Source organism: Tannerella sp., assembly GCF_052170195.1.
In the GTDB taxonomy this organism is placed as follows: domain Bacteria; phylum Bacteroidota; class Bacteroidia; order Bacteroidales; family Tannerellaceae; genus Tannerella.
The window spans coordinates 1-57,671 of record NZ_JBQNAZ010000005.1 but is presented as its reverse complement, the minus strand read 5'-3'; the positions used below and the strand labels follow the sequence as shown (position 1 = coordinate 57,671).

Below are 57,671 nucleotides of genomic sequence, written 5' to 3'. Positions count from 1 at the left end.
GAATTTAAACTGAACGCTAAGAGTAAAGGCACTTATGCCCGCCGCATTTGTCTTTATCGCGATCATTCGTTCGAGCCCCCCGAAGATATAACCGTCTTTCGAGAGAATAATCCCGTGATGGAAACGGAAGATGCCCGGAAACGTTCGGACGAATATTGGCAGGAACATCGGGAGAACGAAAAAGAGATTACGCAGACCTCGGTCGAGAAGATGATGGCGCAACTGCGCGCCGTGCCTGCTTTTTTCTGGACGGAGAAGATCGTAGGCGCCCTGATCAACGGATATGTGCAGCCTTGGGAAACAAACAGCCCGATCGAATTTGGACCGGTAAATACTTTTATCAGCGGTAATACGCTCGAAGGTGCACGATATCGGTTCGGCGGGACAACTACGACGAATCTTAGCCGACATTTCTTTGTAGATGGCTATATAGCTTACGGCGCGGGCGACAAAAAATTCAAAGGAGATTTGCTGGTCGAATATTCGTTTAACAAGAAACGAAGTTTTCGTAAAGAGTATCCGTTTCATTATGTGCGCGCCGAATATCGCTACGATATCAATCAGATCGGGCAGCATTACCTCTATACGAATGCGGACAATGTGTTTATGATGCTTAAGCGACGCAAAAACAACCTGATTACCTACATGCAGAAAGCCGAACTCAGCTATTATCATGAGCATTACAACGGGTTAGGGTATGGCATTACGGCTCGTCACCTGACAGAATGGGCGTCACGTTATGTGCCGTTCGCGCAAATCCAACCTGACGGGGTGACGGCTCTTCCACTCGATCATTACCGCTCGGCACAACTGGAGATAAAGTTGCGCTGGGCACCAAACGAGAAATTCTATCAGTCGCGTAACTATCGTTACCCCATCACGCTTGATGCGCCGATCATCACGCTCAGTCATACCGTTGCCCGAAAAGGCGTCCTGGGCACCGACCATCATTATAACCGCACCGAGATCGGCATCCGTAAACGTTTCTGGATGTCGCCCTTCGGATATGTAGATCTTTACGGGCAAGCCGGCAAAGTATGGGATAAGGTACCCTATCCGTTGCTTATCATCCCAAATGCGAACTTATCGTACAGCATCGAGCCGGAGACATACGCCCTGATGGACCCGATGGAGTTTATTAATGATCGTTTTGTGTCGTGGGAAGTTACATATTTTATGAATGGAGCTCTGCTGAACCGTCTTCCGCTCATCAAACGCCTGCAACTGCGCGAGGTATTTGCTTTTCGCGGATGGTACGGCGATCTGAGCGACAAGAACAATCCGTGGAAACCGGGTAATGAAGGACTTTATGTTTTCCCTGAAAACAGTTATCTGATGGAGGATCGTCCTTACATGGAAATCAGTTGCGGACTTGATAATATCTTTAAGCTCGTCCGGCTTGATTATGTCTGGCGACTCTCTTATCGTGACCATCCGCATACGCCCAATAGTGGGCTAAGAATGAAGATGCAATTTTCTTTCTAAATGTTTTTCTCAAATTTTTTGGCGGTTTTAAGATTTGTATTTACATTTGTCAGGAAAAAAGTACAAACGACCTAAAGAACACAATAGATTATGGAAACATGGTGGGGATCACTCGATCCATTTATGCAAACTCTTTGGGGCATCGCTATTTTTGCCTCAGTGGTCTTTATTATTCAAAGTGTCATGACTTTTGTGGGGATGGACTCCGAAACGAATTTTGACGGCGACTTCGACGGCGATATGTCTGCCGACGGCACGGGTGAGACGACCCCCTTCCAACTTTTCACGTTTCGTAACCTGATCAATTTCCTGCTGGGGTTCAGCTGGACGGCCATCGCCCTGCGCGCGTCCACGGAAAGCACTTCGCTGATACTCGTCGGCGGCGTGGTGGTGGGTGTACTGCTCGTAGCCGCCGTGATGTATCTGTTTAAATGGATGAGCGGCATGCAGCAGTCGGGCACTATTGAGCCGGAAGCCCTTGTCGGCTGCAAAGGGGCGGTCTACCTGACCATCCCGGCCGCACGCACGGGCGAAGGTAAAGTGCAAGTCAGCGTCCGCGGCGCCATCCGCGAATATGACGCCATGACCGACGGCGAGCGCCTGCCTAACGAAGCCCCCATCCGTGTGACCGCCGTCCTGAACGGGCACACCGTACTCGTAGAGAAAATATAGTTTACGCCATCTTATTATATCCTAATGAAGGCAGATAATTATTTTTTCCCTGCAAAGGATTTTGAAGCGACAAAACACTTCTATGTCGATGTATTGGGTTTAGCCGTGAAGTTTGATTTCTCCTCTATGGGCATGATCGCCTATCGTATAGGAGACGACGAACCGGCACTTATCCTAAGGGATACCACACGATTCCCGGATGCCCAACCTGCTTTGTGGATAGAGGTAGAAGATGTAGCGGTTGAGTATGCCAAGATGAAAGAAAGAGGCATCCGATTCCTTTCCGAGCCTTTCCATATCCAAACAGGTTGGGCCGTCGAGTTTGAGGATCCATCGGGTAACCGGTTAGGAATAACAGATTATAAAGCGTGACAAACAGTTTCGTTATCAGTAATAATTTCAATAATCTCAATTTAATAGCTTATGCCAAGTTTATATTTAATTGTAGTGATCGTAGCCGTCCTGTTCGTGACGTTCGCTTCGATTCTTTCGCGTTATAAACGCTGTCCCTCGGACAAAATCTTAGTCGTTTACGGGAAAACAGGTCGCAACAAAGAGGGCGGCGTCAGCTCGGCACGCTGCATCCACGGTGGGGCGGCGTTTATCTGGCCCGTGTTCCAAAACTATGCTTTCCTCGACCTTACACCCATCTCCATCGAGTGTAACCTGACGAATGCGCTGAGTAAACAAAACATCCGTGTAGACGTGCCTTGCCGTTTTACGGTCGGCATTTCGACCGAACCGGAGAGCATGACCAATGCGGCCGAGCGTCTGTTAGGGCAAAATACGCATAACATCCAGAATATTGCCACCGATATTCTTTTCGGTCAGCTGCGTCTTGTCATCGCCACGATGGATATTGAGGAAATCAATGCCGACCGTGATAAGTTCTTAGCCAATGTCAGCGCCAACGTCGAGGCCGAACTGCGGAAGATCGGTCTCAAGCTGATCAACGTCAACGTAACCGATATTCGCGACGAATCGGGATATATCGAAGCGCTTGGAAAGGAAGCTGCTGCCAAGGCGATCAACGAAGCAAAGAAAAGTGTGGCCGAGCAGAATCGTTTCGGAGAAATCGGTAAGGCCGAAGCCGATCGTGACAAAGACATCCGGATTGCAGAAACCCTCCGTGATACGCGTATCCGTACGTCCGAAGCCAATGCGCTGGCCGTCGAAGGAGAGAACAACGCGAAGATTGCCATTGCGAATTCCGATGCTACGCGTCGCGAGAAAGAGGCCGAAGCGGCACGCCGCGCCGTAGCAGCCGAGAAGGTGCAGACCGCAAAAGCTTTGCAGGAAGCATATCAGTCGGAACGCGAGGCCGAGCTGACACGCGCTGAGCGCGAGAAGGCCACACAGACAGCCAACGTGGTCGTTCCCGCTGAGATCGAGAAGGAGAAAGCGATTATCGATGCCGAAGCGGAAGCCGAGAAGCTGCGTCGCAAAGCACGAGGTGAAGCCGATGCTATCTTTGCGAAGATGGATGCCGAAGCACGCGGTATCTACGAGGTGCTCACGAAGCAGGCCGAAGGATACGACCGTCTTGTTCGCGCTGCCGGAAGCGATCCCGATAAGGCGGTGCTCATGCTGATCACCGACAAATTGCCGGAGCTTGTCAAAACACAGGTGGAAGCTGTCAAAAATATCAAGATCGACAAGATCACCGTATGGGATGGCAACAATGGAGACGGAAAAGGGATGACCTCGACCGCCAACTTTATTTCCGGGTTGATGAAGTCTGTTCCCCCGTTGAACGATCTGTTTAATATGGCCGGAATGAACCTTCCGTCCTACCTCAAAGGACAGGATGATAAGACGACGATTCCGCTGAAGCCTGTAGAATCCGCGCCTGTACCCGAAAGAAAAGAACCGCCCGCGAAAGGGTAAAGTGTGAGAAGAAAAAGAGGAAACGATCGAGGAAGAGGGCGGTGAAACGCAGGTTTATGGTAAAACTTTTGTGGGGCTGTGTGGAAATTGAGAAATTATCATGTACATTTGCATTTCGATTTTTATGTAAATTTTAAACTCTAACAAAATGGAAAATATCAATTGGTCGGAAATTCCGTTCGGATACATGAAGACGGATTATAACGTAAGATGCTGCTATCGCGATGGCAAATGGGGCGAGATTGAAATTTCTTCGTCCGAGATGATTAATATCCACATGGCGGCAACGTGTCTGCACTATGGTCAGGAAGCATTTGAAGGACTGAAAGCTTTTCGCGGCAAAGACGGTAAAATTCGTGTGTTTCGGATGGATGAGAACGCTAAGCGGCTACAGTCGTCGAGTCGAGCCATCCTGATGCCGGAATTCCCAGTCGAGAAATTTGAAGAAGCTGTACGCAAGGTCGTATTGCTGAACCAACGTTTCATTCCGCCCTACGAAAGCGGTTCGTCGCTCTATCTGCGTCCACTGCTGATCGGAACCGGTGCACAGGTTGGCGTAAAACCGGCTGTCGAATATTTGTTCCTTATCTTTGTCACTCCCGTAGGTCCTTACTTTAAGAATGGTTTCCAACCATCGAAGGTATGTATCATGCGTGGGTATGATCGTGCGGCGCCTCATGGTACGGGAATGGTAAAAGTCGGTGGAAATTACGCAGCCAGCCTTCGCGCCGGCGAAAAGGCACGGCAAGGTGGCTATGCGGCCGTACTTTACCTTGATCCGAAAGAGAAAAAGTATATTGACGAATGCGGCCCGGCCAACTTCTTCGGCATACGTGGCAATACGTACATCACGCCGGCGTCCGAATCTATTCTCCCGTCAATCACGAACAAGAGCCTGATGCAGCTTGCCGAGCAAATGGGCATGACGGTAGAACGTCGTCCGGTACCTTTTGAAGAAATTGCAACATTCGACGAGGCGGCCGAATGTGGAACGGCAGCCGTTATCGCTCCGATTTCTCAGATCGACGACCTGGATGAGGACAAGCAGTACGTCATTGCCAAAGACGGAAAAGTAGGACCTGTTTGTACCCGTTTGTATCACAAGTTGCGTGCTATTCAGTACGGCGACGAACCGGACGATTACGGCTGGGTGAAGGTGATTGAATAAAAAAGTTTAAAAATAACAGAAACATGCAACATTTGGCCTCCGTTTTGCGTCATCTATATATAATGAATAAAAACGGAGTACAATGAAATTGAAGAGAATGTTTCTGTATATAGCAGTATTGGCAACCATGGTTTGGGCATGGGGATGTAATGAAGAAGACATGCAAAGTACGGTTGCCGGTACTTCTCTGAAAGTCTATAATATCTATAATTCGGGTTGTTTATCGAATACCAGATCGGAAGAAGTGCCATCCGCTTCTTCCGGCCTGTATGAAACACTGCGTCTGAAAGCCGTTGAGGACGGTCGATTGCAGATTGCCCACGACAGTGTGATTTATAATTGTGCGGCAAAGATGGAGATTCGGGTCAGTCAAAAGGGAGATCAGCTTTGGGTGAAGGAAAAAGACGTTTCAAAAAGTAGCGTGCGATGTCTCTGCCCCTACAATCTGAAATATGAAATACCATTGAGACATGGAACATATACGATACGAATCAATGAGGGTGTCGCTTATACGTTTACTCACCATGCAGCTACCGATACGATCATACTTCTTGGCCCTTCCATGAAGAACAACTTATCTTTTTGATCTACATCCTAATGTGATTACAAGATACACTGTCTCTCTTTTGGTCACATGATGGGGTCTCCAACCTTTTATGGGAATTGCCAAAAGCAAATAGCATTTTTTGCAGTTTTTTGCCAACTCGAGATTACAATTTCAAATATCTTCGTATCTTTGCCTTCGATTTTTAACAAGGCATGGAGGCTTTTTACCGGACACATCAATATCTATTGGCACATCTCGGCTCGACCGTTCGACGTGGACTGATGGATGAAATCGACTGGAGCCAACGGTTAATTGGCATCAAAGGCTCGCGTGGAGTAGGGAAAACAACATTTCTGCTGTTGTATGCTAATGAGTTTTTTGGTCCCGATAATAAAGAATGTCTGTATATCAATCTGAATCATTTCTTTTTTACGGAGCGGACATTGATTGACTTTGCCGGCGAGTTTCGTGCACAAGGCGGCAAAGTACTGCTTATCGATCAGGTATTTAAATATCCTGAATGGTCTCGTGAATTGAGATATTGCCACGATCATTTCACCGATTTGCGGATCGTGTTTACCGGTTCGTCCGTCATGCGTCTCAAAGAAGAAAATCCCGATCTGGCAGGGAAAGTAGCGTCATATTACCTGCGAGGCTTCTCGTTTCGCGAATACCTGAATTTGATGGCCGGTACCGACTTCCCGGCCTATTCATTCGACGAAGTGCTGAAAAATCACGTGGCTATAGCTCGTGAGGTATGTGCATCGATAAAGCCTCGTGCTTATTTTCACGATTATCTGCATCACGGTTTCTATCCGTTCTTTCTCGAAAAGCGAAACTATTCGGAGAACTTGCTCAAAACAATGAATATGACGCTCGAGGTCGATGTTTTATACATTAAACAGATCGAGCAGCGTTACTTGACGAAGTTACGTAAATTGCTCTATTTGCTTTCGCTTCATATGCCTTGTACACCAAACGTGAGTCAGTTAAGTAAGTTGATCAAGACATCACGGGCAACGGTGATGAACTACATTAAATATCTGCAGGATGCACGGATGATTAATCTGCTTTATGCACCGGGTGAGGAATATCCTAAAAAACCTGTGCGGGCATATATGTATAATCCCAACCTGATGTACGTGATGAATCAGCAGATACCCGATGAACCGGCCGTAAACGAAACGTTCTTCTGTAATCAACTGATTAAAGATAACAACATAAACGAAAGTAATCAAAACGCCCGTTTTTTAGTGAATGGGAAATATCATTTTCAGATTGTTCCCGACACGAAAGGAAAATTCAATCCGGACATATACTATGCAGTGGATAAAATGGAAATAGGAGGAGAAAACCTGATTCCTTTATGGCTGTTCGGATTTTTATATTGAGATAAATAGAATTTAGATATATATTAATTTAAGAATTTTATGGCAAGAGAAAAGAAATTTTTGACATGTGACGGAAATCAGGCTGCAGCGCATATTTCATATATGTTTTCGGAAGTAGCCGCAATTTATCCGATCACTCCTTCTTCGACCATGGCAGAATACGTAGACGAGTGGGCTGCTTCGGGACGGAAGAATATTTTCGGTGAACCGGTTCTGGTGCAGGAGATGCAATCGGAAGGCGGTGCCGCCGGTGCGGTACACGGCTCCTTACAGGCCGGTGCCTTGACGACCACTTATACGGCTTCACAAGGTCTGTTGTTGATGATACCGAATATGTATAAGATTGCGGGCGAATTATTGCCTTGCGTATTTCATGTTTCGGCGCGTACCATCGCTTCTCATGCACTTTCTATTTTCGGTGATCATCAGGATGTGATGTCAGCCCGTCAAACGGGATTTGCCATGCTGGCCGAAGGTTCCGTACAGGAAGTGATGGACTTGGCTGGTGTCGCTCATCTTGCGACGATTAAGTCACGTGTTCCTTTCGTCAACTTCTTCGACGGCTTCCGTACGTCGCACGAAATTCAGAAGATCGAAATGCTGGAGAACGAAGACCTCGCTCCGCTCATTGACCGTGAAGCTCTGGCCGACTTCCGTGCCCGCGCACTGAACCCGATGAAGCCCGTGGCACGCGGTATGGCGGAGAATCCCGACCATTTCTTCCAACATCGTGAGTCGGCTAATTCGTTCTATGATGTTGTGCCGGCGATTGTCGAAGAATACATGAACGAGATCAACAAGATTACCGGACGTCATTACGGACTGTTCAATTATTATGGTGCCGAAGATGCGGATCGTGTCATCATCGCCATGGGATCGGTGACGGAAGCTGCACGTGAAGCAATCGACTATCTGACGGCTAATGGCGAAAAAGTAGGTCTGGTATCCGTACATCTGTATCGTCCGTTCTCGGCCAAGCATTTTCTGGCCGCCGTTCCTAAGACGGCTAAGCGCATTGCTGTGCTCGACCGCACGAAAGAGCCGGGAGCGAATGGCGAACCTTTGTATCTCGATGTGAAGGATTGTTTCTACGGGCAGGAAGATGCTCCGGTGATTGTGGGAGGACGTTACGGATTAAGTTCGAAAGATACAACCCCGGCACAGATTCTGGCTGTATACGAAAATCTCGCCTTGCCGATGCCGAAGAATCGTTTCACCATCGGTATCGTAGATGATGTGACGTTTACGTCGCTTCCTCAGAAAGAGGAGATAGCGTTGGGTGGAGACGGAATGTTCGAAGCCAAATTTTACGGGTTGGGAGCCGACGGAACGGTTGGCGCCAACAAAAACTCGATCAAAATTATCGGTGATAATACCGGTAAATATTGTCAGGCATATTTCTCGTACGACTCGAAAAAATCGGGAGGATTTACCTGCTCGCACTTGCGCTTTGGCGATCATCCCATTCGCTCGACATATCTGGTGAATACCCCCAACTTCGTAGCTTGCCATGTTCAGGCCTACCTGCACATGTACGATGTGACACGCGGTCTGCGCAAGAACGGCTCGTTCCTGCTGAACACCATCTGGGAAGATAATGCTCTCGTAAAGCATCTCCCGAACAAAGTGAAAAGATATTTTGCGAAAAATAATATTACGGTTTACTACATCAATGCTACGCAGATTGCACAGGAAATCGGGTTGGGCAACCGCACCAATACCATCCTTCAATCAGCTTTCTTCCGCATCACGAATGTCATTCCGGTAGAGTTGGCTGTAGAGCAAATGAAGAAGTTCATCGTGAAGTCTTACGGCAAGAAGGGCGAAGACGTGGTGAACAAGAATTATGCAGCTGTCGATCGTGGTGGCGAATACAAGCAGCTGACCGTCGACCCGGCGTGGGCTAATCTTCCTGATGACGAAAAAGAGGGAAACAACGACCCGGCATTTATCAACGAAGTCGTTCGCCCCATCAATGCGCAGGATGGTGATTTACTGCCCGTATCGGCCTTCAAAGGACGTGAGGACGGAACGTGGGATCAAGGCACGGCGTATTATGAAAAGCGCGGTGTGGCCGCTTTCGTGCCCGAATGGAATGCGGAGAACTGCATCCAGTGTAATAAGTGTGCGTATGTTTGTCCGCATGCCTCAATACGTCCGTTCGTACTCGATGAAGAGGAACAGAAAGAGGCTAATTTCGAACAGTTGAAAGCCGTCGGTAAAATGTTTGACGGAATGACTTTCCGCATACAGGTCGATGTGCTCGACTGTCTGGGTTGCGGAAACTGTGCCGATGTATGTCCGGGCAAGAAAGGTGAAAAGGCATTGACCATGCAGCCGCTCGAAAGTCAGTTACCTCAGGCCGAGAATTGGAAGTATTGTGCGGATAACGTAAAAAGCAAACAACATCTGCTGGATATTAAGGCGAATGTAAAGAACTCGCAGTTCGCTACTCCGTTGTTCGAGTTCTCCGGCGCTTGCTCCGGATGCGGTGAGACACCGTATGTAAAATTGATTACACAGCTCTTTGGCGATCGTGAGATGGTGGCCAATGCCACGGGATGTTCTTCCATCTACTCCGGCTCAGTGCCTTCTACTCCTTATACGAAGAACGAACAGGGACACGGTCCTGCCTGGGCTAACTCATTGTTTGAGGACTTCTGCGAGTTTGGCTTGGGCATGGAACTGGCTAACGAGAAGATGCGTGCACGTATTGTCCGCCTATTCGCTCAGGCGATAGCAAACGATCATACGCCTGCCGATGCCAAGGGATTGATGCAGGAATGGATCGATCACATGCACGATGCCGACAAGACGAAGGAATTAGCTCCGCAGTTGGAAGCTGTGATCAACGGAGGAGCTGAAGCCGGTTGTCCGGTATGCAAAGAACTGCAGGGACTGTCTAATTACCTGATCAAACGCAGCCAGTGGATTATCGGCGGCGACGGCGCTTCGTACGATATCGGTTACGGCGGTCTCGATCACGTGATCGCATCAGGTAAGGACGTGAATATCCTTGTGCTCGATACGGAAGTATACTCCAACACAGGCGGGCAGTCGTCGAAAGCTACACCGGTAGGGGCTATTGCCAAATTTGCCGCTTCCGGAAAACGTGTACGTAAGAAGGACCTCGGCTTGATGGCCACTACTTACGGCTATATATACGTTGCCCAGATAGCTATGGGTGCCGACCAAGCCCAGACGTTGAAGGCCATCCGCGAAGCAGAGGCTTACCCGGGTCCGTCGCTGATCATTGCCTATGCTCCGTGTATCAGCCACGGCCTTCGTGCGGGGATGGGAAAGAGCCAAAAAGAAGAAGAAAGAGCCGTTGCTTGCGGTTATTGGCACTTGTGGCGTTACAACCCGCAATTGGAGGAAGAAGGTAAAAATCCGTTCCAGCTTGACAGTAAAGAGCCGAAATGGGAAGATTTCCAAGACTTCCTGAAAGGTGAAGTACGCTTCTCGTCGGTAGCCAAGCAGTATCCGAAAGAAGCTGCCGAGTTGTTTGCCGCAGCCGAAGAAAATGCCAAATGGCGTTATCGCAGCTATCAGCGTATGACTGCCGAAGACTGGAGCAAGTAAGAATCCTGAATAAAATGTGATTGAAAAAGCGGAATCTCCTTAGTGGAGACTTCCGCTTTTTTTACTCTTTCAGACTGATTATACGTGAGTAAGGCTGGACAATACCTTAATGATGCTTACACCTCTCTCAAAAGCCTATCACCTCAAGGAACAACGAAGAGAAATCGGGTTGCAGTCTTCTAAACAAGAGGCAGAACAGGCACTGATGAATTAGGTGGAGCAAGCCCAAGAGAGTAAAGTGCCACAACTTCAGAAAATGGCCAATACCTTAATGGCCTACACAAAAAAAACGTACCTTTGCACCCTAAAAAAGCAAGCCCGGCATCCGATGGCCTACCGACTAAATACATATTTGCCTTTTTATAAGCGCAACCTCAAAATAGCGTTACCGATTGTGTTCACGCAACTCGGCGGAGCGATTGTACAACTGGTCGACACGTTAATGGTCGGTCAGCTCGGGACGGTGCCATTAGCCTCCATCGCATTCGCCTCCTCCGTATTCATCATCGGATTCATTTTTTCCATCGGTATACTGATGGGACTTACTCCGTTGGTAGGAATAGCCTATGTGCAGAACAACCGCGCACGGACGACAGAGCTTTTCCAGAACTCGCTGACGCTGGCCACGCTCTCGGCTCTTTTTACATGCAGCCTGCTTTACGGGAGCACGTATCTGATGCCCTACATGGGTCAGGATAAGGCTGTCGTTGAATGTGCCATTCCCTATTTCCACAGCCTTACGCTCAGCCTTATACCGTTTCTTTATTTCTTTGCCGTCAAGCAGTTCATGGAAGGTATGGGAAACACTTGGGTAGCCATGGTTATCACCATCGTTTCGAACGTGATTAACATTATCCTCAACTATCTGCTTATCTTCGGGAAATGGGGATTTCCCGAGCTCGGAGTATTGGGGGCCGGGGTCTCCACACTGATCTCGCGTCTGACGATGCCCCTCCTGTTTGTCATCGCCATGCGGATGCGTAACGTGTGGTGGAACTGTTTTCGGGCTTTCCGGTGGAAACTGTTCAGTTGGAGACGCCTGTGGGAACTCGTGAAAGTAGGCGCTCCCATCGCGGCGCACATGCTGCTCGAAGTACTGGCTTTCGCTCTCTCGGCTATCATGGTCGGATGGCTCGGCGCTACGCCTCAGGCCGGGCATCAGATTGCCCAAAACATGTCCCATCTGACGTATATGATCGTGCTCGGCATCGGTTCGGCCACCACCGTGCGCGTAAGCCACCAGATCGGTGTACGTAATCTACATGCGGCACGTATGGCCGGAAACGCTTCCATGCACCTCTGCCTCGTCTACAATGCCATTGCAGGGACACTGCTGCTCGTGTTCCGGCACGAAATAGCAAGCGCTTTTTCGTCCGATCCGGCTGTGATCGACATCGGCGGACAACTGCTCATCATGGCCGGGATCTTTCAGGTATCGGACGGATTGCAAACGGTCGGCGCCGGAATCTTACGAGGCCTTACCGATGTCAGAATCGTCATGATATATGCCTTTATCGCCTACCTCTGCATCAATCTCCCATGCAGTTACCTGCTCGGCTTCGTATTCGGCCTCGGAGCGGTTGGCGTGTGGGGAGGATTTATTTTCGGGCTGAGCATCGCCGCCCTGTTGTTTCACTTCCGACGCCGGAAGATGTTCAGACGCCTCGAACAGTCCGGCCGGTATATCTTAGCTTAATACATCATGTGGCAAGAAATCGCTGTCATCCTCATTGGTATCGCAGCCTTCGGAATAGCCGGATGGAAATTGTATAAAATCTTATCCGGCAGCAATGTGTCGCCTTGCGATAAATGTACCGGTTGCCAACTGAAAGAGGAGATGAGAAATAAAAAACAGACCTGCAAAGATTATCGGAAAAGCGGCTTTCTTCGACATTAAGCGGTAGGGTAACGAGGATGCTTTTTAGCATACCGATACGGAATGTCGCGCTTTTTGGCTAAATTTGCACTCAAAAAAAAGAAACAAAACAGGGGCACCGATGAAAAGAATCGAAAACCCCGTTTTAATTTTAATAACATTATGGAGACAGTCATTGATTTAATAAAAAACAGCCAACGTACAGCCTTCTCATTCGAGATTCTTCCGCCGCTGAAAGGTAACAGTATCCAAAGCGTATATCAGGTCATCGATAAGCTGAGGGAATTCGAGCCGAAATACATTAACATCACCTCTCATCACAGCGAAGTGATTCAGAGAGAAGAGCCGGACGGGTCTATCCGGACGGTCAACCTCCGTAAACGTCCCGGATCGGTAGCCATCGCCTCGGCTATTCAGAACAAATACGGGATCACGGCCGTGCCGCACCTCGTATGTAAAGGCTTTACGAAAGACGAAACGGAATACGGCCTGATCGACCTGAATTTCCTCGGCGTGAACAACCTGCTGCTGCTGCGCGGCGACATCAAACGACTTGATCTGACGAAAGATCCGGAATGGTATCACGATCATGCAACCGATCTGCAACAGCAGGTGAATAACTTCAACCGGGGCATCGCACTCGACGGCTCTGCTATCGAAGATATCGAAACCCCGTTCTCGTACGGGATGGCCTGTTATCCCGAGATGCACGAAGAAGCCCTGTCGATGGAGTCGGACATCCGATACGCCAAAATGAAAGTGGAAAACGGAGCCGAATATCTGGTCACACAAATGTTCTTCGACAACGACCGGTATGATGCCTTCGTCGCACGGATGCGTGCCGAAGGAGTAACCGTCCCCATCATTCCGGGCATTAAGCCGATCGTTTTCAAAGACCAGCTGACGGTGATCCCGAAGATATTTCATTGCACCTTTCCCGAACCGCTAACCCAAGCCCTCCGTCAGTGTAAAAACGACGGTGAAGCCAAAGCCGTCGGAATAGAATGGTGTATCGCACAATGTCGCGATCTGATGAAGCGAGGCGTACCGAGTATTCATTTCTACTCGTTTATGGCCTCCGACAGCGTACGGCAAGTAGCAAAAATCATCTACTGATCATGTTGTTCAAAGATATTGTCGGACAGGAAGAGCTAAAAAAACAATTGACCGAGACGGCGCGGAAAGGTACCGTCGCACATGCGCAGCTGTTTTGCGGACAGCCGGGCGCCGGTGCGTTTCCGCTGGCGCTGGCTTACGCCCGTTACCTGAACTGCACCGACCGGTCGGAAACCGATGCGTGCGGCAAGTGCAAATCATGCCTGCAATACAATGAACTTGCGCACCCCGATCTGCATTTCGTTTTTCCGATAGTCGCCAACAGGGAAGGAAAGAAAACAGTTTGCGACGACTACCTTGCGGAATGGTGCGATTTTCTGAAAACTTACGCCTATTTCGACTTGGACAGGTGGCTCGACCGGATCGAAGCAGGCAACAAGCAGGCACTTATCTACGCCGAGGAGAGCGACCGGATACTGCGCAAGGTCAGCTTGAAAATATACGAGGCCAAATACCGGATATTGCTGATATGGATGCCCGAACGCATGAACATCGCTTGTGCGAACAAGTTGCTGAAAATTATTGAAGAACCGCCGCAGAATACTGTCATACTGATGGTCTCGGACACCCCCGAACAGATACTCGGAACGATTCTGTCGCGTACACAGCGACTGAACGTCCGACCGATTACCGCCGAAGCGCTCACCGAGGCGCTCATACAACAGTATCATCTGGAGCCGGATGCCGCACGGCAGATCGCACACTTGGCGCACGGTAACATGCTGGAAGCCGAAAAAGCCCTCAGCACGGAACAGGAAAGCGACGTGTTTCTGGAGTTTTTCATCCGGATGATGCGGAACTCATGGGCCAGAAACGTAAAGGAAATGAAAAACATGGCGGAAGAACTGTCGACAATGACACGCGAAAAGCAGAAAAGTTTTCTCAACTACTGTCAACACCTGATTCGCGAAAACTTCGTCTATCGTTTCCGGAGTGACGATCTGAATTACATGAAACCCAACGAAGCCGCTTTTTCGACACGTTTCTCCCCTTTTGTCAACGAACGGAACGTCTTTGATCTGATCCGCGAATTGGCCGATGCCGAAAGGCATATTTCGCAAAACGGAAATGCCAAGATGATTTTTTTCGATCTCTCGTTACAAATTACCGTATTATTGAAGAAATAAATGAACGCACCGATGAAAAATAAGATCCTGATCCTCGGCTGGACGCTCATTCATCTGACGGGATGCAACGGATGCGGTATGCTGAGCGGCAAAGAAACGTCATACGAACCCATCCATATCCGTCGTTTCGATAAAGACCTTTATCAGCTGATTCTTGTCGACACCCCCGAACGACAGCAAGTCTTGGCACGCGCTTATCCACAGATGTTCCGAGTGCTCGGACTTAGCCTGTTCAACGATCCGGAAACGCAGTCGGACGAGTTTTTCGACCGTCTTGTCAATTACTATTCCGAGCCGAACCTGAACAAGCTCTATCGGGATGCACTGGCCGGATACGAGACGGTGGAACATATCGAACGTGATCTCGGACGTGCTTTCGGTTATTTACGAGAACAATTTCCCGAAAGACAGATCCCGGTCGTCTATATGCATGTCTCCGGACTGTATCAGAACGTGCTCGTCGACGACAGCCTCCTCTCTATTTCAATCGACAAATATCTGGGGGCGGATTATCCGCTGTATAACGACTACTTCGATACCTACCGGCGGCGGGGTATGACACCGGATTATGTCGTACCTGATTATCTGACAGCATGGCTGATGTCGGAATACCCGTTCAGCGGGAACGATAACGTTCTGCTCGATCGGATGATTTACGAGGGAAAAATCAAATACGTGGCTCATCAGGCCTTTTCAGAAGTCATCCCGGAGGTGTGGATGAAGTACACTTCCGAAGAATACCGGTGGTGTACAGAAAATGAGTCGCGACTGTGGAAACAGATTATCGAACGTAAGCAACTTTACACGCCCGACCGTGTGACGACATCGAAATATTTTCTGGAACGACCGTCGTCTTTTATTTCAGACGGGGCGCCGGGAAACCTCGGCACTTGGATCGGCTGGCGGATCGTTACGCGATACATGGAAAGAACAAACGTTTCCGTAGCCGAATTAATGCATCACAACGACGCGCAGGATATCCTGACGAAATCGAAATATAAACCGTAACCGTTCTTGGGTGTACGCACAAGACACCTTCACTTTATACTGCAAAAGATGAAACTGATTGATCAAAAACTGCTGGACGAGACGACCGAGAGAGCCAAACAATCCCCCCGTTTGCGTATGAATTACAATTTTCACGAAACGCTCGACGACCCGGTCAACCGTTTACTGAACGCGATGGAACCGGATACGTATCTGCGTCCGCACCGCCACCTGAACCCCGACAAAACCGAAGTCTTCATCCTGCTGCGCGGCAAGGTGGCTCTGTTTCTCTTCGACGACTGCGGGAATGTGACAAAGACCTTTATCCTTGACCCACGGAAAGGTTGTTACGGCGGGGAAATACCGGCCGGCATCTGGCACGGATTAGTTGTGCTGGAGTCCGGAACGGTGATTTACGAGATCAAACAGGGCCCTTTCGCTCCGCTCACACCCGATAATCTGGCGCCATGGTCACCCTCGGCCGACGACAGTCTCGAAGCCCGGATGGGTTATATCAACCGTCTCAAATCAATGATCGGCAACGAAAGCTAACGATGCTTTCCCCTGCCCGAATTTTTAAACCGCAAGCAAATGAATATATACAAACAGGCCGTAGAGGCCTTTCTATCCGCCAATCGACATGAACGCATCGGACTGAAAGCAATGCTTTTCGATATGGACGGCGTACTTTACGACTCGATGCCGAACCATGCGGTCGCATGGAGCGAGACGATGAAACGCCACGGACTCTACCTCTCCGAGCAAGAAGTTTACCTGCACGAAGGACGCACGGGCGACAGTACCATCGAACTTGTCTGCCGCCGGCAAGGTACATCCGTCACACCCGAAGAAATTCAGGCCATCTACCGGGAAAAGACAGAAGCCTTCAATGCCTGCCCTCCCGTCGGAGCGATGCCCGGAAGCTACGAGCTACTGCAAAAAGTGGTGCGTGACGGATTGACGCCGATGATTGTCACCGGCTCGGGACAAGCCTCTCTCCTCGAACGACTGAACACCCACTTCCCGAACATCTTCGCACGAGAACGAATGGTCACCGGCGCCGATGTAAAACGCGGAAAGCCCGATCCCGAGCCCTACCTGATGGCATTGGAAAAAGGGGGCCTGCAGCCTTGGGAAGCCATTGTCGTAGAAAATGCTCCGTTAGGTGTCGAGGCAGCTCACGCCGCGGGAATCTTCACCATCGCCGTCAACACCGGTCCCCTGCCCGACTCGTTGTTACTCGACGCCGGCGCGGATATCCTCCTCTCCGGCATGCCTTCGCTTTGCGACGAATGGGAAAAAATAAGGGAAACCGTCCGTTATGTCGGACCGAACCCGTTTCCGGCAAACCACAGGCAAAAATGATATATCATAGTTAAGAGCCAACAGACATACTCGCAATCTGCAGCTAATAATCAGAAAAAAGCAATATGAAAACAAAAAACGTACTACGCAATTATTTTACACCGGTTGTTCTGCTAATATGCTGTTGTATGCCGGCATTTGCACAACGGCAGGATATTTTATTGAATGACCGGTGGAACTTCCGTTTTTCTCATCAGGTACAGAAAAATACGGAAGTACGGGTCGATCTGCCCCACACTTGGAATGCACAAGACGCTTTATCCGGCAAACCCGATTACAAGCGCGGGATAGGCAATTACGGGAAGAAACTCTTTATCCGTTCCGAATGGCAAAGCAAACGCCTGTTTCTCCGCTTCGAAGGGGTAAATAGCGTTACCAATCTATTTATAAATAATCTCCACGTGGGCGAACATCGAGGAGGATACGGAGCTTTTATTTTTGAAATTACCGGAAAGGTAGAGTACGGAAAGGAAAATTTTATTCTGGTGAGAGTAAATAACGGCGAACAGTTGGATGTTATGCCTTTGGTCGGCGACTTCAACTTTTATGGAGGTATTTACCGGGATGTGCATCTGCTGATTACCGACGAAGTATGTATCTCTCCATTAGACTATGCCTCTCCGGGTGTACGGTTGATACAAGACAGCGTCAACCATAAATATGCCAGAATAGAAGCGTTGGTAGAGGTATCCAACGGGAGTGATAAAGCTCAGGAGATCGAACTCGGAATATGCGTGCGGGACGGAAAAAGAACCGTGACGGAGAGAAAAGAAAAATTCTCCCTTTCCGGAAATTCAGATACGCAGCGGAGGCTTGTCTGCGAAATAATAAACCCGCGTTTGTGGAACGGACGTCAAGACCCTTTTCTCTATCAGGCGGAAGTGACCCTTACACGAAACGGACACGTAATCGACCAAGTTACACAACCTTTAGGGCTTCGTTTTTACCGGATCGACCCCAATCTGGGATTTATCCTCAACGGCAAGCATCTGCCTCTTCGCGGGGTATGCCGCCATCAGGACAGAAGCGAAATAGGCAACGCGCTTCACTTGCAACATCATGAAGAAGATGCGGCGTTGATGGCTGAAATGGGCGTCAATGCCGTTCGTCTGGCACACTATCCGCAGGCAACCTGTTTTTACGACCTGATGGATCGATACGGCATCATCGTATGGGCGGAGATACCTTTCGTAGGCCCCGGCGGATACATGGACAAAGGGTTTGTGAACCTCCCCGCTTTCCGCAGCAATGGAAAAGAACAGCTCAGAGAACTTATCCGCCAGCACTGTAATCATCCCTCTATCTGCGTATGGGGACTTTTTAACGAACTGACTCAAGCCGGCGATGATCCGACGGAATATATTGAAGAACTGAACAGAGTAGCGAAGCAAGAAGATATGACCCGTCCTACGACAGCAGCCAGTAACAGACCGGCAACCGAACCGATGAATTTCATTACGGATGCCATCGCGTGGAACCGGTACGACGGATGGTATGGCGGCACTCCGTCCGATCTGGGAAAATGGCTGGACGACACTCATAAAAAATACCCGGAACTGCGTATCGCCGTCAGTGAATACGGAGCCGGAGCCAGCATTTATCATCAGCAGGACACGCTTAAAAAACCGGAGCCTGCCGGCTGGTGGCATCCCGAAAACTGGCAGACGTATTACCATGCGGAAAACTGGAAAACCATTGCCTCCCGTCCGTATTTGTGGGGGAGTTTCGTATGGAATATGTTCGACTTCGGCGCCGCGCACCGGACAGAAGGCGATCGGCCGGGAATCAACGACAAAGGCCTGGTTACGTTCGATCGTAAAGTACGCAAAGATGCGTTCTACTTCTACAAAGCCAACTGGAACAAAGAAGAACCGGTACTTTATTTGGCCGGCCGGCGACATACTACACGCCACCGGCGTATGCAAACAATCGTTGCATTCACCAACCAGCCCGAAGCCGAACTGTTCGTAAACGGTCAAAGCTACGGAAAAGCAAAACCCGACGAATATGCAACTCTGGAGTGGCAAAATGTAGCGTTAAAGGAGGGAGAAAACGAAATACAGATAGTATCAAAGAACAAAAAACTGACGTTAAGCGACTACTTCCGTTGCAGACTGGAGTCTCTCTATTGATACGAAAGGATTCGTTGTGGCTCGAAGCCGGCGCGGATATCCTCTTCTCGGGTATGCCGGCGCTTTGCGATAAATGAAAAAAATAAGGGAAGCGATCCGTTAGGCACCGCTTCCCTTTTCTCTTGCCACCCGCTAAGGTGCGTATCTTTTTCTCAGAAGATATAACCGAATCCCAGACCGATTACTTCCTTGAACTGAACACGCGGACCTTTTTTGGTACCGTCTTTGTCGATAAACTTGATATTGTCGTCATACAGCAAATACGTATTTGCCTTAAACGTAAAATATTTGTTCAGTTTCCAATCAAGCGAAAGTTTCCAATCCACATCGACGTTTCCGAAAGTCTGATAGGCCGACGTCAGCAGCAGTTCCGTACCGAGCAGCACATTTTCCGTAAACTTCTTCGAATACGTCGCTTTAGCCAGCGCACCGAATTCGGCAAAAACCTTTTTGCCGGGATCCACACCATACGCACCTTCGTCCGAAAGACGACGATCGGTTACGAAGGTCATCTTTTCCGACACAGGCGAAAGCAGCACCTTAAAATCTTCTTTCGGATGAGTATAGCTCATACCGATCGAGCCGATCAAGTAACCCGGCGCCATGAACTTGGAGATGTATTTTGCTCCGCTCTCTACCGGGTATTTGCTGTATCCGTCGTAAAACTGCGACTTAAAACTCAGCTCGGCAGCATACGCCCACAGCGATGAAGCCTTATATCCCAAGCGTGTAGCCAAATCGATATGGTCATCGTTCTTGATCTGCTCACTTCCCTGATACGAGAGTCCGTAGCCCAGATCGACCGAATTGTCCCACATCCATAAGCCTTTTTCGTAACCCAGTTTTCCGGCAAACGAAGCCAAAACCGATACTGAATTATTCCCTCCGGCCGCCCAATTTGTGAACGAGGTTTGACCAAATGTCAACGATGTCGAACCGCTTTTCTTCCAATACGATGTATCTTTAGGCGCATCCTGCGCCATGGCCGATGCCGCACATACCACGGCAACGACAAATAATAAAGTCTTTTTCATTCTATCTATCTTTTTTCGGCGACAAAAATAGATACTTTTTTCCGATAATCAAACACTTATGTAAAAATAACACTTCTTTACATCCGGAGAAAAAATACTGCCGGGCGTTTCTATTACGGGTAAAGGCTGTATTTCCGTACACACCTCTATTCACGAATATCCGTCCGCAAAGAAAGATATCAGTCAGCCATCCGTTTTTCTGTGGCATACCGCTCAGAAAAGCAGAGATTCGAGAAAATTCGCTATCACAAAACCAGTCAATCAAGGATTTTTTTTACATCTCGAAAATATGTTCTATATTTGTGCTTCAAAAGTATGTTATAAAACAGCAGTGGGCAAGTCGGGAAAAAAAGAATTTGATATATCGGCCAGCTTAGCAGAGGTTTGGAGACTTTTGACGGAGCAAGAACGGGAGGTCTTGAAAGCCAATTCGACGATACAACATTTCAAACGGAACGAAATGATTTACTGTGAGGGCGATGAGGCTAAAGACATGATGTGTGTGCTGAAAGGAAAAGTAAAAATCTCTAAACAGGGAGTGGGCGGACGAAGCCAGATTATTCGGGTAATCAAGCCGGTCCAGTATTTTGCTTACCGTGCTTATTTCGCACAGGAGCCTTACCTGACCAATGCTTCGGCTTTCGAGGCTTCGACCGTATGTATCATTCCGATGACGGTCGTGGAATCGCTCATCCGTGCCAATTTCGAGCTGGGTATGTTCTTTATCCGGCAACTTTCGATTGATTTGGGAATCGCCGACGAACGGACGGTCAACCTGACACAAAAGCATATCCGCGGACGTCTGGCCGAATCGCTGCTTTTCCTCAAAGATAATTACGGACTTGAAGAAGACGGCGCGACAATCAGCATCTACCTCTCGCGCGAAGACTTGGCTAATCTCTCAAACATGACGACTTCAAATGCCATCCGTACCCTCTCGACGTTCGTAACCGAACACATCATCGCGCTGGATGGTCGAAAAATCAAAATCATCGACGAAGAACGACTGAAAAAAGTCAGCCGAATGGGCTAACATTCCGCCCCGCATAAGTCTATCAGGCAAAAATATTTTACAGGCCACCGGTAGCGGTCGGCTGCCGGTTTATCTTCTCGATCGCTCGAAAGCATCGAACTTCGACGCCCAAAAGAACGCCGCCGGAAAACTCAACGCCATAACGACGAGCCCGACGACTGACCACCCGATCATCTCCGGAACAGACAGCAGGCCGGCCTCGGCAAACAGCCCAAACGTATAGAAACAATACGGTAACGACAAGACGGACGTAACGATTACCGGCACATATTTCCGATAAATCACCCACTGTCCGACATGCACGAAAAGATGGAGGAAGAAAACCATAAAGGCGGCGAACCACCACCCATATACTCCGGTGTAGAGCGCCCCATAACTTGCGACCGAAAGCAACGTGAACTCGTGACAAACGGCCACAGCAAAAGCCGAAGTCGAATAGTCGAACAGGCCGCGCCGTGTCAGAAAAGCTTCGAATCGCGGGAAACGCGCCTTCAACTCGTCACGGTTTCGCCTCAGCCACGGACGGAACATAATGATTTCCTCAAAGTCGTGCAACATGAACACGACCGGGAGCAAAGTCATCAAAAACAGCAGGGTCGACATACATTATATTATATGGTGATTTCGATCCGGTTGCCGTCAGGGTCGGTCACGACACTTTCGTAATATCCGTCGCCCGTAACGCGCGGCCGGCCGACACACGCATACCCGTCGGCTATCAGCCTCGCGGTCAACCGATCGACGGCCTCACGGCTGCCTGTACTGAATGCGAGGTGAATAAATCCTTCGCTCAACGCCTTGTCCGAGCGTTCTTCCACATCGGGACGTTCCATAATCTCCAGACGGGTATTGTCTGCAAAACTCAGAAAATACGTTTTCAATCCTGTATTCGGGTTATGATACATCGTGCCGGCCGTAGCCCCGAAATACGTTTCGTAAAATGTCCGGCAAATCTCCAGACGCCTTGTATATAAGGCTATATGATCTATTTTTATCATCAGTAAACGGATGGTATGACGATTAACTAAATTTCTTCATCAACCACAAAGATACAACAAATCTCCTCCTACCCTTAAAAAAAATTCCACCATCGAGGCGACGGCATCCTGTGTACCCTGTTTCACCGGACGTAGATCGTTTTAGCTTTCCGATAACAGAAGGGAGCTTTCTGCTCTGATTTCTTAGATGATAATTTCCCGGTGGCAAAATGCAAATTTTTCGGGTATTTTTTCAGCTTTTCTGCAGCCAGAAATGTTTTTTTCTACGTTTGTTGCACGATTACCGAACAAGATTCCTTATCTTTAGCCCGAAATCGTTAACATACGAAAAATCTACGGCTATGTCGAAAAAAAGAAAACAGTCGAAGCAAACGGAGCACGAACGCCGCAAGATAGAGGAAGCGAGGCGACAAAACCTCTATGTGAAGCGTTTGTTTACCTTGCTGAAAGATCTGGGCTTCGGCGATGCCATCCCTCTTTTCGACAAAAAGCTGCTCGAGTTGCTGTGTTTCGCCCGTCCCGCGCTACTGCGCATGGATACTTCGGAGTTAAAAGATTGGGAAGGGAATTACAAAACGTTTATTCAGACCGAATTTTATCGTCTGATGGAACGATGGAAAGTTCCTTTCTCGGGGCAGGAAGGCGATACGCGCATGATTTCATGTGCTGATTACTTCGAACTGTGGATGCCGCTGACCCTGCAATTGAGCATCGAGGTGAAGAAACCTTCGGAACGTGCCAGCCGGGAGCGCATCCTGAACGTGTTTAAGGCACACGGCACCGTCATCCTCACCGATATGGAAAGCGAGCATTTCAGCGACGAGTATAACCGGTTTTTCGACCGGATGAACGGCCAGTACCGTACATGCCTGCTGCTGCAACTTTACCAGCTCTGCAACCCCTGCATCCACCTGCTTTGGATCACCCGGCTGCAACTCGACGAATACAATAACCGCATCGGGCATGTCGCCTGGCTGACCTCGCGTGCTCCGCAATGGGTCTGGGGCACCGACCGCAAAGGCGAACGGCGCAAATTCTACCGCGTAGGCTTCCCCCTCGGCCCGAAAGACGAAATCTACTGGCACTCGGCACGCATCCCGAACAATCCGTATATCCTGATGGATCCCGACCGCCGCTACGAGGTCTATATTCAGGAACATGCCGTAGTACGTATGTTTGAACGGCTCGACGGCGTGGCCGCGCAAGTGATCAACACGTACATGAACCTCAGCTTCATAGAGTGGGATGTCGACTGGTACAAAGGTTCGCTGCTGATCGCCTTCAAACTCTTTGAACAAAAAGTGGGTTATTTCTTTGCCGACTTTACGAAAGAGCGCAAAATCGTGATCCGTACCTTCTACTTTATCACCTACGACCATACGCCCGAAGGCGAAATGCTCTCCAGCTATGCGGGACTCAAAGCGCTCGACAAGAAATTTCTCTGCATCGATCGGCTCAGCACGTTTCTGGCTTCCGACTTCGATCACGGCTCGAAACTGGCTACCCTCTTCCGCGAAGCCGGATGCGCCCACCTGCTCAATCGCGAAGCTCTCCGATGCGGTATCGACGCAGAAGCCAAGCTGACAGGCGTATCGAACGAGTTTATCGAAAAATACCTCTCAACCCTCGATATGAAAGCCTGACTGCGCCGTCCCACCCGTGCCGACTTGCAAGCGTCAACAACCCGATTTTCATTCATCCTGATACATTTCTGAAAATTATCATGTATCTTTGCATCCCTAAACAAAAACGAAGAAACGATGAAGAAGCAAATCCGACTGAAAGATAAGGTGTTTGAGTTGTACATCCCCGAGAAGGAAATCGTCCGGGCTATCGAACGGATGGCCGAAGAAATCCGCCGGGATATGGAAGGAAAAGACCCGCTCTACGTGGGGATCCTCAACGGAGCCTATATGTTCGTGGCCGAACTGATGAGCAAGCTCCCGGTCACCAGCGAACTGACCTTCGCCGCCTATTCGTCGTATCACGGCACGAAATCGGACGGCATCGTCAAAGAACTGTTGCCCATCCGCAGCAACACGCGTAACCGCCCCATCGTCCTGCTCGAAGATATTATCGACACCGGACTGACCATGCACTACGTGACCCGCCGCCTCAAAGAAGAAGGCGCAACCGACGTGCGTCTGGCAACGATGCTCATCAAACCGGCCTCGCTCCAATGCGATCTCCAACCCGACTACGTAGGCATGGAAATCGAAAACAACTTCATCGTCGGATTCGGACTCGACTATGACGGGCTGGGACGCTCGACACGAGACATCTACCAGATCAGAGACAATTAATCAACATTTTTATCTATAAGAACTCATGTTAAATATCGTAATTTTCGGTGCGCCCGGCTCAGGCAAAGGGACACAAAGCAAACTGATGGTCGAACATTACGGCCTCGACTACATCTCGACAGGCGACATGCTGCGCAATGCAATCCGTGAAGGAAACGAACTGGGAAAAACAGCAAAAGAATATATCGATAAAGGCCAGTTGGTTCCCGATGAGCTGATTATCCGTTTGATCGGCGAATTCCTCGACAGCAAAAAAGGCTCGAAAGGGGTCATCTTCGACGGCTACCCCCGCACCATCCCCCAAGCCATCGCCCTGAAAGAGATGCTCAACGAGCGCGGTACGGACGTCTCGATCCTGCTCGACCTGCAAGTCGACGACGAGGAACTGATTTCCCGCCTGCTCGAACGCGGCAAAGTATCGGGACGCTCGGACGACAACCTCGAGACCATCCAGTCACGCCTCGATGTCTATCACACGCAGACCGCCCCGCTGGCCACGCACTACATCAGCGAAGGAAAACATGCAGCCATCAAGGGAACCGGGTCGATCGAAGATATTTTCAACCGCATCGACGAAGCGATAAAGAAAGTAACGGGTCGGTAAGAATCCGTCCTTTTTCAGGATGCAACGACCATCTTAACCGCGCATATCCGACAATATGGCCGAATCGAATTTTGTAGACTACGTAAAAATTTATTGCCGTTCGGGAAAAGGCGGAGCAGGATCCGCCCATTTCCGGAGAGAGAAGTACATCCCGCGCGGAGGCCCTGACGGTGGCGACGGCGGACGGGGCGGACATATCTACCTGCGTGCCAACCGTAACTACTGGACCCTGCTCCACCTCAAGTTTGAACGCCATATCCTCGCTACCTCCGGACAGGGAGGTAGCAGCAAACGCAGTACCGGTAAAGACGGCGAAGACCGTATCATCGAAGTACCCTGCGGCACCGTCGCCTTCGATGCCGAAACAGGCGAATACCTCTGCGATGTCACTACCGACGGCCAACAGGTGATGCTGCTGCGCGGCGGACGGGGCGGACGCGGAAACATACATTTTAAAACGGCGACGAATCAGGCACCCCGCTATGCACAGCCCGGTGAACCGTGTCAGGAACGGATGGTCGTGCTCCAACTCAAGCTGCTGGCCGACGTCGGACTCGTCGGTTTCCCCAACGCAGGGAAATCGACGCTGCTCTCGGTCGTCTCGGCAGCCAAACCGAAAATCGCCAACTACCCGTTTACCACCCTCGAACCGAATCTGGGTATCGTCAAATACCGTGATAACCGCTCGTTCGTCATGGCCGATATCCCCGGCATTATCGAAGGCGCCAGCGAAGGTAAAGGACTGGGACTACGCTTCCTCCGCCATATCGAGCGAAACTCGCTGCTCCTGTTTATGATCCCCGCCGATGCCGACGACATTCGGAAAGAATACGATATCCTGCGCAACGAACTGGAACAGTATAATCCCGGTCTGGCCGACAAGAACAAGGTGCTGGCCATCACAAAAAGCGACCTGCTCGACGATGAACTGATGGAAGCACTGGCCGAAGAACTTCCCGCCGGCATTCCGCATCTCTTTATTTCTTCGGTCACGGGTGCCGGAATCGCGGAACTCAAAGACCTGCTCTGGAACGAACTGAACCGCGAAACATTCCACGACGCTGAACAAATTGTCCACCGCGATATGGACATGCGCTTCGTTCCTGTCGAAGACGACGAAGACGACTGGGATATCCCGGCTGCCGAAGAAGAGAATGACACCGACTACCTCGACAGCGACGAGGAAGACGAAGACGATCAGTATCCGGATTTTCAGTAAGCGGGAATCCGGATGTTTAATTGTTGGTCAACAGTCAGTATTCTGTTGTCAGCATTCAGCCGTCGTAATTTGTAATTCGTCATTTATTCATGCCACAAGTTGCACAAGTCTATGACAAGTTTCACAAGGGTTCGTTCAGCGTAATTTAATGGTTAATTGTTATTCTTTACTACTCTGACTACCTTTAACCACTTTGCTACTTTTTCACTCTTCACTTTTCGTTTCTCACTCTTCACATTATGAAAAGAGGGAGCGTGTCGTTTCGACACACTCCCTCCCCAATCTTTAAACATCTGACACTTTCAGCCTTTCACAAGGCTGAAAGCTAAGCTGTACTCTTATTTTACAATCACTTTATGCACTGATCCGTCTTTAAGCGTTACCACATACGCGCCGCGTTGCATCGAGATCGACGTATCGCCTTCAGGCAGTTCGATTCTCTTAACCAGCTGACCGGCTACCGAGTAGATGCTGGCAATGTCTTCGCGCTCTACGCGGATGTAAATCGTTTCGCCGTGCGACCATACCGCAGTTCCGTCAATCGACATATTTGCTACATGGTCCGGACCGAACGTCAACACAATATGCTGCGTAACATCCGTAATCACATATTCATATTCGCCGTTGGCGTTTTTCTTGCCTTCAAGCACTTCTTTCAATCCGTTATACATACGGTCTGTACGTACCACGAACGGTTTCTCGGTCGAATATTTCGCCCTGAATTCGAAGTTCGAATGACCTAGCGTATACGCGATACCTGCCGGAGGCGTTGTCGTTACACCCACTACCGAAGGAATCGTTACTGAGTAAACTGTCTTAGGCACTACAGCATTACCAACACACAGATAAACCACTCCTTCTTGCGATACATCAAGAGCAAGAGGAACTTCCACATCGCCGATTTTCATCCTCTTCGGTACAAGGTTCAAGTTCTTCACGCTACCCGGAGTCTGCGATTTATAATAGATGATCGGATAGCAGCGGTTCTCCATTCTTTCGCACGGACGAACTTCGATATTTACATCGACCGTACCATACGTCGTGAGCAATTCCACATCGATTGCATCACTGTATTCGCCGTTGATACCCTTCGTCGTACCTACCGAGAAGTGAAGCTGCGAACCACCGTCCAGACGCAGGTCTTTCATCCTGAGCGTTCCGCACTTCTGCTCGTAGCACTGACCGCGCAAACGAAGCGAAGTGAAGCCCGGGTTCAGGTGTGCTTCTGTTTCTACATGCACATCCGAGTGTTGGTAACCGAACCCTCCGAACGTCGAGGTCGTGATCACGTCAAGCGCCAAGTCATCCGAAAGCCACAGTTCACTGTAATTACGCCCACACGGACCAATCGGTTCCATATGGTAATGTCTGGCGTAAACACCGGCATAGTTTTTCGACGACATCTGCTCTTCCGAGATCAGCTCGAAGTGTGCGTCGCGCTCGTGTTTTGCATCGGCATACAGATCCACCTGATTACGTACTTTGAGCGTATCGACATAGATTCTCGCATGTTCCACCGGAGGTCCCTGTACATGATCGAACGAATCGGTAAGGAAAGTCAGCACGGTATGATCAAAGACTACCGAGTTGAGGCGCTCCAGGTAGGCCCCCTCTTCAAATTTGACCGTAATGGTATCAAGCATGTGCAGCGGGTCTTTGCTGCCGCGGATATATTCGTGGCACGGTTCGCAAACGTCAAGATCCGTCCCGCAGACATTTTTTGTATATTCCGTGAACGGAGGCGTACGGCGCATATATCCGAACTTCATGATCGGGCGGTCGTTTTTCAGTCCGCTCCACGAACGGTATCTTAATTTCTTTCCTTTCACTACCAAGCTGTCGTGCAGGATCAAGCTGTCTGTCTGGATAACGATCTCCGTACGGCCGCCGGACATCGAATCGGTGTTGAGCACCATCGGACCGAAAGATTCGATTACCGGAGAACCTAAATAGACTCTCTGGTTGTGTGCATAGATACGTGCGTCGGCATGGAATGTCATGCGCGATATCATATGCAGGAAGCCGCCGTTACATTCGAAGTCGGAACATCCCATGGGGCACTTCGGATGGTTTTTGAAGATATTCGTATTCCAGTTGTTTTTGTTCGCCTGAGTCTTCATATAGAGTCCGTAGCCTGCCACACTTTCGCCGTGCAGTGTACCCGCACCGGGCACCGCACTCATTCCGGATCCGTTGCCACCTGTGTAAATCAAACTCTTATATACATCGATATAGTCCGATGCTACAGCTGCAAAACCGCCGCTCGTAATATCCGTATTCGTACTGTCTTGATAGAAGTTCAGGATCAAGTTGCGCGCCTGATTCACCGAGTCGTGCATATCGCAGTGAAGCATGGGGCCACACCCGCCACTTCTCTGATATCCGGAACCGATTTTAGCCGCGCTACCGTCCGGACAAGCCTGATAATCCGTGCTCAGGAACGGATCGTAACGTGTACCTTTATTTTGCAGACCGCCATAGTTTAGTTTGATGTTATTGTCGGCTCCTACGAATATGCTACCGCTGGCACCGTGAGCTTTGTACTGGAAGTCTTGCAGATATACATTATTACGTTCTTCTTCGCATCCGCAGTAACCTACTTTCGAGAGGTCGCTGAGATTTTCGGTTTGAGCCAGGAACAGCAAGCTACCCGTTATCGAGTCCGCATTGAACGGATCGCGCATATCGATATCGCCGAAGCGCGTACGGAACGTCACGTTACCCGTATTCTGCGGATCCTGGAAATTGATCAAGCCGCCTTTGTTCAAGATAATATTGCCGCGCGTACCGGCATCGACATTCAGATTGCCCTTACCGCCACGATAAATGAGCGAAATATCATTAGCCAGTGTATTATCCGTATTCGGATAAGGTACGACGCAACGTGAAACCCCGCCGATGATACCGGCATTCTCATAATACTGCATGGAGTCTCCTTTACGATTGTATAGCTGACCATCTTCTGTCGAACCACAACGCCACAATCCTGAGAACGGAATCGTGATTTCGGTCGAATGATCGCTACCCGTTTCCTGATTGATATCCAGGTGTGTAAAATAAATGTTACCACCGGCACTACGTGTACCATCATCAGCCACTTTCTTATAGTCAGTCTTCTCTTCCCAACCGGCTTTGATCCACAAGTGACCGGTCTGGTTCTGTGCCGGAACGGTGTATGTAAAGCGGTTCAGGTCATACGATACCGGATTGGCTGGCGGAAACATACATTCTGCCGATGGACTTTTCTGCGTAATTTTCCAGTTATCGCTGTTGGCTACGTAGTATTTCCAGTCATATCCCGTCGTTTTAGCGTCGTTATAGCCTAAGTAAATATCACCCTTATGAGAGATGATGTCCATGATGTTGCCGGCTGATTGCATATCTACATAATTCAGCATAGCTGTCCAGATATGATTTTCAGCTTTGATCTCCGTAACCCCGTTATTGGCGTTGTTACGCTTGATATCGATCGAATCGAAGAAATGAATATTTCCACGACGACCACTGGCATTCGCATTATTCGTCGCACCGGCTGCAATGGCATCATGACGGTCATCTTCAGCACGTAGTGAGATTTTGTTATCACTATCATACTGAATCGTTACCGGACGTTCGGTTTGGATATGACCTCCACGAGAAAGCCATACGAGATCCCCCATTCCAACAGCTCCTCCGTATTTAAAGTCTACACGACCTTTTGTATTGATGTTACGCTGCGCTTCCCACACAGTAGTGGTAGTAGAGGCTGCGGGCACCGTGAATGTGATCGGTGCAGGACGGTTATTGTCGCAAACAGTATTCGAAAGAATATCGTTCTCGGCATACCATTTCACAAGACCATCTACTTGTCCTGCTGTTTCCGTATAATTGAATTCATTTTCGATATCGATATTATTATCTAAGGTATACGTTTCGCAACCGGCAATCAAGTGTGTCTTTCCGGCTCCTGAATTGGTACGATTAATATCTACCTGCGAATTAGTACGGATATAACCATTCACCGTATGTAGCTCTATCAACTCGTCCGATGCTTTATTAATCACCAGCTGATTGTTGTTAGCTCCCGGATTGGGCGCTGCGGGATTACCCGATACAACAATATTACGTCCTGCCCACCAACTGAGGTTTCCACTCGTTGCTCCATGTTCGAACAATACGTTATTATTCGTTGTAATATCACCGGTTTCAGCCCACCATATATTGTTGCCTGTTCCTTGTTCATCAAACTTCACGTCGTCGCCAAGCGTTCCGCCACCTCCATTTGTCGTAATGTTTTTCTTGGCATACCACATGGTATGTGCTGATTGGGTATTAGTAAACTTCACTTTATAGTTTGTAGTAATGTCACCGCCAGCTTGCCAGAAAACATTCCCCGTTCCTGTATTATTGAATTCTATTTCATTGTTTGTCGTAATATTACCGGTAGCTTGCCATGCCGTCAATCCATCTCCCGAAAGAGGGAAACTTACCTTAGTTGATATCGGGGCAAGTGTCGTAATATCATGTTCGGCTTGCCAGATGGCTTTTCCAGAACCAGATCTTGTGAAGGTTATATTACCACCGGCATTGATATCATGCTTAGCCTGCCAATGCATGCCACCATCACCAGAATGTGTAAAACCAATGGTCGAACCGCTAGCCGTGTTGATATCGTGCGTAGCCTGCCAACGCAGATCACCTGCGGCGGTATGTGTTGCATTGACGGTCACTGCACCGAAAACGATATTTCCGTTTCCACAGAAATCATGCTGATCGTCTATATCACCACCATATTTATAATTCTTGTGATCGCCTGTATCATCCGTTTCATTAACAGGCTGAACATGAATATTGGGCTGCAAGAAAGTACCGCAGAATGACGGTGCTCCATACAAAGCTGCCCACGACTTGGCATCCGTTTTGATCGGCGTATAGGCATAAATTCCGTAATCACCCGCTGCACTTCCGGTATATGTATGATCAGCCAAAATACTTACATCACCGCCGTTAAAAGTAGCATCCCCTGTTCCGTTGCCCGTGATGGTTGATGTTTTTCCATTCGGAAACGATAATGTTTTATATGCTTCAACCAATAAGTTTCCTGCTCCTCCCACCGTTTGAGTATAGGGAACATCAAAAATAAGGTCGTTGCACGAGTGATTATACAGCTGATAACCTCCTGCTGCGAGAGCGGCCGGAACAGGCTTTGCATGACGTATCGTCATCGCATTATCGCCATAGTTTCCAAAGTTGGCTGTTCCATGAAGCGGCAGATTGAAGCCGGTGTACGTATGCGTACTTCCGACCGCAATAGATTTGGCAAACGCTTTGCGCTTTCCGGTCACGGAGGCTGTCGAAGCCGTCACGGTCATATGTTCCTGCGAAGTCGCATCCGTAGCCGAACCGATCAGGATCGTTCCGCCCGCTGCATTCGTGGAAATATCCGTATCCAATTGTGTATTCACACCAAAAACAGCACTATCCCCCAGCGGCGCACGGTTGGAGACTTCGATATTCGTAAAAGCCACGTCTTTATCATTCATCAAAGTATAATGTGCGGCCGGCAAGTCAAGATAGAATTTTTTACCGCCTCCGTTTGTTCCGGCAGCAGCAATACTCATTCCTGCTCCGTCAGTTCCTTCCAAGCGGATATCCGAACCGGCTGTAACGATGATTCTTGCATCGACAAAGCCACCTTGATTATTACTGGAAGTCGCCCAGTTAACCTCCTGATGAGAACCATGTGCCTGAGCCTCCGTCGTTGTAATGCCACCCCAACTCGTTGTAGTATACGTATGAGGAGGAGTACCATGAGGCACACAGCTCCCTGTTCTGGTTGTATAATCAAATGAAACCCTATGAGTTACGGTAGGATAAGTATATGATGTTTCATAAAAAAACCATGGATTACTCATAAAGTAAAATTGTTGTAACCACCAGGGGGTCGCAGAGGTCATACCGGATGCATCAACAGTTATCACCGTTGGATTAGAATACGTCGGATTTCCATTCCCCTGCGTAACTCCGCTTCCGTCCGGAACGGTCGGCTTACTGATGGAAACCGTTGCCGGCCCCCAGCTCCTGGTAAAGCTTGCCGTATTACCAGACATTTGAATACCTGGTGAATTGGCCGGAATAGGCTGACCATCCGCTTTCGGATTAGATGCCACTCCTGTCCAAGTGTCATGATCATCACAACCTGGAGCTATATGTAAATTCTGAGAAGCAGTTACATTTCCTGTAGAAGTTCCCTTACCAGCCAAATTATTATTATGATTAGCACCTTGTGTGCTATGCCCCACATGATTTGTCGTCCCTCCCAATGTAATACGACCATTACCCAGATCAAAATTCTGATTTACAGTATTCCAACGTCCTGTATTTTTACTGCCGTCCGGAGTATTGGGTTTTGGTGTAAGGGTTCCCGTTTCACCCGGACCATAATTGTTTTCCACGGAAAACGATGTCAGAACCGTATAGTCGGTCGAGCAACTCTGTCCACTTCCATTCGCATCAATACCACCACCGGGCCCTCCCCGCAGCTGCACTTTGGGATGATCATGGTTATGATTTTCTTCACTTTTCAATACCTGCCCCCGCGCTACTCCTCCGCTACTTGCAGCAAGGAGAAAAGCTGCGAGCATAAGTTTTGATACACTGCTTGTTACTTTTCTTTTCATAAGCTAAAAAATTTAATTGTTAGACTTTTATAATAATATTATAATTCATTTTTTATCGGCAATAGCATTATTGGCAAGATATACAAAATATTAGACTTGCTGTTTTTCCTATATAGTCCTCATCATAATCGCATTTGGTTGCAGTAAAATCATTTCCCTCTATCGATATACGCTAATGATATACAAGCACATCGCATTCCACAACCGATATTTTTGATTTTATCGAAACACTCACACGTTCTTTCGTTTTATTTTATTTATTATCCGGGGGCAAATTTATCACTTATTTTTGAAAATTAAAAAAACAATCGATCTATTTTGGCGAAAAACTGATTTATTGCACAAAACCCCTCTTTTAACATACAAAATCTCAATCTTCCTTCTCAGAAAATATCTTTTTTATCAATTGCAAACTTCGCACACACTTCTATATTAACCTCAAATTCAGCAACAACAGCTATAACAACTTGTCGATTTGCCCGATTTAACACATCGCACACGCTATCTTTCAGAAACATACCATCCACAACAACACATTTCGCCACAGATCACACAAGCACACACTGAATAGCTAACTATTACCTAACATCTTACCAAAACATTCTCCTGTCAGCGAGCCGGTATATGCTGACATTTCAGAACCTGCCGCCAAGAACAAACAGCCAGCCTATGCAACCCATATTTCTTCATACATTTTAATTTTTATGTTTCTCATTCCACACCCATCTATGAATGAGAAAAATAAGCGATATTCGACACAAAAACAAACATAAAACACTTGCCAATAAGTAAGTAAGATTCAAAAAAAGCGCCATCTTTGTATCTGCAATCAAAAAATAATTACATATTCTTATGACTATTCAATTCGGTAAGACATGGTGGGGAGAGCATTGGCTACGTTCATTGGAGAATGCAGATTATGACAACCGCCTGCCACGAGGAGCCACCTATGCTAGGAGCGGGCACGTACAATCTGTAAAAATGAATGATAATGCGATAACGGCCAAAGTATCCGGCAGTCGCCCTTCTCCATACAGGGTAACGATTATCGTCCCGCCTTTTTTTGAGGATCAGATTGAAATACTGATGCAAAGAATCATTGCAAAGCCAGTGTTGATTTCGAAATTACTCAACAGAGAACTCGATCCCGCCATTTTAACTATTGCCGAAGAATCCGGTCTGAAAGTCTTTCCCCGCCAATGGACCGATTTCAAGATGCAGTGCACCTGTCCCGATTGGGCTGTACCATGTAAACATTTGGCCGCGGTGATTTATATGGTCAGCCGCGAAATCGATAATGATCCTTTCCTTGTTTTCAAAATTCATCACGTAGACCTGATTGAAGAATTAAAGAAACGCGGAATCTTTATCGCCGAACAAAAACGATACGAGATTCCTACCATGGCCTCTTTGCTTAAACCGATGAAAAAAACTACGCAAACCATCGATTATGAAGCTGCCTACGAGAGAGTAGACTTCTCACTGCTGCGCGATATAGCCTCCCCCTTGGTACATCTCTTGCCAGACAAGCCTCCGTTCTATCCGGGAGGAAATTTCCGTGAAAAATATGCCGCACAATTTATACGCTTGGGCAAAGAAGCCCAACGGATCATCAACAAAAAGCGTGATTTCAGCGCTGTGTTCGGATCCGCAGCGGCAAATCACACCATTTCATATCATACCCATATCCATTTCAACACTAACCGAAATAACGAAGTGCACCTGTCGGCCAACGATTCAAACATCAAGACACTCTCAGACCTGCTCCCCGCCCTGTTTCATCTTAACCCCGACTACCTGCCCGATTACCAACCCTCGATAGCAGCGGCACATCAAATCTTCCTTGCCTCTATCCATCTTATCGCAAACGGAAATATCGTTCCACAAATCGTCCAACTGGAAAACAAGTTGTTTATTATCCGTTGGATACCGGCGATGATCGATACGCAAGTACGCGCATTGATACAACAACTTTCGGAGAGGCTGCCGACAGATCTGTTACAAACCACCAAAAATGTTCGTGGAAAAGAAAAATCGGTTCCTGTAGAAAATCAGACAACGGAATTGCTGTCGCTGTTTATCTCTTATCTGATAAAAGGATTATCCAAACAATCGACAGGTGATTTGTTCGAAGACATGTTTTTCAAAAACAAGGCCTACGCTTTCGCAGGTGTAGGCGAAAATGCCTTGAGCGGAGGGATCAAGGTCTGGCTCGACCGTTACTTCCTCACGGCCGAAGTCTACAAACCGCTGATCACCGTGACGGAGATGGATGACAACCGTTTCGATGTTACCCTAAGCATTGAAGACACCTCAGACCTCAACAGGCTCCCCATTCCACTATCCAAAATACTGAAGGAAAAACAATTCGAAAAGCAACGCTTTAAAATACTCCGGAGCGTATCGTTGTTGTCGCCATTCATACGCGGGCTGGACGAACACGTAAATCAGGGCGGTCTTAACCCTATCCGGCTCGATATAAAGGAGTTCGCCCCATTCCTGATGGAAGTATTGCCGGCCATCCGGCTACTCGATATTCAGGTATTGCTCCCCAGATCACTCCAAAACCTGTTGCGTCCGAGAACCTCCGTAAGGTTAAAACGGAAATCGGATCAGCAAGGGTTTATCCGACTGGATGAATTGCTTACATTCGACTGGCAGGTAGCTCTTGGTGACACGGTTCTTTCGCCGGAAGACTTTAAAAAACTGATAAAAAACGCATCGGGACTGTTTCGTTTCAAAGAAAATTACATCTACGTAAGTGAAACCGAAATGGAAAAGATTTACAAAACCATAACCGATAATAAGTCCCTTAGTTCATACCAGCTGCTCCAAACGGCCTTGAGCGAAGAATATGAGGGCGCACCCGTTTCGCTCACCGATGAGGTACGCGATTTGATCTCGGAGCTCACTTCGTGTCAAGATATCCCGCTCCCGCAAGGTCTCAACGCTACCTTACGTCCCTACCAGCATCGCGGATATTCGTGGATGTATCGGAACAGCCGCATCGGTTTCGGCAGTATCATTGCAGATGATATGGGATTGGGAAAGACATTGCAAGTCATATCCATCCTGCTTAAAGCCAAAGAAGAACTCTCTCTTAAGACAAAATACAGCGCATTAGTCGTGGTTCCGACCGGGCTACTGACCAACTGGCAAGCGGAAATGGCCAAGTTTGCCCCTTCCCTCTCTCTGCATCTCTTTCACGGACAGGCCCGCGATCTGAAACAATTCAATGCCGATGTGATGCTAACAACTTACGGCGTTTTGCGCAGCGACAGCGAAATACTCCGTAAGCGGAAGTGGCAAGTCATGGTTATTGATGAAGCGCAAAACATAAAAAATTACGATACCGCTCAAGCCAAAGCGGTGAAAAGTATTCCGGCAAAAATCCGCATTGCGATGAGCGGAACGCCAGTGGAAAACCGGCTGAGTGAATTCTGGTCGATTATGGACTACACGAACAAAGGATACTTGGGAAATATACAAAGATTCAAAGAAGATTTTGCTACGCCAATACAAGTTTTCAACGACGAGCATGCGGTGTCCAAATTCCGTAAAATCACATCGCCATTCATGATAAGACGCATGAAATCGGATAAAACGATTATTTCCGACTTGCCGGATAAAGTGGAGCAGAATCAATTCGCATGGCTCACCGAACAACAGGCGGCGCTATATCAAAAAACCATGCAGGCTGCCATGGAAGAAATCGAAGGTTACAGTGAAACGGCCGACAAACAGTCGCTTTTCAAACGTCAGGGACTCGTACTGCAAATGATTCTGGCACTAAAACAAATCTGCAACCATCCAACCAGTTTCTTGAAAAACAACCGTTACGACGCATCCCTTTCCGGAAAAACGGAACTGCTCTTCGAATTGCTCGATACAATACTTTCGTCGGGAGAAAAAGTGCTTATCTTTACGCAATTCAAAGAAATGGGCGATATGCTCGAACGATTCATTACCGAACGCTTCGAGAACCGGCCGATGTTTTATCACGGAGCATGTTCGATCAGCCAGCGAAAAAACATGGTAGAACGGTTCCAAACCAATCGGGCCGACAAAATATTCATCCTCTCGCTCAAAGCTGCCGGTACCGGATTAAACCTCACGGCCGCCTCACACATTATCCACTACGACTTGTGGTGGAATCCTGCCGTCGAGAATCAGGCGACTGACAGAGCTTACCGTATCGGGCAAAAGAAAAAGGTAATGGTGCATCGCCTGATTACTAAAAATACATTCGAAGAAAAAATTGATGAAATGATACAACATAAAAAGCACCTTGCAGAGATGACCGTTACCTCAGGAGAAAACTGGATCGGCAAGTTAAGTAATAAAGAACTACGCGAAATTTTTGGTTCAGTTCACAGTACTTATTAACGACTGAAAAAATCATTTTATCAAGCCGAAAAAGAAAAAAGTTGGATGAACCGTTTCTTCGATACAAGCACGGCCAGACAGCCAAGACTGTACCATGATCAGCCCAGTCGATCATGCTGGTCGGCGGACGTAATAACAGGCCGATCTATGCAATCAAATACAAACCATTCCTCCCTATGTGAACATCGGGAAAGCATACAAAAGAAAACGTTTTACATTCCGTTCTTTAATACACATGAATGCTTCCTTGCGCCGCAGGCAGGTAGTTCACTCCGATCCAGGTGATCATCAACAAAACGAATGATACCGGCAGCATCCATAGAGTAAAGAAAGGATGGTATCGTTGCAGCCGCATATGAATGTACACTAAATATGAAGCGGCGGTGACAAAGGCCCACGTCTCTTTGGGGTCCCAAGACCAGTAATGTCCCCAGGCTTCTTTCGCCCAAATACATCCCATCAGCATACCGCACATCAGGAATCCGAATCCCACATAGACCAGATTGTCCATCAAATGATACAAACGTGCTTCCGGACTTCCTTTCTTCAGTTTGTTCAGCTGAATCAACGAAGCAATAGTGGACGCACCGAGCATGGCATACGACAAAATATACACCGTCACATGCGGTACGAACCAGTAACTTTGCAAGGCCGGCATCAAATGCTTGGAATGGATTTCAGGCTTAAAAATATTGATGCACGTAAATACTATCGCGACTAAAGCTGAAAAGGAAAGTAGCCACGGATACTGCCAATGCCGGTAGGTGATGTAACCAACTACCGAAAGGAAAAAAGCATACCACAGACGGGTCTCGCCGAGGGTACGCAGAGGCGGACGTTCGAGTCCGATCCACAGGCCGACGATAAATACCGTGAAAAGAGCGATTCCTGCAAGCATCAGAATATGGCTTATCCGTCTGCTACAGAAATAAACCGATATACCGGCCGACAACCAGCAAAGCATTGCCGGTAAGGCAAACCACAAAAATTCATTCCACGTCATACGTTTTCTTCCTCCTTCCGCCTCGCCCTGTTCCCGATCCATAGCATACATACCGACCCGGCAGCAAGCATAATGATACCGGCGTAAACCGCAGGGAACCAAGGATCATAAATCAATTCGACTGTTGAAAAGTTCGACATTTTTCCGGCGAGATTGTCGTAACCATGCTGGTAAATCATCCATGCCCCGGCACGATACGGCTTATTCACCTCCAATTGCGTATCGACTGTCCCTTCTCCTTTACGATATACCCGGATATCGGAAACGAAACGCTTCGGCTCGGGGCGTGTCGCCGCAATACAATAAGCGCTGTCGAGATTCAGCACCATGTACAGTTGAGAAACATTACCCGGACAAACCCAGCCCTCCCGTCTCTCGCCGGTTTGCGGATGATAGGCCGAGACATAGGCCGCGGGCGAAGAACCGGGCATGTGCACTTCATGATACGTACTGTCGCTGTTGCGCACGGCATCATGAATATACGATTTCAGCTCGATTTCCCATCCGAAAAGCATACCTTTCGGACGCTTCACTTCTAAAGGGAAAAACTCTGGACGCTTTTCCGGCATACTCTGCCCTGTCTGCCTGTCGATTACCGTCAAGCTGGGAGGATATTCCTCCATATAAAAATCATTTAGTTCAATGGCAATAGGCAGTTCCACCGTACGGTCGCGAGAATCGGTAGCGCGCCATTCAACCTCGCCTTCATAAACTTTCATCAGATAGCGCTCCATATCGGCCGCTCCCAGCCCTGCGGCAAACAATAAAAGCCATAGCCCGATATGATTCAGATAAAATCCGTAATCGCTCTTCCGGAAAGGAAACAACCTCTTTACAATAAGCGCTCCCAGCGAAAACAATGTAGTAAGATAAACGAGAACGAAAGGCCACGAGTGCGTCATCCGGTCAAAGCCCAGTACAAACGTCAGAAGCCGCTCGCCCGAGACACGCGTTGAGGCCTGCGGTGTCAATCCCATGACAAGGCCCAACAATAAGAGCGAAGCAATGAGAGTCACAGACAAGGGTACATCTGTAAACCATGCAAAAACGGGATTTCGGCGAAATACGGCGACAATCGCTACGATAGCTACGATCCCCGCACCCAATATCAGATTCACCGGTGAACGGAGTAAATCAAAGGCAAACTCACACGTTGCGAACTGCAACAGCATACCCACAACGACAATACCCGCGACAAAGGCAATGCTTTCCCGATAACGCCAAGGATGTTGCCACATCATACGTGTCCGGTGCTCCATCTACTTATCGAATTTTCGGAACAACAAGGAACCGGAATCAACCCACCGAAGCCAGCCGGTTTTTCTGACGGGCTTCTTCGATCCACTGAGGAACAACTTTATCAATAAATTTCGCTTTTTTAGTCTTCAAAGCATCGGGATCGAGACCGATATAACGCTGTGCCTTCTCTTTTGTCGCAATATCAGGCATCGGAACCTCGTCGGTATAGCCATGTTTTACCAAGACCCGCGCCACGGCCAGACGCGCCTGCATGGCACGATCTAATCCGGCACTCAAGATGCGGGTCACTTCCTGAGGTGCGTGGAAAGAAGCTCCATGAGAAGCAACTCCATAGTCCCAACGCCATTGCGACTGACGGATCAGCTTCAGCACCGGAGCCATCTCCGCTTCGGTCGCTCCTACTTTCCAGGCATGCTCCGCTTCAAGATGCGCCCGTAACAGTTCTTCTTCAAGCCGGTTCCGTACTTCGTTAGCCTTCCGCTGACGGTCATATACATTCTGCCGCAAGGTCTCTTCACTCTCGCGGTGGCATACCTGACACGTACGGTCGATATACTGCAACGGACTCGTGATATGGTGATCGCTGTATTTGATGCCTCCTTCACTCGTGTAGGGCATGTGACAGTCGGCACACGATATGCCTCTCTGAGCATGAATACCCTGCATAGCCAGCTCGTAGTCGGGATGTTGTGCTTTCAGAATCGGCGCGCGGCTCAAGGTATGGATATAATCGTAATATCCGGTCTCATCGTAATAGCGTTCGGCATCTTCCATCGTCATGCCTTTATCCCAAGGAAAGGTCAGGTATTTGCCGTCTCCCTTGAAGTAATATTCAACGTGACACTGAGCGCATACTAAAGAACGCATCTCCTGCGGGGTCGCTTGGGCGATATCCATTCCTCTGCGTTCAAAGGCCTCTACTAAAGCAGGGCGTGAAATATGCAGGTTCATCGTCTTCGGATCGTGGCAGTCGCCGCATCCGATCGGATTCACGATTTCGCTTCCCATCTGGCTCCAAGGGGTCTTATAGAAGTTCGCGATTCCTACCTCATGCATCATGCGGGGGACATCCGGTCCCTTACATGCCCAGCATGTAGCAGGTTGAATGTCTTTTTCTCCATCCACGCCCGGATTCCCCGTACGCAAGATATGAATCATATCCTCGATGGCGTGCTTATGGCCACGAGGAGAGTTATATTCTCTCGAGAATGAATACCCCGCCCAGAATATAACCATTGCGGGACGTTGGGCCAGCACATCGACAGCCCGGTTGCCATTAAATTCGGATACGAAACTCGTATCGGCCGTGCGGGTCCAAGTATTGTACTCGCGCGGATAATTTTCACCCCAAATTTCGTTTCTTGCCTCGAATGGGCCTATATCTACCTTTTTATTAGCGTATAACGTGGCGATTTCCGCTCTCCGCTCGGTAATCGAGGCAGCCAACAGTCCGAGAATAAACACTCCGGCCATGACAACGAAAAAGATTCCCCACCCCACGACGGGTTTACGTTTGATGATCTGTGTCAGCTTCTTAAACATATCCAATTCATTTTAAATGTTAACGATTCATGGTTATTATGTATCTGTCTGTAAGTAGTGGCTATTATCCCGTCATAAAGTCAGGAACACCAAGTCCACTCTCTCCTTACTACTTTTTTACTATTTTGGCAACCTTAGTACTTTTCTACTGCTTTTTCGCTCCCATCATCTCCTTCAACCATTCGGGAACCGGCGACTTGGGTAACGGTACAATCGCATGGGGAGAGGCTGCCAGACTGCTCATCTTCGTATGTGGAATGTCGGTATGACAGTCCCAGCAAGTCAATCCTTTACCCTCCTTCACCTCGGTATACGAAATCATCCCCGTCTTCACGAATTCCGTATTCAGTTGCGTATGACAACGAATGCAGTTGTTCATAATCACTTCGTAACTTTCTTCACGCGGCCGGATAGCCTGCGGCTCGGATCGAAGCGTGAACACCGAGGCATGCAGTAACCCGTCTTTCGCCTTAAAAGCATATTGTTTGAAGACATTGTCGTGCGGCACATGGCAATCGTTACACGTAGCCCTGCGTCCGTGCGAACTATGATCCCAGCTCTGATAATAGGGAGTCATGATATGGCAGTTGATACATACGGCCGGATCGTCCAAAAGGTAAGTATGCACCCTCGACATATAAACGGCATAGCCACCTAAGCCTGCGATTACGCCCCCGATCATAAAGAGCGGCAAGACGAACGATTCCGGTATCATCGTCAAATACTTTTTCATGGTGTACGCAGTTATTTTTTTATTCTTTGTAATTATTTTACACTCAGCTTTACTTACCCGTTTTTCTGATCAGTCTGGTATCATACCCTTCGATTATTCCCTTGAGAACCGGCTTCATCCTGAAAACGAAGAATAAAATTCCGAAACATTATTTATTTTTTTACAAAGATATATTACAAACAAACACAAAGATGTTAATTTATTATTTTTAACACAATAGAAAAATTTTCTTTCAAATCAAACATACAGAGTCCACATGTAACCATCAGAGAATATGGATATCCACAAAGAAAAGGCCGCCCCGCAATCCCAACGTTGCGAGGCGGCTCCTATCACTTCTTGAAACAAACGAAACCTTATTTCGTTTGAAGCGAGTCTTTTTTCGCCGAAAGACTGAAATTAATCGGAAGAGTATATTTTACTGACACATTTTTTCCTCTCTGCTTCCCGGGTTTCCAGTTCGGCATCGATTTGATCACCCTGATCGCTTCCGCATCCAAATCCGGATCAACACTTCTTACAACCTGAAAATCCCGAAGGCTTCCATCGCAGCTTACAACAAACGAGACGACAACCCGTCCTTCCATTTTTTTCTCAATGGCTTTGACCGGATACTTGATATTCTGAGCAATATATTTCATCATCTCACTCATTCCGCCCTGAAATTCAGGCATTTCCTCCACCACCATAAACACCACGGTATCTTCGGGCGTTGTCGGCGCAGGCTTAGGTTTAGCGGCAGGCGTTTTCGCTTCTGCAGGAATGGGCGTTTTCGCTACCGTTTCAACGGGTACGGCCACTTCCTGTCGAGGCGGAACAACGACTTTTTCTACACTTTTTGCTTCGACGGGTTGGGCGGTCGGAGCAAAATAGCTAACTTTGACACTCGAAATCTCGTCGAACGGACGGGAGATTTCCGGGCGGGCGAAGGCAACAACCGTCGTAGCTGCCAACGGGAGTACAAGCGCGTACTTCAACCGTGCCCATGCATTCGATTTTTTTTGTAACATCATAGTGATACGTTTTTTGAGGTTATTACTGTGATTATAGCCGTTGGCCATGGAGTAGAGTCGTGTGCCGACGGCTTTTTTTATAAGCAATAATTGATAATGTTGCGCTTCGAACCCTTCGTCGAGGACGGATTTGTCGGCCTCATATTCGTGCGTATTCCGCAAGTCGCGGTACAGCAGCCATGCGAAGGGGTTGAACCATTGCAGGATAACGAAAACATGTGCAGCCATCAGATCCCACGAGTGGTGGAGGCGGATATGCGCTGTTTCGTGCGCGATGATCGCGGCGCCGTCTTCGGCATAATCATCTTCGGAAAGCACAATATACTTCATCCAACTGAACGGAGCCATGCTCGTGTCGGTATGCAAAATCAGCCGGATATCGTTATCCAACGCCGCGTGTTTCCCTTTAGAGAGCAATCGCCATAACCGTAAGTAAGACAAAGCCTGATAAAGTACGCAATAGGCGATGCCGACGAGATATAACGTAAAGACCGGCACAAAGACAGACTGCCAGACAGACAGATCCAATGAGGCCGCGGCGCCTCCCGCGGTAAGAGTTGCGAGCGGCTGCTCAACGAGCATTTCCGGGACAACTTCCACACCTGTACGGAACGACAACGCACCGGCGAATAACGGTATTATCCACGACAGCGCCATGATGAAAAGCAACATGCAGCGATTGAGCCGATGAAACGTTTCACGGCTTAGCACCACGGTGTAAAACAAATAGAATATCGCCAGACATAACGCCGATTGCAGCGAATAAGAAAAGAATGCTCCCATGACACATCAAGATTTATCGCCTGCAGGCGGTGAGTTTTTTTCCACTTCGCGGATCAAAGCCTTCAATTCTTCGACAGAGATATTTTCGCTCTGCACAAGCGACGAAACGGCGTGCAAATACGAATTATCGAAATATTTACGGATGACACTCCGTAACGTGCCGCGCCGGTGCTCCTCCTTACTGATGACGGCGTAGTACTGATAGGTATTCCCGAACGTCTTATGCGCCAGAAACCCTTTTTCTTCCAACCCCCGGACAATGGTCGAAAGGGTATTGAAATGGGGCTTCGGATTTGGATAAAAATCGAGTATTTCCCTGACAAACAACGCTCCTCTTTCCCAAAAAAAGAGCATCAATTCTTCTTCTTTTGCTGTTAACTTTTGCATACGTCTATCCTCCTGTTCAAATTACGACTGCAAATAACGAGATAATTTAGTTACGAAACTAATTTCTACAGTTAAATATAACTAAAGGAAGTAGTTTAAACCGTTAATCATTAAAAATAAGGACATACACGGATAAACGATGCGAAAAAGGCCGGGCGGTGCGGTATGAGGTTCGCGGAAAAATATTATCTTTGCGGACGCAAAAACAAGAGACAAAAATATTTATAAAAAAAACAATACATCATGACAAAGAGCGCATTACAAATTGAGCGGGCACACTATGTTCCCAAGATGCCCACCGCCCTGCGAGGAGCCGTAAAGGCCGTAGACGGCGAGTACACCGAATCGGTAGCCAATCAGGAAGAGATCAAGAAACTGTTCCCGAACACGTATGGCATGCCCGTTGTGACTTTTGAGAAAAGCAACGAAAAGAAAACGATGCCGCCGATCAACGTCGGCGTGATTTTGTCGGGAGGACAGGCGCCGGGCGGCCACAACGTGATTGCCGGACTGTTCGACGGACTGAAATCGGGAAACAAAGATTCTCGCCTGTACGGATTCATCCTCGGGCCGGGCGGTCTGATCGAGCATAAATATATGGAACTGACGGCGGGTATCATCGACGAATACCGTAATACGGGAGGATTCGACATGATCGGCTCGGGACGTACAAAGCTGGAACAGAAAGAACAGTTCGACAAAGGGCTGGAGATTCTGAAAAAGCTCGACATTAAGGCGCTCGTGATTATCGGCGGCGACGACTCGAATACGAATGCCTGCGTATTGGCGGAATATTACAAATCGATCGGAGCCGGCGTGCAGGTGATCGGCTGCCCGAAAACGATCGACGGCGATTTGAAAAACGAGCAGGTAGAAACGTCGTTCGGCTTCGATACGGCATGCAAGGTCTATTCGGAAGTAATCGGAAATATCCAGCGCGACTGCAATTCGGCGCGCAAATACTGGCACTTCATCAAACTGATGGGACGCTCGGCCTCGCATATCGCTTTGGAATGCGCCCTGCAAACGCACCCGAACGTTTGCATCATCTCGGAAGAAGTGGAAGCCAGAAACCAGACGCTCGACGATATCGTGAACCAGATCGCAACCGTTGTGCTCAAACGCTCGGAGGCCGGCAACAACTTCGGGACGGTGCTGATCCCCGAAGGACTGGTCGAATTTATTCCGGCCATGAAACGGCTGATCGCCGAACTGAACGACTTCCTTGCCAAGCATGAAACGGAGTTCAAGATGATCAAGAAGAGCGAGCAGCGCAGCTATATCATCGCGAAGCTGACGAAAGAGAACTCCGAGCTGTACGCCAGCCTGCCCGAAGGCGTAGCCCGCCAGCTCACCCTCGAACGCGACCCGCACGGCAACGTACAGGTATCGCTCATCGAAACCGAGAAGCTGCTGGCCGAGATGGTAGGCAACCGTTTGGCCGAATGGAAAGCGGAAGGCAAATATACCGGCAAGTTCGCCACCCAGATGCACTTCTTCGGTTACGAAGGGCGTTGCGCCGCCCCGTCGAACTACGACGCCGACTATTGCTACTCGCTCGGATACGCGGCCGCCTGCCTGATTCATGCGGGTAAAACGGGCTATATGTCGTCGGTACGCAATACGACCGCACCGGCCGACAAATGGATTGCCGGCGGTATTCCGGTGACGATGATGATGAACATGGAACGCCGTCACGGCGAAATGAAACCGGTGATCCAGAAAGCGCTCGTCAAACTCGAAGGCGCTCCGTTCAAGGCGTATGCCGCACATCGCGAAGAGTGGGCTTTGAGCACGGACTATGTCTACCCGGGCCCGATACAATACTTCGGTCCGTCGAGCGTATGCGATGAGCCGACGAAAACGTTGCAGTTGGAACAACAAAAATAATCATCCCATACCTTATGTTTTCAGGAATCGTAGAAGAGGCCGCAACCGTTGTTGCGCTGGAGCAGGACAGGGGCAACCTGCATCTGACACTGCATTGCTCGTTTGTCGACGAGTTGAAGATCGATCAGAGCATCTCGCACAACGGGGTGTGCCTGACCGTAGTGAAGAAAACGCCGGAAAGCTACACCGTGACGGCTATCAAAGAGACGCTCGAACGTTCAAACCTCGGGCTGCTCAAGGTGGGCGACAAGGTGAATCTGGAGCGCAGCATGCTGATGAACGGCCGGCTGGACGGACACATCGTGCAGGGGCACGTCGATCAGACGGCAGTCTGCACACAAGTAACGGAAGCCGACGGAAGCTGGTACTACGCCTTTGAATATGAAATTGATCCGGCCATGGCCAAACAGGGATACATGACGGTCGAGAAAGGCTCCGTCTGCGTGAACGGCGTCAGTCTGACCGTCTGCAACTCACAGACCAACCGTTTCGAGGTAGCCATCATTCCCTATACGCACGATTATACGAACTTCGGGCAGATCGAGCAGGGAACGGTCGTCAACCTCGAGTTTGACATCATCGGGAAATATCTCAGCAAACTGATGACATTTCAATAAGAAGAGAGAGGGGGAGTCAGGAAATGACCCTCCTCTTTTTCCATCGCCCCGTATGATAATATATATATGTGGCGACGAATCCGAGTGAGATACTTAATACAATCGCCCACCAGATTCCCACACGTCCCCACGCATGGCTCAAACCGTAAGCCAACGGAATACGGATCAGCCAGAAGGTAACGATACCTGTCACCATGGCAAAGAGCGTATCCCCAGCTCCACGCATCGCGCCGTTGAAGATCCCCAACGCGCCGTGAACAGCCAGAAAACTCCCGAGAATCAGGAGATATTCGTAACCGATGGCAATCACGTCGGCATCGTGTGTAAAAGCGCGCATCATCTCTTTTCCGAAGAAATACACGGCGACGAATACGGTACCGCAAAACAGCAAATTAAATGTTAAGGCAAAGCGCACACCTGATCGCACACGGTCCCATCGCTGCGCACCGATGTTCTGTCCGCAAAACGCAGCCAGAGCGCTGGAAACGGTCAGGAGCGCCTGCGTGATGAACGAATCTACTTTTCCGGCCGCACCGTAGGCCGTCAACGTATCCGTACCGAACTTGTTGACAATGCCCAGAAGCGCCACTAACCCGATGGCGATGGAGACTTGCTGTATGCTCGTCGGGATGCCGATACGCAACCCCTGCATAAAGAGTTTCCCGTCGAAGCCCCAATCTTTCCGACGAATTGAGAGCAACGGATGACGCCGGTGTATGTATGCTAATACAATACACACTCCAACCCCTTGTGCCGCGACGGTCGCAAGAGCAGCTCCTTCAATCTCCCACCCGAACCCGATAATAAAAAGCAAATCGAACAGGATGTTCAGCACAGCGGTGATGAGGACGAAGATCATCGGACGCGCCGAGTCGCCCATACTCCGCAAAACGGACGACATGCTATGAAACGTAATAAACAGCACCGTCCCGCCCGCATAGATGCGGAAATAGCGGACGGCCTGCGGAATGACCTCTTCAGGCGTGCGGGTCAGCCGAAAAAAATCTTCGGTAAACACGATGCCGGACACCGACAGAAAAATACCGGCAATCAGCGTGAAGCCGCAAAACGATGAAAAAGCACGCTGTACCTTGTCGTACTGACGCGCCCCGAAATATTGCGAAACGATGACTGTGATACCGCTTCCTATACCGATCACGAAGGAGATAATGAAATAGTAAATGAAAAACGAAGCCGAAACGGCTGCCAGCGCCTCCTTGCCCAAAAAACTCCCGACGATCACACTGTCGGTAAGGTTATAAACTTGCTGAATAAGATTGCCGACAAGCAGAGGAAAAGCAAACGTCAAGATAACTTTCCAGACCGCTCCCTGCGTTAAATCGTGTTGCCGTTTCATGTCGTAAAAGCAGGGAAGATTCCGTGCAAGCAACGAAGAGAGTCGGCCGTTAGGACACATCGCCGTGCGCAGTTATGGCCGACCTCCGTGCTGTCAATCTCCTTTCAATACCCGCGGATCGCTTCGATTCCGGGAAGGGTTTTTCCTTCGATGGCTTCGAGCAGTGCACCGCCTCCGGTCGATACGTATGACACTCCGTCGGCCAATCCGAATTTATTGATACATGCCACCGAGTCACCTCCTCCGATAAGCGAGTAAGCGCCGTTTTTCGTGGCCTCGACAATCGCTTCGGCTACCGAGCGCGATCCGTGCGTAAAGTTTTCAAATTCAAACACCCCGGTCGGACCGTTCCAAAGGATCGTTTTGGAAGCGCGGATCACCTCCGCATATCTCTTCTCCGTCTCAGGCCCGATGTCCATGCCTTCCCATCCGTCGGGGATTTCATTGCTCGCGGCATACGCTGTTTTCGCGTCGTTGCTGAAATCGTCGGCAATTTTCGAGTCTTCGGCCAGTACGAGGTTGACGCCTTTCTCTTTGGCTTTGGCCAGCAGTTCGAGGGCGAGATCTAACTTATCGTCTTCGCAGATCGATTTTCCGATTTTCCCACCCAGCGCTTTCATAAACGTATACGTCATTCCGCCGGTGATAATCAGGTTGTCGACCTTATTGAGCAAATTCTCGATCACCTCGATCTTGGACGATACTTTCGATCCTCCCATAATGGCAGTAAAGGGTCTGTTGATGTCGTTAAGCACTTTCTCAACGGCAGCCACTTCCTTTTCCATCAGATAGCCGAACAACTTATGATCGGCATCGAAATAAGCGGCCATCAAAGCCGTTGAAGCATGCGCGCGATGGGCCGTACCGAAGGCGTCGTTCACATATACGTCGGCATAAGACGCCAGCGTTTCGGTAAACTTCTTCTGGCTTTCTTTCACAGCTTTCTTGGCGGCCGCCTTCTCCTGTTCGGTAGCATCATCGGCCAGTCCGCGGGGCTTGCCTTCTTCTTCGGCATAGAAACGCAGATTTTCGAGCAATAACACTTCGCCCGGTTGCAGGGAAGAGGCTTTCAGTTTGGCTTCTTCGCCAACACAGTCGTGGGCGAACTGTACATCGACGCCAAGCAAGCCGGATACGTGTTTAAGAATATGTTTCAGCGAATATTTATCGGTAACGCCCTTGGGACGTCCCAGATGTGAACCGATGATGACGCTGCCGCCATCGCTCAGTATTTTCTTCAGGGTGGGTAAGGCAGCACGGATACGCGTATCGTCCGTAATGTTGAACTGTTCGTCTAAGGGTACATTGAAATCTACCCGTACAAATGCCTTTTTTCCGGCAAAATTAAAGGAATCGATCGTCTGCATAATGATTGAATTTATCGAATATTAAATGTTGCGAATGTTTATCCGCCTGTTTCTCCAAGCGATGTGCAAAGGTATAAAATAATTGCCAACCGACAACCGGCAGCCGATAATTTTTACGTCTGCGAACGGAGGAGATGCGGGTGGCGACAGCCATTGCAAGCGGCTTCATGTCAATTTAAACCGGAGGCGTAGCCGTCCGTTTTCGTAATCGTGCGAAATGATTTTAAAACGGCCGACTTCGGAGGTGTTCGATACGTGTTGTCCGATACAGGCGCAGGCATCGTAGTCGCCGATGCGGACAATGCGCAATGTTTCGGAGACGCCTTCAGGCAGCTTGCTCAGGTCGACAAGCGCCGCCGCTTCTTCGTGCGACATGTACTCGCTCGTGACAGGCAGATGCCGGTCGATCACAGCGTTCACGCAACGTTCGATCTCTGCGATCTGTTCGTCTGTCGGGGCAGAGGACAGCAGATAGTCGCATTTCGATTTTTTGCGTTCGATATGCGTATTCCGGGAGCGCGGACACCCGAACCGGTTCACCATGGTTCGGTTCAGGATATGTTCGGCCGTGTGCATCGGAGGGTATTCCGTCTTATTGTGCGCGTTTAATAACGGGCTTTCCTTTTCCATATTATTACTATTGATGTGCATTGTTCGGGGACGATCAGAACTGTTCGAGCACCCGGATTCTTTTTTCGATGGGCGGATGGGTTGCGAATAATTCATTGACGAACGACGCGCTTTTCTTCATTGGGTTCTCGATAAAAAGTTGCGCCACATCGTTTTGTTCGACAGCTTCGATCAGTGGATCGGTCGATATTTTACGTAAGGCCGAGGCCAGCGCCAGCGGATTCTTCGTCATCTCGGCGCTTCCGGCGTCGGCCACGTATTCCCGGTTGCGGGAGATGGCAAAACGCATCAGCATCGTAATAAAGTAGCCGATGACAGCCAGTACCAGAACGACTAACAGGATAGCCAGTCCTCCTCCGTTTTTGCCGTTCCGCAAGCTTCCGTGCAGCAGACGACGCAAAGCCATCCGGGAGAGAAACGAAAAAATGCCAACGAAAACAATGGAAACGATCAGTACGTGTACATCGCGATTGCGGATATGCGTCAGCTCGTGCGCGATAACGGCTTCCAGCTCGGCATCGCTCAGGCGGTTGATAATTCCGCGCGAAAGTGAAACGGTATACGTCTTTTTATTCAATCCGCTGGCAAAGGCATTCATCGACAAGTCTTCGATCACGTTGATTTTCGGCATCGGCAGTCCGTTAGCCATACAAAGATTCTCGACTAAATTATACACGCGCTTATTATCCCGTCGTTCCAGCGTATACGACCCGGTCGCGGCATGGATGATCGATGTATTCGAATAATAAGCGATCAGAAACCAGACTAAACAAATTCCCACCACCCACGGTGCGGCATTAAGAAACGATTCGTTCGCGATTTGCCAGGAATCTTCCCATGAATAGACGGCAGCCGCATCATCCGAAACGAAAAAAACATGGATAATCACGAAGAAAACCCACGTCAAAAAAAGGATGACGCAAGGGAAAAGCAATAACATCATCATCGAGCGGATGTTGTTTCTCCGTTGCTGCGTCTGTATACCGAGATACTTCACCGGATCAGAAGTTTATTTTCGGTGCTTCTTCCAATTGCGCCCGTTGACTTCCGAGATCGAACATCGTCTCGCGACGGAAACCGAACATACCGGCCACAAGATTGGCGGGGAATGTTTCGACGGCATTGTTGTATTCCTTCGTCGCCGAATTGAAGTAACGGCGCACGGCCGCCAGTTTGTTTTCGATATCGGCCATCTCTTCCTGCAACTGCATAAAGTTGGCGTTGGCTTTCAGGTCGGGATAAGCTTCGACCGACACGGTCAGCCCCCGCAGTGCGGCAGACAACTGATTTTCAGCGGCAATCTTCTGATCAATGCTTTGTGCCGACATGGCAGCGGTACGAGCCTGCGTGATCTTCGTCAACGTTTCACTTTCATGCTTCATATAGCCTTTAACGGCTTCGACCAGCTGCGGTATCAGGTCATGTCGCTGTTTCAACTGCACATCGATATCGGCAAACGCATTCTCGCGATTGTTGCGGAAACGTACCAGCCGGTTGTACACCGACATGAAAAAAAGCAACAAAACAACGATGATGACAATCGTAATAATTAATCCTGTACTCATTTCTCTATTTGAATAAAAAATTGAACATGCGACAAAGATACGTATTTTTCCGGTAGAAAAAGCGTCTTTATCTCCGCCCCTCCATTCCCTTGCTTAACAAACCATATCCGATGAATAACGAATGAGCATTGAATTTCAACGCAGCTTTAAAACGATCAGGTAAAATTTCGATGTTTTGCATTTCTACCCTATATTTGTCGGCCGGAATAACGACAGTATGTAAGAGTGAAAAAGATAAACTCAAGTCTGAATTTCAGTATTAATCATAAAAATAAACTTGACATCATGAAAAAAATCATTTTATCTTTTAGCTTGATGATCGCAGGAACAATGCTAACATCGGCCGGAACAGGAATTCAAGAAAACACCGATCGCTTATCGGAGGAAGAGAAGATATACGGTCTGTCGACAGTCTGGAAAGAGGCCGACAAAAATTTTGTATTCTTCGATCAGGTGCCCGATCTGGATTGGAACAAGACATATCAAACATTTATTCCGAAAGTCTTGAAAACCCAAACGACGTACGAATACTATCGCATATTGCAGGAGTTTTGTTCATTGCTAAACGACGGACATACACGGGTCGTTATCCCGTGGGAACTTAGAGAAGTTTTCGAAGTAGCTCCCCCCATTCTTACGGAACTGGTCGATGGCAAAGTGATTATTGGCCGCATCTTGAACGATACACTTGAGCAGCAAGGCCTCTCGGTTGGAATGGAAATTGTAGCAATAGATGGGACGGAGGTGCATGAATATGCGATGAAGTACATTCAGCCATTCGTGTTTTATTCCACAAAGCAGGATATGGAAGTACAGGTTTACGAACACAACCTACTGAAAGGACATATCGACAAACCATTGAAGATCCGCACAAAAGACAACAAAGAATTTTCAGTGAGCAGAAGATTGAAGAAACTGGACAAACCGGTACAAATATTTGAATTTAAGGTATTGGATGATAATATGGGTTACCTGAAAATTAACCGATTTTGGGGTGATCGCTTCAAAAGTGAATTCGACAGTCTTTATCATGAAATAAGAAAGACCTCGAAACTGATTATCGACATATCGGAAAACGAGGGGGGCAACAGCGGATATTCCAATTATGTTATCAGCCATCTGATTGAGAAACCTGTTTTGTCGTCGAGATGGAAAACACTGATGTATATGCCTGCTTATGCCTCGTGGGGATGGAATACACAATGGCAGGACAATAGCGGAAGTATGATTCAGCCGGTACGTGAATCACTGCGTTTTACAAAACCAATCGTTGTTTTGATCAGTGAAAAAACGTATTCTGCTGCAGAAGACTTTGCATCTTTATTTCTGAATGCAAAAAGAGGTGTTTTAATCGGGAGAACAACAGCTGGAACAACAGGTAATCCCATCGGCTTCGAACTTCCCGGGAAGGGCTGGCTTCAGATATGTTCGAAAAGAGACTATTTAGCCAACGGCAAGGAGTTTGTCGGTTACGGAATTGAACCTGATCACACAGTAAAGAAAACCAAGGATAAAGAAGAGCTTAAAAAGGAAGGCATAAAGATTTTAAAGAATCAGTGAAACGTATTTAAAACAGTGAAATTATGAAAATAATATTTTGGATTTCATTTCTGGCAGCATTGACCCTTGAAATGGTGCATGGCCAGGATAACTCGGCATTATTAAAAGTCGGTACGCAAGCGCCTGCTTTTACGTTGACGTCGGTCGAAGGTAAAACGGTCAGTCTCTCCGATTTCAAGGGGCGTTATGTACTGATCGATTTCTGGGCATCATGGTGTCACGACTGCCGGAAGGCGAGCCCCGAAATGGTGGCGCTGTTCGCGAAATACGGTAAGGAGAACATCGCGTTTCTCGGCGTATCGTTTGACGACAAGCGCGAGAACTGGGAGAACGCCGTAAAACACGATCAACTTACGTGGACACACGTGAGTGAACTAAAAAAATGGAAAGAAACGACCATTTCCGGGCAGTACGGCATCCGATGGATCCCGACCGTCTATCTGATCGATCCCGATGGGCGGGTGGCGTATGCCGATATCAACGGACATGGGTTGGAAGAGAAACTGCAGGAGATTTTCGGACGCAGATAAAACCTTGTTACAACAGAGTCCATCGCGTTTTTTCCTACAATAAAAAATAACTACCTTTGCCACGTTTTAAGTTCAGGAGATGTCAGTAGCAGTATCAGAAGACAACCGTAAGGTAACGACACACCGCCTTTTTGAAATGAAACAGCGGGGCGAAAAGATTTCGATGCTTACCGCCTACGATTATTCGATGGCGCAAATCATCGACCGGGCAGGCATGGATGTGATCCTCGTCGGCGATTCGGCCTCGAATGTGATGGCAGGGAATGTAACGACCCTTCCTATTACCCTCGATCAGATGATTTATCACGGCAAATCGGTGATGAAAGCCGTCAAACGGGCGCTTGTCGTGGTCGATCTGCCTTTCGGGACGTATCAGGGCAATTCGAAAGAGGCGCTCGCCTCAGCCATCCGCGTAATGAAAGAGACACATGCCGACTGCATCAAGATGGAAGGCGGATCGGAAATCAAAGAATCCATACAGCGCATCTTGTGCGCCGGCATCCCGATCATGGGACATTTGGGACTGACTCCGCAGTCGATCAACAAATTCGGCACCTATGCCGTCCGTGCCCGTGAAGAAGAAGAAGCCCGCAAACTGCTCGAAGACGCCCATCTGCTCGAAGAATGGGGATGTTTTGCGCTGGTACTTGAAAAGATTCCGGCAGCACTGGCTTCACAGGTAGCTTCCGAGCTGAAAATCCCCGTGATCGGCATCGGTGCCGGTGGCGGCGTAGACGGGCAGGTACTGGTGATGCACGACATGCTCGGGATCAATCAAAACTTTTCGCCTCGCTTCCTGCGGCGCTACGCCAATCTTCACGAAGAAATGACGAAAGCGCTTCACGCTTACATCGAAGATGTTAAAGCAGGCGATTTCCCGAACGAGAACGAACAATATTGAAAAAAAGAAACGAAAATAAATGACAATGGCAAAAGAACTAAAGGAACTCACTTCACAAGACGAAAATTATTCGCAATGGTATCAGGACTTGGTCGTAAAAGCCGATCTGGCCGAAAATTCGGCCGTGCGCGGCTGTATGGTCATCAAGCCCTACGGATATGCAATCTGGGAAAAGATGCAGCGTATTCTCGACGATAAATTTAAGGAAACGGGACATCACAACGCTTATTTTCCTCTGTTGATCCCGAAATCGTTTCTGAGCCGCGAAGCCGACCACGTCGAAGGGTTTGCCAAAGAGTGCGCCGTTGTGACGCACTACCGTCTGAAGAACGATCCGGAAGGTAGCGGCGTGATCGTCGATCCGGCCGCCCGCCTCGAGGAAGAACTCATCATTCGCCCCACTTCCGAAACCATCATCTGGAACACGTATAAAAACTGGATTCAGTCGTACCGCGATCTGCCGCTGCTCATCAACCAGTGGGCGAACGTAATGCGCTGGGAAATGCGTACGCGCCTGTTTCTGCGTACGGCCGAGTTCCTTTGGCAGGAAGGTCATACGGCGCACGCCACACGCGAAGAGGCCGAAGTCGAAGCGCGGAAGATGCAGAATGTCTATGCCGATTTTGCCGAAAACTATATGGCTATGCCCGTAATCAAAGGCGTGAAGACCGAAAGCGAACGGTTTGCCGGCGCCGTCGACACGTACACCATCGAGGCCATGATGCAAGACGGGAAGGCTTTACAAGCCGGTACGTCGCACTTCCTCGGACAGAATTTCGGGAAGGCTTTCGATGTGACGTTCATCGATAAAGAAGGAAAGACCGACTATGCGTGGGCTACTTCGTGGGGTGTTTCCACACGGCTCATCGGGGCGCTGATCATGTCGCACTCCGACAACAACGGGCTGGTGCTGCCACCACATCTGGCGCCGATACAGGTCGTGATCGTACCGATTTACCGCTCTGCCGAGCAACTGGCGCAAATCAGTGAGAAGGTCAATAAAATCATCGCCGGTCTAAAAGCGTCAGGCATCAGCGTGAAATATGACGATCGTGACACGAAGAAACCCGGCTGGAAATTCGCCGAATACGAACTGAAAGGAGTGCCGGTACGCCTGGCCATGGGAGGACGCGATCTCGAAAACAACACGATCGAGGTCATGCGTCGCGATACGCTCGAAAAAGAAACGGTTACCTGCGAAGGAATCGAGGCACACGTAAAGAATCTGCTTGAAGAAATTCAGAGGAATATTTTCCGGAAAGCGTTGGAGCATCGTGAGAAGCACACGGTCAAAGTCGATACGTACGACCAGTTTAAGGAAAAGCTCGAAGAAGGCAACTTCATCCTGGCTCACTGGGACGGCACACCCGAAACGGAAGAGCGCATCAAAAACGAAACGAAAGCGACTATCCGCTGCATTCCTTTCGACGACGCAACGCCCGGACAATGTATGGTAACCGGCAAACCGTCTGCTCAACGCGTTCTTTTCGCACGAGCGTATTGATAGACTCATGCCGATAAATGTTATAGATCAGAAATATCATAAAGTGAAAGAGATATGGAAGTAAGAGGAAAAATAATCGTCGTTCAACCGGTTCAGACGGGCGAAGGAAAGAACGGAACATGGAAAAAACAGGAGTATGTGATCGAATACGACCGGAATGCCCAGTATCCGCGGAAAATGATGTTCAACCTGTGGGGAGACCGGATCGACCAGTTTAACATTCAGGAAGGACAGGATCTGAAAATTTCGTTCGATATCGACTGTCGCGAATACAACGGACGATGGTATAACGATATACGCGCGTGGCGAGTGGAGCCGGACAACGAATCGGGAGGTATGCAACCGATCGATCAACCGCTTCCGCCACCGGAAATACCCCCTTCCGATCCGGCAGACGATCTGCCATTCTGAACGGCGGAGAGAGGAGGAGGCAGGAAGCGCTCCTCTCCGATGTAATACGCCCATTCCTTTTCGTACGATGAGATCGGCAAACAGGTATTCGTAAGGGAGAAATAATTGAGAAACAACTCCTTTCCTCTCCCGTACGAATGTTTGAATCTTTAACCTGAACTGTGGAAAATAGAACGGATATAAATGACTTCGACCGATTGTATCACGACTACCGTCAACGATACATCCGTTTTGCGCACACCTATGTGCGCGACACGGCCACAGCGGAAGATATCGTAATGGACAGCCTGATGTACTATTGGGAAAACCGCTCTGCTCTGCCACATCAAACGAATATTCCGGCTTATGTGCTAACCATCGTAAAGAACAGATGTATCAATCACCTGAGGCGCGAACAAAAACGTGAGGAAGTGGAACGACTTATCTCGGAACATGAGGCTTGGGAACTGAGTGTGCGCATCTCGACTCTCGAAGCGTGTAATCCGGAACAACTCTTTTCCGAGGAGATACAGGCCATCATACAAAAAACACTTGACTCCCTTTCGGAACAGTCGCGTCGCATCTTTATCCGCAGCAAATACGAGTACCGGAGTCACCGCGAAATTGCCGACGATCTGGGACTTTCGATCAAAAGTATCGAGTATCATATCACGAAAACCCTTAAGCTCCTCCGTCAGGCCCTTAAAGATTATTTCCCCGCTTTGCTGGTGCTGCTCGGAACTTGACCATTCACGAGGTCACAGTACGCCCAAAAATCAAAGATAAATGCTATCCGTTTCGATTTACAAATATGGATGGCTACACAGCTTGAGAAGGTTAATCCCAAATTACGCGATACACTGTTCGGCGTTTACCATTAATAATGGATATGCGAATGTACGACAATGGTTACGTCAGGCTTACAGCCCTCCCAACGGGGATATTGCTTTTTCCCCAACGCTTCGCATTGGGCTGAATTATCTCGCCCTTTCAGGGCTGTTTTTCAATGGTTAATGACTTTGTTGCAACGGTAGTCAAGAGGGTATTTTTCTTTTCTGCCGTTACGCA

Annotated in this window: 45 protein-coding genes (1 of these 45 running past the window's edge); 30 read left to right on the top strand and 15 right to left on the bottom strand. The window is 48.7% G+C overall.

What is annotated here, in order from left to right:
- The 16 genes from ACTTKA_RS02600 to lacZ4 all read left to right on the top strand — a co-directional run.
- Positions 1–1,485, top strand: partial view of a DUF5686 family protein gene (locus tag ACTTKA_RS02600; protein ID WP_442723857.1) — the 3' portion only. It extends 1,104 nt beyond the left edge of the window; only the last 1,485 of its 2,589 coding nucleotides appear in the window; its start codon lies off the left edge, out of view; the stop codon is at positions 1,483–1,485.
- 90 nt (positions 1,486–1,575) lie between these two features.
- Positions 1,576–2,157, top strand: a complete 582-nt coding sequence (locus ACTTKA_RS02595; protein WP_442723856.1) for a hypothetical protein — start codon at positions 1,576–1,578, stop codon at positions 2,155–2,157.
- A 24-nt stretch (positions 2,158–2,181) separates the two neighbouring features.
- On the top strand, positions 2,182–2,529 hold the full coding sequence (locus ACTTKA_RS02590; protein ID WP_442723855.1) for a VOC family protein: 348 nt from the start codon (positions 2,182–2,184) through the stop codon (positions 2,527–2,529).
- A gap of 51 nt (positions 2,530–2,580) precedes the next feature.
- On the top strand, positions 2,581–4,044 hold the full coding sequence (locus tag ACTTKA_RS02585; protein ID WP_014226232.1) for a flotillin family protein: 1,464 nt from the start codon (positions 2,581–2,583) through the stop codon (positions 4,042–4,044).
- A 148-nt stretch (positions 4,045–4,192) separates the two neighbouring features.
- Positions 4,193–5,212: a branched-chain amino acid aminotransferase gene (locus tag ACTTKA_RS02580; protein WP_442713338.1), complete on the top strand. Its 1,020-nt coding sequence runs from the start codon at positions 4,193–4,195 to the stop codon at positions 5,210–5,212.
- An 82-nt stretch (positions 5,213–5,294) separates the two neighbouring features.
- Positions 5,295–5,798, top strand: coding sequence for a hypothetical protein (locus tag ACTTKA_RS02575; RefSeq protein ID WP_442723854.1), 504 nt, complete (start codon positions 5,295–5,297; stop codon positions 5,796–5,798).
- A gap of 173 nt (positions 5,799–5,971) precedes the next feature.
- On the top strand, positions 5,972–7,150 hold the full coding sequence (locus tag ACTTKA_RS02570) for an ATP-binding protein (RefSeq protein WP_442723853.1): 1,179 nt from the start codon (positions 5,972–5,974) through the stop codon (positions 7,148–7,150).
- A 39-nt stretch (positions 7,151–7,189) separates the two neighbouring features.
- A complete protein-coding gene (gene nifJ / locus ACTTKA_RS02565) occupies positions 7,190–10,732 on the top strand; it encodes a pyruvate:ferredoxin (flavodoxin) oxidoreductase (protein WP_442723852.1) in 3,543 nt (1,180 codons plus the stop codon).
- Between the two features lie 328 nt (positions 10,733–11,060).
- Positions 11,061–12,428, top strand: coding sequence for an MATE family efflux transporter (locus ACTTKA_RS02560; protein ID WP_442723851.1), 1,368 nt, complete (start codon positions 11,061–11,063; stop codon positions 12,426–12,428).
- A gap of 6 nt (positions 12,429–12,434) precedes the next feature.
- Entirely contained in the window at positions 12,435–12,629 is a 195-nt protein-coding gene (locus ACTTKA_RS02555; protein ID WP_442723850.1) for a FeoB-associated Cys-rich membrane protein, read from the top strand.
- A 141-nt stretch (positions 12,630–12,770) separates the two neighbouring features.
- Positions 12,771–13,724: a methylenetetrahydrofolate reductase gene (locus ACTTKA_RS02550; protein WP_442723849.1), complete on the top strand. Its 954-nt coding sequence runs from the start codon at positions 12,771–12,773 to the stop codon at positions 13,722–13,724.
- Between the two features lie 2 nt (positions 13,725–13,726).
- Entirely contained in the window at positions 13,727–14,851 is a 1,125-nt protein-coding gene (locus ACTTKA_RS02545; RefSeq protein ID WP_442723848.1) for a DNA polymerase III subunit, read from the top strand.
- Between the two features lie 12 nt (positions 14,852–14,863).
- Positions 14,864–15,859 carry a gliding motility lipoprotein GldB gene (gene gldB / locus ACTTKA_RS02540; RefSeq protein ID WP_442723847.1) on the top strand — a complete coding sequence of 332 codons (996 nt, stop codon included), beginning with the start codon at positions 14,864–14,866 and terminating at the stop codon, positions 15,857–15,859.
- Between the two features lie 48 nt (positions 15,860–15,907).
- Positions 15,908–16,390: a WbuC family cupin fold metalloprotein gene (locus ACTTKA_RS02535; RefSeq protein ID WP_442723846.1), complete on the top strand. Its 483-nt coding sequence runs from the start codon at positions 15,908–15,910 to the stop codon at positions 16,388–16,390.
- A gap of 45 nt (positions 16,391–16,435) precedes the next feature.
- The gene (locus ACTTKA_RS02530) at positions 16,436–17,203 is read left to right on the top strand and encodes an HAD-IA family hydrolase (protein ID WP_442723892.1); all 768 of its coding nucleotides are present in this window, start codon (positions 16,436–16,438) and stop codon (positions 17,201–17,203) included.
- 65 nt (positions 17,204–17,268) lie between these two features.
- Positions 17,269–19,335, top strand: a complete 2,067-nt coding sequence (lacZ4, locus tag ACTTKA_RS02525; RefSeq protein WP_442713328.1) for a beta-glucuronidase LacZ4 — start codon at positions 17,269–17,271, stop codon at positions 19,333–19,335.
- Between the two features lie 152 nt (positions 19,336–19,487).
- Here the strand turns inward: lacZ4 and ACTTKA_RS02520 are convergent, their stop codons facing one another.
- Positions 19,488–20,369 carry a DUF3078 domain-containing protein gene (locus tag ACTTKA_RS02520; protein ID WP_442723845.1) on the bottom strand — a complete coding sequence of 294 codons (882 nt, stop codon included), beginning with the start codon at positions 20,367–20,369 and terminating at the stop codon, positions 19,488–19,490.
- Positions 20,370–20,700: 331 nt separating this feature from the next.
- On the opposite strand from ACTTKA_RS02520, the gene ACTTKA_RS02515 reads away from it, so the two are divergent.
- Positions 20,701–21,402, top strand: a complete 702-nt coding sequence (locus tag ACTTKA_RS02515; RefSeq protein ID WP_442713326.1) for a Crp/Fnr family transcriptional regulator — start codon at positions 20,701–20,703, stop codon at positions 21,400–21,402.
- 69 nt (positions 21,403–21,471) lie between these two features.
- Here ACTTKA_RS02515 and ACTTKA_RS02510 read toward each other — a convergent pair whose 3' ends face one another.
- Complete coding sequence (locus ACTTKA_RS02510) at positions 21,472–22,005, bottom strand: HXXEE domain-containing protein (RefSeq protein ID WP_442723844.1); 534 nt, start codon at positions 22,003–22,005, stop codon at positions 21,472–21,474.
- 8 nt (positions 22,006–22,013) lie between these two features.
- Positions 22,014–22,400 (bottom strand): VOC family protein, encoded by a 387-nt coding sequence (locus ACTTKA_RS02505; RefSeq protein WP_442723843.1) that lies wholly within the window; start codon positions 22,398–22,400, stop codon positions 22,014–22,016.
- A 341-nt stretch (positions 22,401–22,741) separates the two neighbouring features.
- Here ACTTKA_RS02505 and ACTTKA_RS02500 point away from each other — a divergent pair, with 341 nt between their 5' ends.
- From ACTTKA_RS02500 to obgE, 4 genes are all read left to right on the top strand, one after another.
- Positions 22,742–24,043 carry a hypothetical protein gene (locus ACTTKA_RS02500; RefSeq protein WP_442723842.1) on the top strand — a complete coding sequence of 434 codons (1,302 nt, stop codon included), beginning with the start codon at positions 22,742–22,744 and terminating at the stop codon, positions 24,041–24,043.
- A gap of 117 nt (positions 24,044–24,160) precedes the next feature.
- Positions 24,161–24,703, top strand: a complete 543-nt coding sequence (locus tag ACTTKA_RS02495) for a phosphoribosyltransferase (RefSeq protein WP_442713322.1) — start codon at positions 24,161–24,163, stop codon at positions 24,701–24,703.
- Between the two features lie 25 nt (positions 24,704–24,728).
- Complete coding sequence (locus ACTTKA_RS02490; RefSeq protein ID WP_442723841.1) at positions 24,729–25,307, top strand: adenylate kinase; 579 nt, start codon at positions 24,729–24,731, stop codon at positions 25,305–25,307.
- Between the two features lie 55 nt (positions 25,308–25,362).
- Positions 25,363–26,526: a GTPase ObgE gene (obgE, locus tag ACTTKA_RS02485; RefSeq protein WP_442723840.1), complete on the top strand. Its 1,164-nt coding sequence runs from the start codon at positions 25,363–25,365 to the stop codon at positions 26,524–26,526.
- A 338-nt stretch (positions 26,527–26,864) separates the two neighbouring features.
- Here obgE and ACTTKA_RS02480 read toward each other — a convergent pair whose 3' ends face one another.
- Positions 26,865–33,185, bottom strand: a complete 6,321-nt coding sequence (locus ACTTKA_RS02480) for a hypothetical protein (RefSeq protein WP_442723839.1) — start codon at positions 33,183–33,185, stop codon at positions 26,865–26,867.
- An 852-nt stretch (positions 33,186–34,037) separates the two neighbouring features.
- Here ACTTKA_RS02480 and ACTTKA_RS02475 point away from each other — a divergent pair.
- Positions 34,038–37,571 (top strand): SNF2-related protein, encoded by a 3,534-nt coding sequence (locus ACTTKA_RS02475; RefSeq protein ID WP_442723838.1) that lies wholly within the window; start codon positions 34,038–34,040, stop codon positions 37,569–37,571.
- Between the two features lie 226 nt (positions 37,572–37,797).
- Here ACTTKA_RS02475 and ccsA read toward each other — a convergent pair whose 3' ends face one another.
- The 6 genes from ccsA to ACTTKA_RS02445 all read right to left on the bottom strand — a co-directional run bounded on the left by ccsA (position 37,798) and on the right by ACTTKA_RS02445 (position 44,292).
- Positions 37,798–38,574, bottom strand: coding sequence for a cytochrome c biogenesis protein CcsA (gene ccsA / locus ACTTKA_RS02470; protein ID WP_442723837.1), 777 nt, complete (start codon positions 38,572–38,574; stop codon positions 37,798–37,800).
- The gene (locus tag ACTTKA_RS02465) at positions 38,571–39,833 is read right to left on the bottom strand and encodes a cytochrome c biogenesis protein ResB (RefSeq protein ID WP_442723836.1); all 1,263 of its coding nucleotides are present in this window, start codon (positions 39,831–39,833) and stop codon (positions 38,571–38,573) included. The genes ccsA and ACTTKA_RS02465 overlap by 4 nt, the downstream gene beginning before the upstream one ends.
- A gap of 37 nt (positions 39,834–39,870) precedes the next feature.
- On the bottom strand, positions 39,871–41,376 hold the full coding sequence (gene nrfA, locus ACTTKA_RS02460) for an ammonia-forming cytochrome c nitrite reductase (protein ID WP_442723835.1): 1,506 nt from the start codon (positions 41,374–41,376) through the stop codon (positions 39,871–39,873).
- 145 nt (positions 41,377–41,521) lie between these two features.
- Entirely contained in the window at positions 41,522–42,109 is a 588-nt protein-coding gene (gene nrfH, locus ACTTKA_RS02455) for a cytochrome c nitrite reductase small subunit (RefSeq protein ID WP_442723834.1), read from the bottom strand.
- 356 nt (positions 42,110–42,465) lie between these two features.
- Entirely contained in the window at positions 42,466–43,905 is a 1,440-nt protein-coding gene (locus ACTTKA_RS02450) for a M56 family metallopeptidase (RefSeq protein WP_097531358.1), read from the bottom strand.
- 6 nt (positions 43,906–43,911) lie between these two features.
- A complete protein-coding gene (locus ACTTKA_RS02445) occupies positions 43,912–44,292 on the bottom strand; it encodes a BlaI/MecI/CopY family transcriptional regulator (RefSeq protein ID WP_074451347.1) in 381 nt (126 codons plus the stop codon).
- A gap of 243 nt (positions 44,293–44,535) precedes the next feature.
- Here ACTTKA_RS02445 and ACTTKA_RS02440 point away from each other — a divergent pair, with 243 nt between their 5' ends.
- Complete coding sequence (locus ACTTKA_RS02440; RefSeq protein WP_442723833.1) at positions 44,536–46,182, top strand: diphosphate--fructose-6-phosphate 1-phosphotransferase; 1,647 nt, start codon at positions 44,536–44,538, stop codon at positions 46,180–46,182.
- 14 nt (positions 46,183–46,196) lie between these two features.
- On the top strand, positions 46,197–46,799 hold the full coding sequence (locus ACTTKA_RS02435) for a riboflavin synthase (protein ID WP_014223698.1): 603 nt from the start codon (positions 46,197–46,199) through the stop codon (positions 46,797–46,799).
- Between the two features lie 16 nt (positions 46,800–46,815).
- On the opposite strand, the gene ACTTKA_RS02430 is transcribed toward ACTTKA_RS02435, so the two are convergent.
- From ACTTKA_RS02430 to ACTTKA_RS02410, 5 genes are all read right to left on the bottom strand, one after another.
- Positions 46,816–48,156, bottom strand: a complete 1,341-nt coding sequence (locus tag ACTTKA_RS02430; RefSeq protein ID WP_442723832.1) for an MATE family efflux transporter — start codon at positions 48,154–48,156, stop codon at positions 46,816–46,818.
- 104 nt (positions 48,157–48,260) lie between these two features.
- On the bottom strand, positions 48,261–49,523 hold the full coding sequence (locus ACTTKA_RS02425) for a phosphoglycerate kinase (RefSeq protein WP_442723831.1): 1,263 nt from the start codon (positions 49,521–49,523) through the stop codon (positions 48,261–48,263).
- Between the two features lie 165 nt (positions 49,524–49,688).
- Positions 49,689–50,153 carry a hypothetical protein gene (locus ACTTKA_RS02420; RefSeq protein WP_442723830.1) on the bottom strand — a complete coding sequence of 155 codons (465 nt, stop codon included), beginning with the start codon at positions 50,151–50,153 and terminating at the stop codon, positions 49,689–49,691.
- A 34-nt stretch (positions 50,154–50,187) separates the two neighbouring features.
- Positions 50,188–51,150, bottom strand: a complete 963-nt coding sequence (locus ACTTKA_RS02415; protein WP_442723829.1) for a M48 family metallopeptidase — start codon at positions 51,148–51,150, stop codon at positions 50,188–50,190.
- Between the two features lie 4 nt (positions 51,151–51,154).
- Positions 51,155–51,718: a LemA family protein gene (locus ACTTKA_RS02410; RefSeq protein ID WP_442723828.1), complete on the bottom strand. Its 564-nt coding sequence runs from the start codon at positions 51,716–51,718 to the stop codon at positions 51,155–51,157.
- A 285-nt stretch (positions 51,719–52,003) separates the two neighbouring features.
- On the opposite strand from ACTTKA_RS02410, the gene ACTTKA_RS02405 reads away from it, so the two are divergent.
- From ACTTKA_RS02405 to ACTTKA_RS02380, 6 genes are all read left to right on the top strand, one after another.
- Positions 52,004–53,278, top strand: coding sequence for a S41 family peptidase (locus tag ACTTKA_RS02405; protein WP_442723827.1), 1,275 nt, complete (start codon positions 52,004–52,006; stop codon positions 53,276–53,278).
- 23 nt (positions 53,279–53,301) lie between these two features.
- Positions 53,302–53,808: a peroxiredoxin family protein gene (locus ACTTKA_RS02400; protein WP_442723826.1), complete on the top strand. Its 507-nt coding sequence runs from the start codon at positions 53,302–53,304 to the stop codon at positions 53,806–53,808.
- Between the two features lie 79 nt (positions 53,809–53,887).
- Positions 53,888–54,709 carry a 3-methyl-2-oxobutanoate hydroxymethyltransferase gene (gene panB, locus ACTTKA_RS02395; RefSeq protein ID WP_014223690.1) on the top strand — a complete coding sequence of 274 codons (822 nt, stop codon included), beginning with the start codon at positions 53,888–53,890 and terminating at the stop codon, positions 54,707–54,709.
- Positions 54,710–54,734: 25 nt separating this feature from the next.
- Positions 54,735–56,213, top strand: coding sequence for a proline--tRNA ligase (gene proS / locus ACTTKA_RS02390; protein ID WP_442723825.1), 1,479 nt, complete (start codon positions 54,735–54,737; stop codon positions 56,211–56,213).
- Between the two features lie 54 nt (positions 56,214–56,267).
- The gene (locus tag ACTTKA_RS02385) at positions 56,268–56,624 is read left to right on the top strand and encodes a DUF3127 domain-containing protein (protein ID WP_046825637.1); all 357 of its coding nucleotides are present in this window, start codon (positions 56,268–56,270) and stop codon (positions 56,622–56,624) included.
- 161 nt (positions 56,625–56,785) lie between these two features.
- Entirely contained in the window at positions 56,786–57,349 is a 564-nt protein-coding gene (locus ACTTKA_RS02380; protein WP_442723824.1) for an RNA polymerase sigma-70 factor, read from the top strand.
- Positions 57,350–57,671: the final 322 nt, after the last annotated feature.

Bases quoted from the DNA above. Each gene is read 5' to 3' on its own strand.
- obgE (WP_442723840.1), top strand. From the start codon at position 25,363: ATGGCCGAATCGAATTTTGTAGACTACGTAAAAATTTATTGCCGTTCG.
- ACTTKA_RS02475 (WP_442723838.1), top strand. From the start codon at position 34,038: ATGACTATTCAATTCGGTAAGACATGGTGGGGAGAGCATTGGCTACGT.
- ACTTKA_RS02440 (WP_442723833.1), top strand. From the start codon at position 44,536: ATGACAAAGAGCGCATTACAAATTGAGCGGGCACACTATGTTCCCAAG.
- ACTTKA_RS02570 (WP_442723853.1), top strand. From the start codon at position 5,972: ATGGAGGCTTTTTACCGGACACATCAATATCTATTGGCACATCTCGGC.
- ACTTKA_RS02400 (WP_442723826.1), top strand. From the start codon at position 53,302: ATGAAAATAATATTTTGGATTTCATTTCTGGCAGCATTGACCCTTGAA.
- ACTTKA_RS02560 (WP_442723851.1), top strand. From the start codon at position 11,061: ATGGCCTACCGACTAAATACATATTTGCCTTTTTATAAGCGCAACCTC.
- ACTTKA_RS02545 (WP_442723848.1), top strand. From the start codon at position 13,727: ATGTTGTTCAAAGATATTGTCGGACAGGAAGAGCTAAAAAAACAATTG.
- ACTTKA_RS02585 (WP_014226232.1), top strand. From the start codon at position 2,581: ATGCCAAGTTTATATTTAATTGTAGTGATCGTAGCCGTCCTGTTCGTG.
- ACTTKA_RS02550 (WP_442723849.1), top strand. From the start codon at position 12,771: ATGGAGACAGTCATTGATTTAATAAAAAACAGCCAACGTACAGCCTTC.
- ACTTKA_RS02555 (WP_442723850.1), top strand. From the start codon at position 12,435: ATGTGGCAAGAAATCGCTGTCATCCTCATTGGTATCGCAGCCTTCGGA.
- ccsA (WP_442723837.1), bottom strand. From the start codon at position 38,574: ATGACGTGGAATGAATTTTTGTGGTTTGCCTTACCGGCAATGCTTTGC.
- ACTTKA_RS02425 (WP_442723831.1), bottom strand. From the start codon at position 49,523: ATGCAGACGATCGATTCCTTTAATTTTGCCGGAAAAAAGGCATTTGTA.
- ACTTKA_RS02595 (WP_442723856.1), top strand. From the start codon at position 1,576: ATGGAAACATGGTGGGGATCACTCGATCCATTTATGCAAACTCTTTGG.
- ACTTKA_RS02480 (WP_442723839.1), bottom strand. From the start codon at position 33,185: ATGAAAAGAAAAGTAACAAGCAGTGTATCAAAACTTATGCTCGCAGCT.
- nrfH (WP_442723834.1), bottom strand. From the start codon at position 42,109: ATGAAAAAGTATTTGACGATGATACCGGAATCGTTCGTCTTGCCGCTC.
- lacZ4 (WP_442713328.1), top strand. From the start codon at position 17,269: ATGAAAACAAAAAACGTACTACGCAATTATTTTACACCGGTTGTTCTG.
- gldB (WP_442723847.1), top strand. From the start codon at position 14,864: ATGAAAAATAAGATCCTGATCCTCGGCTGGACGCTCATTCATCTGACG.
- ACTTKA_RS02435 (WP_014223698.1), top strand. From the start codon at position 46,197: ATGTTTTCAGGAATCGTAGAAGAGGCCGCAACCGTTGTTGCGCTGGAG.
- ACTTKA_RS02420 (WP_442723830.1), bottom strand. From the start codon at position 50,153: ATGGAAAAGGAAAGCCCGTTATTAAACGCGCACAATAAGACGGAATAC.
- ACTTKA_RS02500 (WP_442723842.1), top strand. From the start codon at position 22,742: ATGTCGAAAAAAAGAAAACAGTCGAAGCAAACGGAGCACGAACGCCGC.
- ACTTKA_RS02385 (WP_046825637.1), top strand. From the start codon at position 56,268: ATGGAAGTAAGAGGAAAAATAATCGTCGTTCAACCGGTTCAGACGGGC.
- nrfA (WP_442723835.1), bottom strand. From the start codon at position 41,376: ATGTTTAAGAAGCTGACACAGATCATCAAACGTAAACCCGTCGTGGGG.
- ACTTKA_RS02580 (WP_442713338.1), top strand. From the start codon at position 4,193: ATGGAAAATATCAATTGGTCGGAAATTCCGTTCGGATACATGAAGACG.
- ACTTKA_RS02510 (WP_442723844.1), bottom strand. From the start codon at position 22,005: ATGTCGACCCTGCTGTTTTTGATGACTTTGCTCCCGGTCGTGTTCATG.
- ACTTKA_RS02490 (WP_442723841.1), top strand. From the start codon at position 24,729: ATGTTAAATATCGTAATTTTCGGTGCGCCCGGCTCAGGCAAAGGGACA.
- ACTTKA_RS02450 (WP_097531358.1), bottom strand. From the start codon at position 43,905: ATGGGAGCATTCTTTTCTTATTCGCTGCAATCGGCGTTATGTCTGGCG.
- proS (WP_442723825.1), top strand. From the start codon at position 54,735: ATGGCAAAAGAACTAAAGGAACTCACTTCACAAGACGAAAATTATTCG.
- ACTTKA_RS02445 (WP_074451347.1), bottom strand. From the start codon at position 44,292: ATGCAAAAGTTAACAGCAAAAGAAGAAGAATTGATGCTCTTTTTTTGG.
- ACTTKA_RS02430 (WP_442723832.1), bottom strand. From the start codon at position 48,156: ATGAAACGGCAACACGATTTAACGCAGGGAGCGGTCTGGAAAGTTATC.
- ACTTKA_RS02405 (WP_442723827.1), top strand. From the start codon at position 52,004: ATGAAAAAAATCATTTTATCTTTTAGCTTGATGATCGCAGGAACAATG.
- ACTTKA_RS02505 (WP_442723843.1), bottom strand. From the start codon at position 22,400: ATGATAAAAATAGATCATATAGCCTTATATACAAGGCGTCTGGAGATT.
- nifJ (WP_442723852.1), top strand. From the start codon at position 7,190: ATGGCAAGAGAAAAGAAATTTTTGACATGTGACGGAAATCAGGCTGCA.
- ACTTKA_RS02575 (WP_442723854.1), top strand. From the start codon at position 5,295: ATGAAATTGAAGAGAATGTTTCTGTATATAGCAGTATTGGCAACCATG.
- ACTTKA_RS02410 (WP_442723828.1), bottom strand. From the start codon at position 51,718: ATGAGTACAGGATTAATTATTACGATTGTCATCATCGTTGTTTTGTTG.
- ACTTKA_RS02465 (WP_442723836.1), bottom strand. From the start codon at position 39,833: ATGGAGCACCGGACACGTATGATGTGGCAACATCCTTGGCGTTATCGG.
- ACTTKA_RS02495 (WP_442713322.1), top strand. From the start codon at position 24,161: ATGAAGAAGCAAATCCGACTGAAAGATAAGGTGTTTGAGTTGTACATC.
- ACTTKA_RS02535 (WP_442723846.1), top strand. From the start codon at position 15,908: ATGAAACTGATTGATCAAAAACTGCTGGACGAGACGACCGAGAGAGCC.
- ACTTKA_RS02590 (WP_442723855.1), top strand. From the start codon at position 2,182: ATGAAGGCAGATAATTATTTTTTCCCTGCAAAGGATTTTGAAGCGACA.
- panB (WP_014223690.1), top strand. From the start codon at position 53,888: ATGTCAGTAGCAGTATCAGAAGACAACCGTAAGGTAACGACACACCGC.
- ACTTKA_RS02520 (WP_442723845.1), bottom strand. From the start codon at position 20,369: ATGAAAAAGACTTTATTATTTGTCGTTGCCGTGGTATGTGCGGCATCG.